The sequence below is a fragment of the Streptomyces sp. NPDC059169 genome, from assembly GCF_042755225.1.
Taxonomy (GTDB): Bacteria; Actinomycetota; Actinomycetes; order Streptomycetales; family Streptomycetaceae; genus Streptomyces.
This window is the reverse complement of record NZ_JBHZCF010000016.1, coordinates 1-55,366: the sequence shown is the minus strand read 5'-3', so window position 1 is coordinate 55,366 and position 55,366 is coordinate 1. Positions and strand designations below refer to the sequence as shown.

The following is a 55,366-nucleotide window of genomic DNA, read 5'->3' as shown; positions in this document are numbered from 1 at the left end:
GGTGCACGGCGGCGGCCTCCGGGGCGGCACGGGAGAGGGAGCGGTGCGTGGCGGGCGGGGCCCGCGGCGATCCGAGCTTTTCTGACTGTCCGTCAGAAAGCTTGCGCCTGTCAAGGTCGCGCACGGAACCCCCGGGACACCCCCGCCCGGCCGAAAACGGTCTGTGCGGCGGTACCGGAGCAGCGCCGCACAGACCGCCCTTCACCCCATCGGCCAGACCCTCTCCCCGTCACCCCCCCGTCCACCACCCCCGCCGATCCCCGCCACCGGACCCCCCGCCCGAAGCCCTCCCCTCCACCCCCCGGCCCCCCGTCGGCCGCCTACCAGAAGTTGAAGAAGTTCACCGCAATGTTCTCGTTCGACTGGTCGATCGCCGCGAATCCCGGCCCGTTCACCTGGGCCGTGTTGTTCTGGTTGGAGGCACCGGACCCGGTGGCCACCTGCTGGGTGGTGGACGAGCTACCGGAGTTGTCCCCGCCCACACCGCTACCGCTGATCGTGGCCACGGCCGCGTTCGATCCGTCGTCCGCGAGAGCCCCGTTGTCGGCCTGCGCCACCCCGCCGAAGAGGGCGGTGGCGAGCGGCAGCGCGACGACGGCGACCAGGGTGCGGGCGGTACGGATGCTTGCCATGTCTTATTCCTCCAGTGATGGACGGCGCCTCCGATGCGTATCGGAGACACGGAACCGCACAACTGCGGGAAACCCGGGAAGCTCGGGAACCGAGCCTCTCCACCGGGTAGTTGGCCAACCGCCCCGGCTACTTCTCACGACGTCGCGAGATCAGAGTTGCCCAGCGGATCCCGGCCGAACCACGGCAGAGACCGCATTCCCCCTCAAGCGTGATGACATGTCGATAAACCTCCTGAGCGACCCGAAACCCCACGTCGATCGCGACGACCCCGTCCACCATCGACGCCCGGGCGCCACGGGGAATGGCCTGCCGAGCCGTCCCCGACGCACTGCTCCGCCTGATCGCAGCGCCCGCGCACGCCCACCACACCGCACCGCACCGCACCGACACGGGCACCCCGCGGCCGGGCGCTCGTGCGGTTCGTACTGGCCGCCCACGAAGGACACGCAACACCCGACTGTTCTGGGCGGCGTGCCGGGCCTACGAGAACGGCATCGGCGAAGCGCTCGCGGACGCACTCGCCGACGCACTCACGGACGCACTCACGGACGCCGCCGTGCGCATCGGACTCACCGAACGCGAGGCGCGCGCCACCATCACCTCGGCGGCCCGCCTCACGGACCGCTGACCGGCGAAGTCGCCGCCCCACGCCTCCTGGCCCGCTCGGCGATCACGAACGTCACACTGATCAACAGCGCCCACGCCCCGAACTTCGCGACCGATACGGGCCGCCAACCGTCCAACTGGTCCGGGTAGCTCCACGCTCCGGCGTACGTGGCGGCGTTCTCCGCCACCCACAGGAAGAAGCCGATCAGGACGAAGCCGAGCGCGAGGGGCATGCGGTAGGTGAGCGCACCGACCCGGTAGGCGACCCAGGTCCCCGCGGTCGCCCCGAGCATCGCCGCGGCCAACAGCCAACGGACGTCCGGGAGCCAGTGGTGGGTGAAGAAGTTCAGGTAGACCGCGCCGGCGAGCCACGCCATGGCGGACGCCCGGTAGCCGGTCAACCGCAGGTCGAGCAGGTGCCAGGCGCGGCAGACGTAACTACCCACCGCCGCATAGAGGAACCCGCCGTAGAGCGGCACGCCGGCGACCTTCGTCAGCGCGTCCTCCGGGTAACTCCAGGACCCGAGCTGCACCTTGACCAACTCGAACAGCAGACCGACGAGATGACACCCGGCGATCACCACGGTGTCCCGCTTGCTGTCCCAGCCCACCCAACGCGCCACCACAGCAAGCCCTACCCCGTAGACCAGCACCAAGTCATAGCGTGCGACGGGAAGTTCGGGCAGCAGACGGGAAGCGGCGATTCCGCCGACGAGCGCGACGGCGAACGCGCAGCAGCGCGCCTGGAGCAGTCCGAACCGAATGAGTTGCCGCACGCCTTCCCGTATCTTGCTCATGCAGGGTGGACGCCCGAGAGGCGCCGCGCGGTTGTTCGCCGCGTACGCCACGGACCCCATCGGTGACATACACCACACGAGAATCGGTGAGATCGAGGGCAACTGTCCCACCTCGATCGCTTTCGCCCCCCTGTGATGCGGTGCTACCCGTCGGCAGGACCGGATATCTCGCTTCCTCCCGGCATTTCCGAGTCATACGATCACCGGACAGTCGCTCAGCGTGAGGCTTCCGCAGCGACTGTCCCCACGCTTCCGACCCCAGAAGGGTGCTCGTGACCATTCGCCGCATCGCGGCAACGGCCGTCGCCGCTGCCGTCACCACGCCTGCCGTCCTGCTCTCCGTGAGCCCCGTGTACGCCGATGCCAAGCCGGTCACCGCGCAGACCGGGCAGCAGCGGGACGGGAAGACGTCCGTCGAGGACCTGCGGAAGGCCGCCGCAGCGGCGCAGCAGAAGTACGACGAGGCCGTGGCCGCCGAGAAGGCGGCGGTCAACGCGGTCGAGGCCGCAATGGCTGACGACGCGCCCCACTCCGTGGCCGCCGCGAAGGCCAGGAAGGAGGCGGCCGCCGCCGCCGCCGCGAAGGCCACGGCCGACAAGGAGCGGGACGAGGCGAAGGCCGCTCGCGCGGCACTGCCCGAGACCGCCACCGCGGACGAGAAGGCGGAAGCGGACAAGAAGCTGGCCGCCGCCGAAGCCGCTGCGACGGCCGCCGAGGCCAGGAAGACCGCAGCCGACGCCGAAGCGGCCAAGGCCGGCAAGGCCGCGGACGACATCGTGGTCGACGCGGGCCGCAAGCTGGCGGCGGCCCGTAAGGCCGTGGACATCGCGCTCGCCGAGAAGAGGGCCGCCGACGAGGCGCTCGCCGACGCCGAGAAGCGCGTCTGCGTCTACGAGGGCAAGCTCACCACGACCCTCACCGGCCTGCCGACCGAGATCGTCGCCGGGTCCACGGTCGACTTCACCGTCCGGGTGACCAACGGCACCGCCAAGACGATGGACAAGGTCCTTCCGTCGGTCTTCTTCCACGGGACGGACAAGAGCGGCACCAAGACCGTCGACGACCTTTTCGGCGTGCAGTGGTCCACCGCTGCTTCGCCCGCCTGGAAGCACGTGGCGAAGGACCACTTCCTCGGATCCGTCACCCCGCTGAAGAAGGGCGCCCACGCCGACATCAAGGTCCGTCTCACGGTCGACGCCAAGGCGCCCGCCGGCAACGGCACGGCCCTCGTCTCCGGCCAGTACGTCAACAACGACGGCACCTGCGGCGGGAACATCGCCCTCTGGCACGACTTCACGACGCTGCCCGCGGGCAGCAAGCCGGCCACGAGCGGCACCGTCACCCCGAGCAAGACCACACCGGGCACTTCGGGCACCACCCCGCAGGGCTCCACGTCCAGCCAGGCGGTGGGCGCCACCACTTCCAGCACGTCCACCACCCCCAGCGGATCCACCGGATCCCTGGCCAGCACCGGCTCGTCATCGGCCCTACCGCTCGCCGGCGCAGCCGGTGCGGCCGTGGTCCTCGGTGCCGGCACCGTGGTCCTCACCCGCCGCCGCAAGGCCGGCGCCTCTTCCTGAGCGGGAACACGGCACGGCGAGAAGGGCGCTCCCCGGCGGGAGCGCCCTTCCGTCCGCTCCCGGCCGGGTGGCCGTGAACCCTTCACCGCGGGGCGGACCGGACGAGCGCCGTCCCGCCGGGTCCCACCGCCGTCGTGGGACCCAACCTCCGCGGTGCCGGTGCCGGTGCCGGCGTCAGCCACGCGTCCACCCTGCCGAACGGGTCAGTGCCGGGCCCGGTCTCGCGGGAACGAGCCCGCCCGCGGCGTACGTTGTCCACGGCACGCGTCCCACCTCCGGCCCTCCCGGTGGCCGCATGCCGTCGCACCGACCTCACCGCGGAAAGAGGCACTGGGATGACGCGCACGCCCGAACGCCGTGGGTCCGCGCAGACCGCCCACCGCAGGATCACGGCGGCGCTCACCACGACGGGGCTGCTGGCCCTTACGGCGTGCACCGCTCCCACCACCGCGTCCGCCCCACCCGCGGAGGCGGCGACCTCCGCCACGCCCTCGGCCGCCGCGCCGGTGCGCGAGCTGACCCCGGCCGTGACGGCTCGGCTCGACAAGGCGATCGAGGGGACGCGGCGGCAGGCAGGCGTCCCCGGCGTCATCGTGGGGCTCTTCGTCCCCGGGGAGGCCGAGTACGTACGGTCCTTCGGGGTCGCCGACAAGAGCAGTGGCGCCCCCATGTCGGACGACCTGCACATGCGGATCGGCAGTGAGACGAAGACGTTCACCGTGACCGCGCTCCTGCGGCTGGTGGACGCGGGGAAGGTCGGCCTCGACGATCCGGTCTCGGAGTACCTGCAGGGCGTCCCCGGCGGGAACGGGATCAGCCTCCGGCAGCTCGCCGAGATGCGCAGCGGACTGTTCTCGTACAGCGAGGACCCCGACTTCGACAAGGCGTTCCTGGCGGACCCCGACAGGGATTTCACTCCCGAGCAGCTGCTCGGCTACGCCTTCAAGCACCCGGCGGACTTCCCGCCGGGGCAGAAGTTCCAGTACAGCAACACGAACACCATCCTGCTCGGCCTGGTCGTGGAGAAGGTGAGCGGCCGGAGCCTCGGCGACTTCCTGCAGCGGGAGGTGTTCCGGCCGAGCGGTCTGGAGCGGACGCTGTTCCCGGTCGGAGCGGAGTTCCCGAAACCGCACGCCCAGGGCTACACGACCCAGACCGAGAACGGCGAGCAGGCCGACGCGACCGACTGGAACCCGTCCTGGGCCTGGGCCGCTGGAGCGATGATCTCGGACCTGGACGACCTGCGTACGTGGGGGCGCGTCGTCGCCACGGGAACCCTGCTGAAGCCCGCCACCCAGGCCCAGCGGCTGCGGACCCTGCCCACCGGCTACCCCGGAACCGGTTACGGCCTGGGGATCTTCGTCAACCACGGCTGGTTGGGGCACAACGGATCGCTGCCCGGCTACCAGTCGGTGGTCGTCTACCTGCCGTCGGCGAAGGCCACGCTCGTGGTGCTGAGCAACACGGACAACGACTACCTGGGCAACGAGAACAGCACGCTCTTCGCAAAGACGATCACCGGCATCGTGACTCCGGGCAACATCTACGACCTTCCCCCCGCTCCACCTTCGTCCGCGTCCCCTTCGGGCTGAGCATGCCCGAGCGGCGGCCGAGTCCGTGCGGCGGCCGATGCCGTCGGCCCGGTGTCAGCGACACGGCCCAGCGTGTTCCCGCTCCCCATATTCGAACAGGCGTATCATTCTGGTCGTGGCCGAATATGACTTCCCCGACGATCTGCGCGAGGCCCAGCTGCGCCTCCACCAGGCCCGCTCCCAGTACCGGGCACTGTGCCGGACCCTGCCGTGGTCGGTCGTACCCGCCGAGGGCTGGACCGCCGTCGAAGGGCAGTACTCCGGTTACCGGCACGAGTTTCCCGCCACGTCCGGCTACACCGAGGAACAGAAGGCGGAGGAGAGCCGCCTGCGGCGCCTCGTCGTGGAACTGTCGATCGAGGTCTCGGCCCACCCGTACTGGGCCACCCTCGAAGGGCCGGCAGTCGTGGCGGCCAGGACGGCGCTGAAGAAGCGGCCCGAGGAGGGCGCGGGCGCCGAAACCGCGGCCGAACCGGGCACCGACTGAGGACGAGGTGCCCGTGGCACCGCCTCCCACACCCGCTTCCCCGCGCCGGCCACCCCGCAGGTCCACCGGCTCCGCGCCCGTCCCGACCGTCGTCGGCCGACCGCATGCGACTCAGGCAGGGTCGGTGGTCCAGATCTCCGTATACGCCTGGCTACCGATGAAGGGGTTGTTGACGGCCCAGAGCAGACCCTTCTGGTTTTCCGGAACGTCAAAATCGCACATCACCCAGCCGCCGTCCTTACCGCGGTGGTTGAAGCACTCGCGACCCCAGTGCGCCGGGAGTACGGACGTGATCGTGCCTGCGGCGGACTGTCCGTTCGCCTTCGTGTCCTTGACCCAGACCCGGTCTCCGTACGCTGCGAAGCACGCCTTCGCTCCGGTCGTCGACACGCACGTGACGCCCGACGGAGGCGGGCCGCTCGGGGTGCCGGTCGCCGCCGACGCCACGGTTGTCGTCCCTGCGGTACTGAGCATCACCGCCGCAGGAACCACCATCAGCGCTCGCCATAGCCTGCTCGTGTGCTCCCCCTAAGAACCGGAATGAGCCTCGGGCCGGGACCAATGTCAGACCCGGCTCGTAGCGTCGGAAGCGAGGGCCTGGAGCGGCCGGGCCCGGAGGATACGGGAGTGAGCCATGGGCGAAATCAGTGTGGGCAGGCAGCACCTGGACCGGCTGCTGGCCGACAGCGCCGGCTCATCGTGTGGAACCCCGTACCAGCGGGCCTTCGCAGAGCTCGCCAGGACACGCCAAGGGAGGGCCAGCCCACCACTGTGATTGCGCGCATACGTCGCATTCACGCGACGTATGCGCGCAAAGAGCGCACCTTGCCTGACGCCAGACACATCCGACCGCGCCGGTTGGGGTGCCGTTGCGGCTGACGGGGCGGACTCCCCCCTCTCACAGCCGGTTGAAGAAAATATGTTCCCTTTGTCATGGCTGGCGGGTTACTGTCCCCGCACGCAGGACCCCGTCAGGCGGTAGACCACATGCATGCCGTCGAAACCCCAGGTAGGCCCGGGCGGCCGCCCGGCATCAGCACCGGCCCCGATGTCATCCCGATGCGCAGACTGCCCTAACACGTCCCTGAGCGGGCACCGACATGAGCCCGCGGCCGGCGGGATCCCTCCGGCCGCAGGCTTCGTCGTTCAGCCCAGCAGTTCCAGCAGGCGGATAGCCTGCTTCTCTGCAGTGCCGGGAGGGTTTCGGGGATGCGCCGGGTCATCTCTCGCGAGCAGGAACAGCCAGACCAGAGCCAGCAGTCTCCTGCACTCCTGCAACCGCGCCGTCTCCGCCGCAGAAAGGTCGAACTGTCCCAAGAGCGCCGGGACATCTAACGGGTGTTCGACCCAGCTGCCCACATGCTCGGTGATCTCCGCCAGCTCAAAGGCACGATCACTGCGGCCTGAATCCTCGAAGTCCACAACCTGGACCCTGGTTCCGTCCCACAGATAGTTGGCAAGATTGCCATCGCCCGGGCCGAACACATCGGGCACCTCCTGCGAGGCGTCGGCTTCAAGTCCGGAATGAGCCACCCAGCCCAGCCCGGCATCCATGGCCTGCCTCACCAGCCCTCCGGCCCGGGGGCGCATTTCCATCGCCCACCTGCCGAGATGGCCGATGAGCTCGCTCGGCAGTCCGGGTCTGAGCGGAATCTTACGAACCACATCAGGTGGCACGGCTGCATACAGTGTGGCCAGGGCCTCTGCCAGTGCCTCAAGTTCTCTCTTGCCCAAGGCAGTTCCACGCAGGGGAATCCCCGCGAGGCGAGACATCGCTACCACAGGCGCTTCAACTGCGAGATCTGCTTCCCACGGCTCAGGCGCCAGCCCCGGAGCGTGAGCAGACAGCAGGGTCAGCCCCCGCCACTCACGCTCGGCACGTCCATCGTCCCCTGAGGCGAACCGCTTGATCACGCGGTCCGCGGTCATCTCGATCCCATGGGTGCCCCATCGGCCAGAACTCATGGGAGGGGATCCTGCCAGGTCATGCCACTCGCGCTGGACGCTGCCCAGGCACACACCGAGCTGGCCCGGCGGCTGGTCGACACGCCGCTGGAATACCCGCTGGAGCCTACCGGGTCCTTAGAACTCCTAACGAAATGATCTTTGAGGTGGTTGGATCACTCCGAGACGGATGATCCGGGGGTGTGGGGTGGCTCAGCCGAAGCCATGGGAAGCCGATGACGACTTATGGGCGGTGATTGAGCCGTTGCTGCCGAAGGTGGAACGGCGACCACGGCATCCCGGTCGTAAGCGGCATCCGGACCGACTGGTGTTCCAGGGCATCCTGTTCGTGCTGCACACCGGGATCTCCTGGGAGCATCTACCGCAAGAGCTCGGCTTCGGGTCGGGCATGACCTGCTGGCGGCGCCTGGCCGAGTGGACGGAGGCCGGTGCGTGGCCCCGGCTGCACGAGGTTCTCCTCGCGAAGCTGCGTGGCTCGAACGCCCTGAACTTCTCCCGGGCGATGGTCGACGGCTCCCACATCCGGGCGCTAAAGGGGGAGCCAAGACCGGACGAAGCCCTGTTGACCGGGGCAGAGCGGGCAGCAAGCACCACCTGATCACCGACGCCACCGGCATCCCGCTCGCTGCCACCTTGACCGGCGGCAACCGCAACGACGTCACCCAGCCGATCCCACTCCTTCAGGCTGTGCCGCCGGTGCGGGGCATGCGCGGCCGGCCCCGGCGCCTCCCCGACATGGTGCTGGGCGACCGCGGCTACGACCACGACAAATAATGCCGACTCGCCCGGGACCTCGGCGTGAAGCCGCTGATCGCCCGCCGAGGCACAGAACACGGCTCCGGCCTGGGCACCCAACGCTGGGTCGTGGAACGCGCCTTCGCCCACCTGCACTGGTTCCGCCGCCTACGCATCCGCTGGGAGACCCGCGACGACATGCACGAAGCCTTCCTCACCCTCGGATGCGCACTCATCTGCTGGCGACGCCTGCGCGCTCTGGCGAGCGATGCCGAGTGCTAGTCAGCCGCTGCCAGTCGGTTGAGAACTTCCATGGGGGTGAAGCTCCAGCCGACCAGGCGCGGCCCACTCCAGTTGATGCCGATCTTGTATCCCTCTCGGGCGGCACCGGGCAGATCGCGATCACGCCATGTGCCCAAGGGCATGGATTCAACGCGTAGCCCGTGCCCCCAGATCTTCGCTGCCCTCTGGGCGCGAGCCGAGGTCGACCAGAAGGGAAGGCTTCGCGTGCCGTCCGCAGAGAGGGGAGCCGGGCTTCCGTCGTCATCCCGGACAAGCCAGACCACTCGGCTCTGGCGGACATCTCGGAAGAATACTGCCGCTTGCGAACCACTCTGACTCATGACCGCCGAGCCTAGCGTTCCCTGCCCCTCATTCCGTTAGGGGTTCTAAGTCGCAGTCCTTCGTGCTGCGTTGGCGCGTGTCATTCAACCTCATCCGGTCGTGATCGCTGCCGCCGTCCTCATCGGTGACCAGCAGCCGGTTGGGCCCATCGAACACGTGGCCAACCCGCTCATCAGTCCCATGCGTTGAAGATCACCCCGCCCAGCGTGGTGATGGCGTAGAAGCGAATCTGGCGCCACTCGCCCGGTGTGAGTACCGAGGTGTCCACCTGGGAAAGAGGCGTGCCGAGTCGTTCTCGATTCAGCACGGCAAACCCCGCGTGCGCGAAGGTGTCGGCCCAGGACGGCGGTGCGGTGAACTCCGTGCCGTACCAATCCCTACGTTCCCGGGCGAACGCGATCCAGGGGTGGTGGGCGTGGCACAGGACGATGTGCTCGCCTGCACCGTCGACGACCGACGCGGTGTGGAACGTACGCGGGTACGCCTGCTCCTCCTCCTCGCCGACCTTTCCTCCGGCGGCGCGAGCGGCCTGGTACAGAGCACTTCGGAAATTCCGCAGGTCGGTTTCGGGAAGCGGACCGCCCTTCGGCTGGTAGAAGCCCGTTGCTCCTCGGGGCAGGCTGAAGCCCCTGTTCTCGTCGTCGGCCACGTGGTCATCTTGCCGCCTGCGCTTGCGCGACCTGCCCATACCTTCGTTCGGGCCCACGGGACCGGCCGAAGGTATCTCCGGACCGAGGTGACGGGAAGCGTGCCCCGGCATGCCTGACCGGGCGGGAACCAAGGAGCCGGGCAGTGCCGAGCACACCGGACACGGCGAAGGCCCCCGACCATACGCACTGGTCAGGGGCCGCCGACCCGCGGTGGGTGTGGGAGGTGAACCCACGGTGACTCGCGCCACGACGGCTGGCGCGGGAGCCGTGGTCCACACGGGGTCCACTGGCTCCACCCTGCTACCCAAGGTCATCCGCTCCGGGGGTAGGAGGCTGCCGGCTTCTCTGGACATGCGACACACGGCGCGTACGCCCGCCGGATGGGGCCGTCCGGGTCAGCTGGCATCCGGAACGTCGATGATGTTGCCGTCCTTGTCGAGTGTGTGGGTGTCCCAGTACTTGTCCCACTTGTCGTCGACCTGCTGCGGCACCTTGCCCTCCGGGTATCTCACGAATCCCGCCGGAGGCTCTGTCTTGTCCGAGACACAGGCGGAGCCGGTACCGCCCACGGACAGGACGGGGTACTCGCCGCTATTGCAGATGTCCTCCTTGTACTCGACGCCGGCGCATCCGGTAAGTGCCACCACGGCGGCCGCGCCTGCGAGAGCGGCGGCGACGAGGCGGACCCTTCCGGGCCGCACAACGGTGGTGGGGCGGCTCGTCCTGCGAGGCGTGTTCATGACCCCCTCCAGTCATTCGATGTGCTCCCAATCCTCGCCGCCGGACGGCTGCCGTGCCCTGAGCACACGTACTCAGAAGCGCCCGCGATGATGCTCAACCGTGCACAGTTCATCGATGTCGGGTGCTGTCCCCAGTCGCCGTCGACGGCACTGGACCCGACGGGCCTTTGTGCGCCGCCGTTGCCGCCAGGGGTGCCGTCAAGAGTTGGTGTCCTGAGATGCCCGACGTTCGATGAACGGGGCACCCGCGCCTTTGCTGTGCATCTCCTGACCGCTGAACGGCTGCATCAGCCGCCTGATGTCGGAGAAGGGGTGCGTCGTGGCTGGGGCGGTCGGCTCCTCGGCTCTCGCCACCTCCCCGCTCCGCCGACCTCGTAGACGGCCACCGACGGAAACATCCCAAAACTACCCACTGCCGGAAAGGCCAACGCTGGGTTCGAGGACGCCCAGCGCTGGACCCTGGCGCGGATCGCCGTGCTGATCGGCCGCACCTGCCACGTCTGCTACACCCTCACCGGGGTGAGCAAGCTGCTGGACCGGCACGGCTACTCCTGGCAGGTCCCGGTACGGCGCTCGGCGGAGCGTGACGAGGAGGAGATCGCCCAGTGGCGGGAGGAGACCTGGCCGACGGTGGAAAACCGCTGCCGAGCTCGGCGCCTACGTCTGCTTCGCCGACCAGGCCGGACAGGCGCTGTCTCGTCCGCAGCCGCCTCGAGCAGATCCAGTACCGCCCCGACGCGATCACCGGCTGCCTCACCGAGGCCGGACTGTCCTTCGCCCCTCCATGATCCCAAACCCGGACGCCACGAGTTCAACCTGAGTAGCACAGAGGCCGCCCGCTGGGGATGCCCGAAATGAGCCGTGTCCCGGTTTCCGAGCCCCGTTGCAGGGCAGTTCCCGGGCGACTCTCTCCTCGGTATCTTCCGGCACCTTCGGCTGAATCGCGAGCCGGAGGAGGTCTGGTGGTGAAAATGGGGCAGCGGAGGCACTACGGTCCGTGTTGGCCACGTGCATAAAGACGGCTTGCTTTGTGCGCTGTTCAGGTCCGCTTAATCCCAGGTGGTGATGCGACAATCAGCCGTATCGCAGATTGGGGGACGTATGGCGACGCCGAGCACGGGAAGCCCCGCGATACAGCGACTGCGGCTTCGGACACGGCTGCGGCAATTGCGGACGGCCGCTGATCTGACGCAGCGACAGGTTGCTGAGCGCATGGAGTGGTCCCCGAGCAAGCTGCTGCGTATAGAAGCTGGCGAGGTCGGAATCTCCGTCAACGACCTGCGCCCGCTGCTGGCTCTCTTCGACGTGGAAGACGACGCCACTGTGGAGGAGCTGCTGAACCTGGCTCGGGGAAGCCGGAAGATGCCCTTCACCGAGTATCGGGACATCTACGACAAGGACTTTCTCGGCTTTCTCGCGATGGAGTCCTCAGCTTTCGTAACCCGCAGCTTCCAGCCCCTGGTCATGCCCGGGCTGCTCCAGACGGAGGAGTACGCGATGGCCATCATCCGCGCCTACACTCCGACGCGCTTCTCTGAACAGCAGCGACAGCGCATGCTCGAGGCGCGGATGCTGCGCCAGGAAGCACTCGAACGGGACGAAGCGGAGTCGTACTTCATCCTGGACGAGTCGGTGATCCGCCGGCAGGTCGGCGGCCCGGGGGTCATGAAGGGCCAACTACGCAGACTCGCCGAACTAGCGGCTCATCCTCGCCGCAACATCATGATCTTTCCGTTCAGTGGTGGCGCGCATGCCGCATCGCAGGGTCCCTTCACTCTCTTCGAGTTCGAGGAGGAGGAGATGCCGCCGTTCGTGTACCTCGAGAACCTTCGAGGCACGGCCACCGTGAGCACGGAGACGGAGAGCTTCGTCGCCTACCTGGAGCAGTTCTGGAGCCTGGAGGAGAGGGCGATCAAGGGCGAGCAGATCCCGCGGATCCTTCTGCAGATAGCCGAACATCTGGAGACGCAACCTCACGACTTCCACGTCAATCCACGGAACGGGGACTGAGCCACGACGCCACCGATTCAAAAAGCGTGATCAGCCCCGCCCTTGCTGCGTACGACAGGAAACGGCTGAGCAGCTCTCCTCATAGCCGGCTGCCAGCAGGGGCGCAGAGAAGCACGGTGGGGCGCACGAAGTCACTTGCCGCAAACATGGCTGTGGCTCCGCACAGGCGAAGCCACAGTGAAGCGAGCCCGCTGCAACGGGATGCGCCCCATGCTGATCGCCCGGGCCACCGGACATCAGCGTACGGAGAACGGTTGCGCATCCAGGCCGAGTTCGCAATCGCCGCTGGTAAAGCGACGCAGAACTGCCCGGATCCAATCGCTCCTACCAAGATGTGCTCGGCGGGGAGTCCGGATAAACCATCAATCTGCTAGCTAGCGTGTAGCCGGATCGCAAACCGTACGACGTCGATCTGATGTGTGGAGATCTCAACCACTGCGCCAACATGGGACTTCGACAGCCAGGGACGAATGAGTGATCACGTAGAGCCGAGGGAATCGCCACCTCAGGAACGGCCGTTCGCCTGCAAGCGAACGGCACCAAGCACCGTTTCAAGTCCCGGGCCATCTGGAGTACACCATGCCGGAAGACGTCGAACGTGCTGCGGCGGAAGAATCGCAGCGAAGCGTTCCCGTTCTGCCACGCGCCAATGCCGTAGTCGCCGTTATCGTGGCGGTTGCCTCACTGACTGCGGCCATCTTCACGCTGATCCTGGTCCCCGACGACGCCGGCAAGGCGGCCGCCGGAGCCATCGCCACTGCAGGACTCGCCCTCGCCGGTCGATTGGGGACACCTGGTCATTGAACACTAGGCGCCGCGCCCCATCCGTTGGTCCAACGGGTGGGGCGCGGCGTCTTGTGGGGGCGCCTCAGACAGAGGCCATCTACTCATAGGGGACCCGTCCCCGACTCGGTCGAGGCTGTGAACCGGCGCCATGCGGCGGCACCGAATGCGAGGCGACCCGCGGCAATGTCTTTGGAGTCGCGCACCATGACGCCGAGCGAAGTACGCGCGACCTCCACGCACTGATTGCCTGCGGCGTCGCTGAACGACGACCTCCGCCACGACCACGAGCCGTTCATTACGCGCCCATCCCTTGGAGCCCGCAGCGAGGCGGGCATATACCTACGGCCACAAAGAGCGACATATCACCCTTTGCGCCTTAGCTTACATCTGTGCCAGGCCCCGCTGACACGCGGTCACGGCAGCCGAGGCGTATGTAGCTCTGGTAGCTGGAGTACCTCGCAGGCGCGCCACTGTAATAGGAGGTGCAGGGCCTTCGCGGGGTCCTTGACGGAAACGTCACCGACCAGACGTGTAGTTGGACGTTAGGTCCGATCTTCCTCAGTTCGTGATCGCTCGATCGTGGTACTGATCGCCGTCCAGGTCACTTGCTGGGCATGTCCATGTTGAGATGCGGGGCGTGAAGAGAGAGCCGTACCTCACCGACTTGTCGAACGAGCAGTGGGCGTTGACCGAGCCAAGGATCACGGCCTGGAAGCAGATCCGGGTGGCACGGTCGACGACCGGAGATTTCGGATGCTGTGACCTGAGGCAGATCGCGAACGCGAACTTCTACCAGAACCAGACAGGCTGCAAGCGATCAGAGGACCTGTCCCTCGTAATCACCGACACCCAGTCTGTGCGCGCGGCCACCGGTGTCCCGAAGGCCACGACGGGACTGGACGTGAACAAGAAGATGTCGGGTCGCAAGCGGGGACTGGCTGTTGACGTTCTGGGGCTGGTCATCGGCGTCGCTGTGCTGGCCGCGTCCGCCCACGACAACGCCGCCAGCACCGCCCTCCTCGACCAGGCCACCGACCGCTGCGGGAACCGTCTGGAGGAGGCCTCGGCGGACCACTCAGGTTGAACTCGTGGCGTCCGGGTTTGGGATCATGGAGGGGCAAAGGACAGTCAAGGCCGTGACGGGGGTGGATGACCATTCCCGGTATTGCGTGATCGCGTCGGTGGTGGAGCGGGCGGTCTGTGCGGGCGGTCTGTGCGGCGTTCGCCCGGGCTTTGCAGAGGTTCGGGGTGCCGGAAGAGGTACTGACCGACAACGGCAAGCAGTTCACCGACCGGTTCGGGCAGGGTGGTGAGGTGTTGTTCGACCGGATCTGCCGGGAAAACGGGATCGCGCACCGGCTGACCCAGCCGGCCTCCCCGACCACGACGGGCAAGGTCGAGCGGTTCCACCAGACCCAGCGGCGTGAACTCTTCGACGACTGCGGCGCATTCGAGAGCCTCCAGGAGGCTCAGGCGGCACTGGATCGTTGGGTGGAGGAGTACAACTCCGTGCGGCCGCATCAGGCGCTGGACATGCGGTCCCCAGGAGAGCGGTTCACCCCGGTTCTCGAGCAGGAGCGGAACGTCCTGGGCCTGAAGATTCCCGGAGTGCTTGCGCTGGTGCCGCAGCAGCGGACCGCTCCTGCTGCGGTGCCCGATCCGGTCGAGGTGGCGCCTGCTCCCGCCCCTCTGCCCGGGGTGGACGAGGGTGGACCGGTGGCGCCTTCGCGTTGTCGGGCACCTGGCCCGCGCATGCCCCACAGCGGTAGTCCTGACCTGCGATTTCTCGTCCTCCGTGGGCCGGATCTTGGTCCACGCCTGGTCCACAGACACTGGTCAACGTCGTGACAGAGGCGGATCAAGGTGAGACAGGCCCCATGGGAAAGGGGCGCCCCGGAATCCGGAGCACCCCTTCTCACCTGGCCTTACGTGGCCTGTACGCGGTGGGTGTGGGATTTGAACCCACGGTGACTCGCGCCACGACGGTTTTCAAGACCGTTCCCTTAGGCCGCTCGGGCAACCCACCTCGCGCCCGCCCGATCTCCGGGAGGCGCCTGCACAGCCTAGCCCGTCAGCCGTCGCCCTTGCGCTGCCCCAAGGTGATCGAGGCCGTGGACTCCCGCCCGTCGCGCTCGTAGGTGAGCGTGACCTTGTCGCCCGGCTTGTGGTTCCAGATCTCGCTGATCAAGGTCGGCCCGCTGTCCACGGGCTTGCCGTTGAACTTGGTGATGACGTCCCCGGGCTTGAGCCCCGCCTTGGCCGCCGGGCCGTTCGGTGTGATCGCCGCGGTGCCGCCCGCCCCCTGTTGGGCGATGGTGGCGCCCGCGCCCTTGGAGGTCATGTTCACCGTGGCGCCGATGACCGGGTAGACGGGCTGCCCCGTCTTGATGAGCTGTTCGGCCACGTTCTTCGCCTGGTTGATGGGGATCGCGAAGCCCAGTCCGATGGATCCCGCCTGGGATTGCTGGCCGAAGCCGTTGTTCCCCGTCGACTGGATGGCGGAGTTGATGCCGATCACCGCTCCGCGAGCGTCGAGCAGGGGTCCGCCCGAGTTGCCCGGGTTGATCGAGGCGTCCGTCTGCAGGGCGCTCATGTAGGAGTTCCTGCCGCCGGCACCGTCGCCCGACGCGACCGGCCGGTTCTTTGCACTGATGATTCCGGTGGTGACCGTGTTGGAGAGCCCGAACGGCGCGCCGATCGCGATGGTCGAATCGCCGACCTGTACCTGTTCGGAGTTGCCGAGCGGCAGCGGCGCCAGGCCGGATGGGGCGTCCTTCAGTTTCAGGACGGCGACGTCGTAGCCCTGGGCCCGGCCGATGACCTCGGCGTCGTACTTCTTGCCGTTGGAGAAGGTCGCGGACAGCGTGCCGCCGTCGGCCGCCGACGCCACCACGTGGTTGTTGGTGAGGATGTGGCCCTGCTTGTCGTACACGAAGCCGGTGCCCGTGCCGCCCTCCCCCTGGCTGCCGCCCGACTGCGCTTCGATGGTGACGACGCTCGGCAGGGCCTTGTTGGCGACGGCGGCGACCGTCCCGGGGTCACGCTTGAAGTCGCCGGGTGCCTCCCCGGCCGCAACGGTCGTCGAGACGCCGCTGTCGCTGTCCTTGGCGGCCACGTAGCCGATCCCGCCGCCGATCCCGCCGCCGACGAGCGCGGCGGCGAGCACGGCCGCGATCAGTCCGCCGGACCGCTTGCGCGGTCCCTGGGGTCCGGGTGCGACGGCGCCCCAGGGCGCTGCCGCCGGCGGGGGCGGCGGCCAGCCTCCACCGGTGTGCTGGACCCCTGCGGCGTTGTAGTGGGTGCCGCTGCCGCCACCGTGGTGCGTCCCTGCGTTCGGTGTCGGAGGCGCGGTCGGCGCGGGTGGCACCTGGTGTGCCGACTGCGTCGGCGCCCCGGCGCCCTCGGGTCCGTGCGCGGCCGTCTCTTCGGGAGCGGCCGCCGGCACGGGAGGTACGGATGGGCCGGGCTGCGCCGCAGTGCCCTCGTTCTCGGTGCTCACAGCTCTCTCCTCGGTTCCGCGGTGTGCGATGTGCGCGTGGGTCCGCTCCGCCAGCTTTTCCCACCGGCCGTCAGGCCACTGTAAGCAGGACCTGTGCGTATCCGCGCCATCCTTTATCCCGGACATTACGGTCACATCCGCGGCACGGCCTTTCCGACGGTGGCACCATGACGCGGTGACTCAACTCCCGATCCAGGTCGTCGCCCACCGAGGGGCGTCGGAGGACGCCCCCGAACACACCCTGGCCGCGTACGTGAAGGCGATAGAGGACGGGGCGGACGCCCTGGAGTGTGACGTACGCCTGACCGCGGACGGTCACCTCGTCTGCGTCCACGACCGCCGCGTGAACCGCACGTCCAACGGCCGCGGGGCCGTGTCCGCCCTGGAGCTCGCGGACCTCGCCGCGCTCGACTTCGGCTCCTGGAAGGACAGCGAGGAGAGCCCGGACTGGCACGACCCCGAGTTCACGTCCGTCCTCACCCTGGAACGACTGCTCGAGCTCGTGGCCGACGCGGGCAGGCCGATCGAGCTGGCCATCGAGACCAAGCACCCCACGCGCTGGGCGGGCCAGGTGGAGGAGCGGCTGCTGCACTTGTTGAAGCGGTTCGGGCTCGACGCCCCGGCGGCGCCCGACGAGTCCCCGGTGCGCATCATGAGCTTCTCGGCGCGCTCGCTGCACCGGGTCGCGGCCGCTGCACCGAACATCCCCACCGTCTACCTGCTGCAGTTCCTCTCGCTGAGGCTGCGCGACGGACGGCTGCCCGCCGGCGCCGGGATCGCCGGGCCCGGCATCCGGATCGTCCGCAACCACCCCTCCTACGTCGAGCGGCTGCACGCCGCGGGCCACCGGGTGCACGTCTGGACGGTGAACGAGCCCGAGGACGTCGACCTCTGCGTCGGGCTCGGCGTGGAGGCGATCATCACGAACCGGCCTCGGCAGGTCCTCTCCCAATTGGGCCGTTCCTAGTCGCTCGGGTCCACCGCGACGGAGCTGGCGCCATCACGGGGAGTGCACCGGCGCGTTCGCTGAGTACTCGATCGTTACGAGTGCGTCATCAGACGCCGACTGGCCGGTTTCCGATCGGGGTCGTTGGGGCATCCAACCCGTGGCGTGGGGCAAAGGAGGTCTCGGGGGTGGCGTTGGTGGTGGCACAGGAGGTGCCCACGTCGTCGAGCATGGCCGTACCCCATGGCCCTGCGGGCGTGGGTGAGGCACGGCACCGGATGCGTGAGCAGTTGCAACGCGGCGGAGTGTCGGAATCGGTAGTCGACGATGCCGTACTGATCCTTTCCGAACTGCTGAGCAATGCCTGCCGGCACGGCAGACCGCTCGGGCGGGAGGACATCGGGGACGGCAGCGTCCGTGCCGCGTGGCGCGTGGACGGGGCGGGCGGTCTCACCGTCGAGGTGACGGATGGGGGCGGTCCGACCCGACCGGTTCCGTCGACGCCCTCGGTCACCGCGCGCGGCGGTCGGGGGCTCAACATCATCGGTGCGCTCGCCCATGACTGGGGTGTTCGGGACGGCGCGTCCGGCGAGGTCACGGTGTGGGTCCTGGTCACGGCCGGGAGCCGGCGCGACGACTTCGCTACGCGCGTTACCGGCCCGGGTTTCGACCTGGTCCAGGCGTACGACGACATGGACCGGGGCCGGCGCACGGTGACCTGATCCGGCGTTGGGGCCGTCGGCTGGGGCGGGACGGCTAGGCTCGCGCCCGAGACAAGCACGCCGTCATCGGGAGAAAGCCCATCATGGCCAAGAAGCGCCCCCAGACGAAGGCCACCAGGCCACAGCGCACCGATGGTGCCCGCGCCGCCGGCGCCGACGAGCCCGTGCCGGTGGTGGGTGCCCGCGAGCCCTGCCCCTGTGGGTCGGGCCGTCGCTACAAGGCCTGCCACGGCCGTGCCGCCGCGCACGCCGTGACCGAGCTGGTCCATCGCCCCTTCGAGGGGCTTCCCTCGGAGTGCGACTGGGTCGCACTCCGCGAACTGGTGCCCGCCGCGACGGTCGCGCTGACCCTCAAGGACGAGCTCCCCGCGGACGTTCCGTCCGTCACGCTCGCCACCGTCCTGCCCATGGCGTGGCCCGCGCTGCGCCGGGACGACGGCTCCGTGCTGCTCGCCGTGCAGAACGACACGTCCTCCGGCGACCTCAGCAGGGACCTCGCCGACACCCTTCAGCGCGCGCTGAAGGCGAAGCCCGGCACCGCGGTCGCCGGGGAGCGGGTCTCCCCGGAGGGTCCGCGGCTCCAGGAGCTGCTCGATCCGGCCGCTCCCTTCGAGCCGGTCGTCCACAGCGGGTTCGAATTCTGGATCCCGGAATCGGCGGAGAACCCGAGCCCGGAGGTCGCTGCTTCGCTGGAGCGCGCCAACGCCGCCGCGATCCCGACCGTCAAGCTGTCCGGCGTGGACGCGGCGTACTGGTGCGAGACGCCGGAGAAGAACCACCTGCGCTGGGTCATGTCGCATCCGGAGGAGCAGCTCCTGGACGCGCTCGCCCGGCTGCACGCCGCCGGCACGTCGAGTCTGGGCGAGGGCACCCGGCTGGTCGGTTCGTTCCGCGCGCACGGCCTCGTGGTGCCGGTCTGGGACCTGCCGAGCGGGATGGGTGCCGAGGAGTGCGAGAAGCCGGCTGCCGAGTTCGCCGAGCGGTTGGCCTCGGCGCTCGCGGCGGACGCTCCGCTGACTGCCGAGGAGCGCCGGGCCCGCGGCGGGCTCACCAACCGTCAGGTGACCCTCAGCTGACCGGACCGTCGTAAGGGGCACTGACGGTTTCTGTCCCACGACAAGTGATTCCCGTCACAATCACCCCTACGGACGGGTAATTCCCTGTCCGAATACTCGAGATCGAATTTGCGAACAGCAGATCTCTTGTTACCGTTCTGGAAGCCCGGTCGCTGGTGCATCCCCCGTCGCCAGCGACCGGGCGCTGCTATTTCCGGAATGGCTTCCATCACTTTCTTCCGGCACCAACTGCGCGCGGATGCGGAAGAGTTGCCGCCGGATCGCGGTAGCGAAGGATGGCGAGCTCACCTTCGGGGAGATGCGAACTACGCAACGAGCGAATAGCCGCCCGCACCCCTCCCGCTGCTTCTCACTTGGCGTTTTGCGTACCTCGGCGGCATCTCCGACCCGCACGCGCAATATGCCCGTACGGCCCCTACCCGGGGATCTCCCGGCCCCCTTGATCCCCGCGGTCCGCCGACGGCCGTCCCGTCGGCGTCGCGCAGGCGCATCGACAGCCGAACCCGTGGTCGATACAACCTTCCAGGCTGCGAGCGTGGCGCCCGAACCGAGTTGCGCGGGAGCACGTTCGCTAGTGCGTGGACCGCGGTTTTCGACCGACGGCTCGGCACCACGCTCGCCGCATGAATGGATTTCAGCCAGAAATCCCTACCGCCGTGCCGTCTTGCCATCCGGCCCGACATGGGGTCGCACAACGGACCGTCACTCCCTGGACAATGCCCGACACCCGCGCCGGAAGCACCGCCCACTGCTCTTCACGAACTCCACCCGTCCACTACTACGTCCTGGACGCCGCCCGTCCGCTTCCTCCGTGCCGCAGCCGGGGCGCGGCACGGCGCCGCAGACGGGCGGGGGCCGGACGAGTGGATCGGGGCACCCCGGGGTCGACGGGCGCACGGCGAACCGCCACGGGTGTGCGGTGTTCTCGTCACGCCGTCATCCGGGTGGCACGTCGACGGCAGCGGCCTCGTCCCGAACGGGGCCGCGGCCACCGGCGGGGCCGTACCGCCGGCTGCACGGAACCGAGAGCGACGGTCAGTAGGCGAGCTTCGAGTCGTCCCCGGCTTCGGGCGGGGTCATCCCCCCGAACGGCGCACTGACGCTCGCCTCGACGAGGGCGTCGACGACCGCCTCGACGTCCGGCAGCCACGGCCGAGCGGACCCGGGCAGTGGTGCCCGCTCCCAGCGGACCTGCCCCGTGCCCGTCTCGGAAGGAGGCAGCATCAGGTATCCGCCCCCGCCGTGGAAGCGCAGCGAGCTGGGCACCCAGTCCTTGGCGTGCAGCAGTTCGCCGAGTTCTTCCATGGAATACGGGGCGACGAACAGCGACCAGCGGGTCGGAGTGGCCACGACCGGGCCGAGCCTGACGCCCTTCCGGTCGAGCGCAGACAGTGCACGGGCCCCGGCGACGGCGGGCAGGCTCACTGCGCAGGGCGCGCGGCCTCCCGTGGCGAGCACGATCGGCGCCGCGGGCCGCCGTGTCCACCACCAGCGCACCATGCGCTCGTCGGTGGTCGCCGCCAGGAGCCCCGGGTCGAAGGGGTGGGCACCGGGTACCACGCAGTCGGGGTCGGGGCAGGCACAGCCGCGGCCGCGGTCGGCCCGCCCACCGGCGGACTTGAGTCCCACGCCGGGCAGCACGGGCCACTTCCACGCGGTGGCGCAGGTCAGCGCCGCGTCAAGCTGAGGAGCAGGCCTCCCCTTGCGCCAGAACCGGAGCCTGCGTCGCCTTCCGAGGATCTCGCGCATGAGCGCTCGTTCCTTTCCGTTGAACGCCGAGGTCCATCACACCATGTGTGCATCACTTCACTGTGCGTACAAGCGACGTCTCGCCACCCACGCCGCAGGCATGGGCGGTCCCATGGGCTGTGTCCATTAAACGCATGGCGAGGGGTGGCGCGCGCCTGGCGCTTACTGTCCCGCTGTACCTGTCCCGCCACTGGGGATGGGGGCGGCGACCCACGGCGGTTAAGACGCCCGGGGCCTCCGCCAGGTTCCAGGGCTGTCCCAACTGCCCCTGGCCATCACCGTTTACGTACCCATCACGCTCGGAATGACGCCCTGTCGAACGGCTCCAGTCGACCGCAAATGGATGCCATGGGGGGCATTTTTAGGCCAAGTTAGTAGCGCCTCGGACACCAGTATTCCCGCTAGGACAATACTGGACATCCCCCTTTGTGTGCGTGTAGATGTGGATGCATTGGTAGCGACGCAGATTGACATGGGGGTTTGCGATGCTATTGGCCAGAACGCGCCAGCCGGAAAGCCGGCTGCCATGAGCACCCCTCACCTGCCGAAAGTGGCTGGAATCGATTCAGCAGTTCCAGCGCCGACGCACACTGCCACGTCTCTCGCGCCCGCTCCCACCCCGACCACCGCCACCGGCGCGGTGATCCAGGACCGGCTGGCCGGCTGGGTCTCCGATCTCACGACCCTCCACGAGCTCACCGAACGCCTCACCAGAACCGGAGGGCTCGACGAGGCCCTCCACGAAGTCCTGCGCGCGGGCGCCGCCCTGGTCGGCGCCCACCGCGGCATGGTGGTCTTCGAACCGGCCGACGGCGGCGGGCCCGCGGCCACCATCGGCCTCGGCCTCGCCCACGCCGACCTCGGCCACATCGAGACCGTCCCGCGCTCCGCCACCGGGTACGGCCGGATCCTGGACGGCGGGAACGGCACGGTGCCGGCCGCGGTCGCCCAGGCCGACCTCCTCCACGACGACACACTCGACCCGCGCCACCGCGAGGTCGCCGCCCGACTGGGCTACGCCGCGAGCTACGCCCTCCCGATCGCCACCGAAGCGGCCGGCCGGCTGGGCGTGGCCGTCTGGTTCTACGACGAACCCGCCGAACCCGCGGAGCGGCAGCGCCATCTCGTCGGTGTCTACGGCCGCTACGCCACCGAGCACCTGGCGCGGCTGCTGGAGCTGGAGCGGGCCCGCCGGCAGATGGCCACGATCGCCGACGAACTGCTGCCGAGCCGGCTGCCCCGGGTGCCGGGGGTGCGGCTCGCGGCGCGTCATCTCAGCGGACCGCGCGGCGGTGGCGAGTGGTACGACGCGCTCCCGCTGCCCGAAGGAGCGCTGGGACTCGCCGTGGGTTCGGTGTCCGGGTCGGGCCCGAGCGCCCTGGCCGCTATGGGCAGGCTCCGGGCGAGCCTGCGCGCGTACGCGGTGATGGAGGGGGAGGATCCCGTTGCCGTGCTCTCCGACCTGGAGTTGCTGCTGCGGCTGACGGAACCGGCCCGTTCGGCGACCGCGCTGTTCGCGTACTGCGAACCGATCGGGACCCCGCAGTCGCCGGGCCGGGGCACCAAGGTCGTGCTCGCCGGAGCGGGCCACGCCCCTCCCCTGGTCGTCGGGGAGTGCCGCACGGAGTTCGTCGAGACCTCCCTGTCGGCGCCGCTCGGCATGCTGGCCTGCTGGGAGGCGCCGAGCGTGGAGTTCTCCCCGGCTCCCGGAGAAACGGTGCTGCTGTACACCGACGGATTGCTGCGGCGGACGGGCGACCCGATGGACCGGGCGTTCGCACGGCTGCACTCGGCGGCGGCGAGCGTGCCGAGGGCCGTGCGGGACGATCCGGGGGCGGTCGCGGACCACGTACTGCGGACGATGCTGCCCGGCGTCCCGGCCGGCGGGGACACCGGCGAGGACGTCGTCATGCTGGCGGCCCGTTTCGCGTAGCCCGCGGAACCGCCGGGGATTCCGCGGATTCCGGCACGGTCCGGTCGTGCCCGGGGGCCGTGCGACCGCGGGCCCGTCCGGCCGGGGTGCCCCAGCGCCACGGGCACGTGTCCGCACGACCGTACGATGTGTGAAGGGTTCAGCATCGTACCGATGAGGAGGCAGACCCGTGGCAGAAGAGCTCATCCCGGAGACCCCGGAGACCGAGTTCGATGGTGCCGCCGACGCAGAGGCGGACGCCGAGGAGCCGATCAAGCAGCGCAAGAACGGCCTGTACCCGGGGGTCTCCGACGAGCTCGCGGAGAACATGAAGTCCGGCTGGGCCGACACCGAGCTGCACGGCCTGGAGCCGATCGCACAGGCGGGGCACACCGCGCGCCGCCGTGCCGCCCTCTCCGCCCGTTTCCCGGGCGAGCGCCTGGTGATCCCGGCGGGCAACCTGAGGACCCGGTCCAACGACACCGAGTACGCCTTCCGCGCCTCGACCGAGTACGCGTACCTCACGGGTGACCAGACCCACGACGGCGTGCTGGTGATGGAGCCGACCGCGGACGGGCACGAGGCGACGGTCTACCTCCTGCCCCGTTCCAACCGCGAGAACGGCGAGTTCTGGCTGGACGGCCTCGGCGAGCTGTGGGTCGGCCGCCGCCACTCGCTGGCCGAGGCCGGGCAGCTGCTGGGCATCCCGGCCAAGGACGTCCGCGAGCTGCCGCAGGCCCTGCGCGAGGCGACCGGGCCGGTGCGCGGCGTCCGCGGTCACGACGCGGGCATCGAGGCCGCCCTGACCGACAAGGTCACCGCCGAGCGCGACGAGGAGTTGCGCTGCTTCCTCTCCGAGGCCCGTCTGATCAAGGACGAGTTCGAGATCGCCGAGCTGCAGAAGGCGTGCGACTCCACCGCCCGTGGCTTCGAGGACGTCGTCAAGGTCCTGGACCGGGCCGAGGCGACCAGCGAGCGCTACATCGAGGGCACCTTCTTCCTGCGCGCCCGGGTCGAGGGCAACGACATCGGTTACGGCTCCATCTGCGCGGCGGGACCGCACGCCACCACCCTGCACTGGGTGCGCAACGACGGTCCGGTCCGCTCCGGCGACCTGCTGCTGCTCGACGCGGGTGTGGAGACCACCGAGCTCTACACCGCCGACGTGACGCGGACGCTGCCGATCAACGGTCGTTTCAGTCCCCTGCAGCGCAAGATCTACGACGCCGTGTACGAGGCGCAGGAGGCCGGTATCGCCGCGGTGCGACCCGGCGCTGACTACCGCGATTTCCACGACGCGGCGCAGCGCGTCCTCGCCGCCCGGTTGGTGGAGTGGGGCCTGCTCGGCGACCTCGACGTCGAGAAGGTGCTGGAGCTGGGTCTGCAGCGCCGCTGGACCCTGCACGGCACCGGTCACATGCTCGGCATGGACGTCCACGACTGCGCGGTCGCGCGCCGGGAGACGTACGTCGACGGCACGCTGGAGCCGGGCATGTGCCTGACCGTCGAACCGGGTCTGTACTTCCAGGCCGACGACCTCACCGTCCCGGAGGAGTACCGCGGCATCGGCATCCGGATCGAGGACGACATCCTCGTCACCGAGGACGGGAACCGGAACCTGTCGGCCGCGCTGCCGCGCCGTGCCGACGAGGTCGAGGCGTGGATGGATCGGCTCAGGGGCTGAGCCTGTCGCGCCGCGCACGGTCCGGCACCGCGGGATTCACGGCACGCGGCCGGCGACGGCAGCGTGCACGGGCCTGGGAGGACGCCCTGATCAGACCACTCTGAGCAGGGCGTCCTCCCGCCATTTCAGCATCTTGTCGAAACTCACCACGGCGCCCCGGCCCGGCCTGTTCCTGAGGTAGACGTGGTCGGCCAGCTGTTCGATGAGGCAGAGGCCGCGGCCGCTCTCCGCGGACAGGGCGGGCACGACCGCCCGGGGATAGTCGGGGAAGCCCGGCCCCGCGTCGGACACTTCGATGCGGCACTTCTCGCCGTCCAGGTAAGCGGTGACCCGGTACGCCTCCGAAGCACCGGCCCCCGCGCGCCCTCCGTGTTCGACGGCGTTGGCGCACGCCTCGCTCAACGCGACCGAGAGGTCGTACGAGATGTCGGGGTCGACGCCCGCGGTCTCCATGGCGCCGAGGAGGAGTCGCCGGGCGAGCGGGACGCTCGCTGCTTCGCGCCGCAAATGGAGAGTCCACCAGATGCTCATGCTCCAGCCTCCTGGCTGCGGCTCGACATACCGATACGTATTGCCCCTGGATCACGTTCGTAAGCGCGGAGTTGACGTGATTGCCCTCATTCGGCGGATGTCGCATCTCCCCGTGCCGGTGTATGTCCACGCCATGCATCCGCCCGGGCCCCAAACGTGACCTTCCGGACCTGCCGCACCGAGCCCAGGGGCGCAGTGCGATGATGGCGCGGCCATGTCTGCACATCCGTCGGCCCCACCCGCCGACGCACCCGGAGCCGGTCCACGGCTGCTGCGGGCCGCGGTGTTCGCCGCGGTCTGCGTCGTGCTGTCCGCGCTGGGGCATGTGCTGGCGGCGTGCGCCACCGTTCCCTGGTGGTCCCTGCTCGGCGGATTCCTGCTCGTGTTGGCGGTGGCGGCGCCGCTGGCGGGACGCACCCGTTCGCTGCCCTTCACCGTCGGCGCCCTGACCATGGGCCAGCTCGCGCTGCACACCCTCTTCGGCGTCGCCCAAAGCCAGCTCGTGGTGTCCCCGAGCGCGGACGACGCACTGATCAGGACGGCGGCCAAGCTCGTCTGCGGCGCGGGGGGCAACTCGCTCAGCGTCGCGGACGCCCAGCGGATCATCGTCGGCGCGGGGATCGACCCGGCCGCCGCGGTGCACGCTGCGCACACCGGGCACGGGATGGCCGAGCCCGCCGGCCTGCTCCCCGGTCTCCCGATGGTCCTCGGCCACCTGCTGGCCGCACTGGCGGCCGGCTGGCTGCTGCGGAGCGGTGACCTCGCGCTGTTGAAGCTGGCCGCGCTCTCCTCCTACGACGCCACCGCCGCGGTGACCGAAGCAGCCCCGGTACGCGCCCTGCGCGCCGCCCTCGTGCTCGTGCGTGCGCTGCTCGCCGGACTTCCCGGCGCGCCCGGAACCACCGGTCCGCGCCTCGTCGTTGCGGGCTCCGACGACTCCCCGCCGAAGGCAGCGGGAGCAATCCAGCACACGGTGATCAGGCGCGGGCCACCCGCCCGCCACGTCCTCGCAGCCTGACGCGGCCCACGCGACGGAAGTCACAGGACTCCCGGGCGCGGTGGTGCCGCGGCGTCCGCGCGCATCCTCGCGCGCCGGATCCACCCCTTATCTGCTCCCGTGGAGTCATCTCATGAAGCTTTCGCGTCTCGTCGTCGCCGGTGGCATCGCCGCCTCCTCCGTCGTCCTCCTCTCCGGCACCGCCTTCGCGCACGTCAGCGTGCAGCCGCAGGGCGCCGCGGCCAAGGGCGGCTACGCCACCGTCAACTTCAAGGTCCCGAACGAGCGCGACAACGCGTCCACCGTGAAGCTGGAGGTCACCGTCCCCGCCGAGCACCCGCTTTCCTCCGTGATGCCGCAGCCCGTCCCCGGCTGGAAGGCCGAGGTCACCAAGACCAAGCTCGCCAAGCCCCTGGACGTGCACGGAAAGCAGATCACCGAAGCCGTCTCGAAGATCACGTGGACCGCGGACGGCGGCAAGATCGCCCCGGGTGAGTTCCAGCAGTTCCCGGTCTCGCTCGGCAGACTGCCCGAGGACACCGACAAGCTCGTCTTCAAGGCGCTCCAGACGTACGACAACAAGGAGGTCGTGCGCTGGATCGAGGAACCGAAGGAAGGCGCGGCGGAGCCGGAGAACCCCGCTCCGGTGCTCGCCCTCTCGGCCGCCTCCACCGACGACCACCACGGTGGCGCAGCCGCCGACGGCAAGGGACACGACGACGAGAAGGAGCACGCGGCGGAGGACGAGACCGAGGCCGCGGCCGGATCCTCCGACACCACCGCCCGTGTCCTGGGTGTCGTCGGCATCCTCGTCGGTGCCGCCGGAGTGGCCTTCGGCGTGCTGGCCGGCCGCCGGCGAACCGCCTGATACCCGCACCCCACCCCCTTTTGGACACATCGCCATGCGCTACAAATCCGTGACGGCCGCCGCCCTGGCGGTGGCGGCCGCACTCACCCTCACCTCCTGCGGCTCCGGCAGTGACGGCGCGGGCGGCGACAATCCCGTCGCCGACGTCTCCGCACCGAAGAAGACCAAGGCCGCGACCGTCCTCGACCAGCCCTTCGAGAAGCCGAACCTCGTGCTGACCGACACCAAGGGCAAGAGCTACGACTTCCGCGAGCAGACCAAGGGCCTGCCGACACTGATCTACTTCGGCTACACGCACTGCCCTGACGTCTGCCCGCTGACCATGAGCAACATCGCCGTCGCCAAGAAGCGGTTGCCCAAGGCCGACCAGGACAAGCTCCGGGTCGTGTTCGTCACCACCGACCCCGAGCGCGACACCCCTGCCGAGCTCGGCAAGTGGCTGCCCTCGGCGGGCGATCCGTCGTTCACCGGTCTCACGGGCGACTTCGCCACGATCCAGGCGGGCGCACGTCAGCTCGGCATCGGGATCGACCCGGCCACGAAGGGGAAGGACGGCAAGGTCGTCTCCATGCACGGCGCCCAGGTGATCGCCTTCTCCCCCAAGACCGACCAGGGCTACGTCCTATACGGGGAGGAGACGACGGCCGAGGACTACGCCAAGGACCTGCCGAAGATCATCAAGGGGGAGACCCCGTGACCCGCCCACGCACTACCGCCCTCGCCTCGGCCGTGACGCTCGCCGCCGCTCTGGCGCTGGGCGGCTGCAGCTCGTCCGACGACGCCGACGCCAAGCCGAAGATAGAGGTCACCGGGGCCTTCATGCCGCAGCCGGTCAACACCGAGATGGCCGGCGCCTTCATGACCGTGACCAACGACGGCGGGGTCGGCACCAAGCTCACCGGGGTCACCAGCGACCTCTCCGACGACGTGCAGATCCACGAGGCCAAGAACCAGACGATGCGGCAGGTGCAGTCCTTCGACCTGCCCGCCCATGGGGCGCTGAACCTGGAGCGCGGCGGCAGCCACATCATGTTCATGGGTCTCAAGCACCAGCCGGAGCCCGGTGAGAAGGTGACCGTGCAGCTGCGCTTCCAGGACTCCGACCCGGTCACCGTTGAGGTTCCGGTGAAGGAGCGCACGTACAACCCGAAGCACCACTGACCGGCTGACTGAGGGACCGACACATGCCTAGAGCCACCGCCCCGCGCTTCGGGACCGGGGGAGGTGCCCTGGTGAGGCTGCTGCTCGTTGCCGGGGCGCTCCTCGGCGCGCTGCTCTCGGGCGCCGCGCCGGCGAGCGCGCACGCCGCGCTGACCGGGAGCAGCCCGAGGGACGGGGCGGTGCTGACCGCCGCCCCCAAGGAGGTCACGCTCACGTTCTCCGAGCAGGTGGCCGTCGGGAACGACTCGATCAGGGTCCTCGACCCGAGGAGCAAGCGGGTCGACACCGGAGCGCCGCGCGACCTGAGCAGCGGGAACGTCGTCACGTACGGGGTCGGCCTGCAGTCCGGACTGGCGAAGGGCACGTACACCGTTGCCTGGCAGGCGGTGTCCGCGGACAGCCATCCGGTCGCCGGGGCGTTCACCTTCTCCGTCGGCGCGCCCTCGCGGACGGCGGTTCAGCTGCCGCAGCAGAACCCCGGCGGCGGGCCCGTCGGCGTGCTCTACGGGATCGCCCGGTACGCGGCGTACGCCGGGTTCGTGGTACTCGTCGGCGGTGCCGCGTTCGTGCTGGGCTGCTGGCCGCGAGGCGCGGGCGCACGGCCCGTGCAGCGGCTGGTGGTCGGCGGCTGGGTGGCTCTCACCGGGGCCACGCTGGCGATGTTGCTGCTGCGCAGTGCGTACACCGGTTCGGGCGGGCTGGGTGACGTGTTCGACCTGGCCGGGTTGCAGGCCGTGCTCGCCACCAAGACCGGGGCGGCGCTGGTCTCGCGGTTGCTGCTGCTCGGTGCGTCGGCCCTGTTCGTCGCCGTGCTGTTCGGGGCGTTCGCCAAGCAGGCGGAGGCATCCGCCGGCGACGACGTGCGGGACGGGGACGACGACGGGGACACGGGCGGGCGCGTCGGCAGCGGCACGGACCTCACCTTCGGGCTCGGCATCGGCGGCACGGTCGTCGCGGCCGGCATCGCGGCCACCTGGGCACTGTCCGAACACGCCTCGACGGGGCTCCAGCCGGGCATCGCCATGCCGGTGGACGTGCTGCACCTCCTGGCCGTCGCAGCATGGCTCGGCGGTCTGGCGGCCCTGCTGGTGGCGCTCCACGGGACACCTGCGGTCGAGCGCAGCGCGGTGCTCCGGTTCTCCCGGGTGGCGTTCTGGTCGGTCGTGGTGCTGGCCCTCACCGGGCTCTACCAGTCGTGGCGGCAGCTCGGCTCGTGGTCGGCGCTGACCGACACGTCGTACGGCAGGCTGCTGCTGCTCAAGGTGGCCCTGATCGCCCTGCTCGTCGGCATCGCGTGGGTCTCCCGCCGCTGGACGGCGCGGGTGTCGGACGCTGCGGCCGGGGGCGGCCCTGACTCTGCCGGAAAGGACGCAGAACCGACCGGGAAGGAGCAGCCGGGCGAGGTGCCGGAGACGGGCGGGAATCCGGACGCCGGCGAGGCGGCGGCCGTGGACCCCGAGCGCGCCGCCCAACTGGCCCGGCAGAAGACCGCCGTGGCGACGGCCACCCGCAAGCGGCTCAAGGAGGCCGACGCGGAACGCTCCGGGCTGCGTCGCTCGGTGCTCGCCGAGGCCGGTGTTGCGGTCGTCGTGCTGGCCGTGACGACGCTGCTGACGTCGACCGAGCCCGGGCGCACGGAGGAACTGGCGGCCAACGCGGGCGACCCGCGGGCCGCCGCACCCGCGCCCAGCCGTCCCGTCGACATCACCTTGCCCTTCGACACCGGTGGCAAGGACGGCAAGGGCACGGCACGCCTCAGCATCAGCCCGGGCGGCTCCGGCGCCAACGAGCTGCGGCTGTGGGTCAAGCGGCCCAACGGGCGCCCGCTGGACGCCCCCGAGGTGAAGGTCTCCTTCACCTTGACCGCGGAGAAGATCGGTCCGCTGCCGGTCACCCCCGACCGCATCGCAGTGGGCCAGTGGAGCGCGCGCAACCTCCAGATCCCGCTCCCGGGTGAATGGCGGGTCCAAATCACCGTACGGACGTCGGACATCGACCAGGCGACCGTCGACAAGAACGTGAAGATCGGCTGACGTGGGCAGGGGTATGAGCGACAACGACATCTCGCGGCGCAGACTGCTGGGCACGGTGGGCGCCGCCGGCGCGACCGGCCTGGTCCTCGGCGGTGCCGCCGGATACGCGGCGACGGGCGGCGACCCCGCGACGGCACTGACGACGGTCGGCTCCGCCTCGGTGCCGTTCCACGGCGCCCACCAGGCGGGCATCACCGATCCGCTGCAGGCCCGCGGTCACCTGGTCGCCTTCGACCTGACGCCGGGCGCCGGCCGCAAGGAGGCGGCGGCCCTGATGCGCCGCTGGTCGTCGACGGCGGCCCGGCTGATGGCGGGCGAACCGGCCGGTAGCGGCGACACGGGCGTCGCGCTGGACGCCGGCCCGTCCTCGCTGACGATCACCTTCGGCTTCGGTCGGAGCTTCTTCGACCGCACGGGGCTGGCGGCTCGGCGCCCGGTGGAGCTGGACCCACTGCCACCGTTCTCCGCCGACCAGTTGGACGCCCGGCGCTCGAACGGCGACCTGTGGGTGCAGATCGGCGCCGACGACGCCCTCGTCGCCTTCCACGCGCTGCGCACGGTGCAGAAGGACGCGGGCACCGCCGCGCGCGTGCGCTGGCAGATGAACGGCTTCAACCGGTCGCCGGGCGCCACCGCACGCCCGATGACCGCCCGCAATCTGATGGGTCAGATCGACGGCACGGGCAACCCGAAGCCGTCCGAACCCGATTTCGACAGCCGCGTGTTCGTACCGTCCGACGGGCAACATGCGTGGATGGCGGGCGGCTCGTACGCCGTCGTCCGGCGCATCAGGATGCTGCTCGACGACTGGGAGAAGCTGTCGCTCAAGGACCAGGAGCTGGTGATCGGGCGGCGCAAGTCGGACGGTGCGCCGCTGACCGGGGGCAGCGAGACGACCGAGCCGGATCTGGACAAGTTCGGCCCGGACGGGACCCTGGTGATCCCGGACAACGCGCACGCCCGGATCTCCGCTCCGGAGCAGAACGCCGGTGCGGCGATGCTGCGGCGGCCGTTCTCGTACCACGACGGGATGGCGGCGGACGGTACCCCGGACGCCGGCCTCCTCTTCGTCTGCTGGCAGGCGGACCCGCTGAAGGGCTTCGTTCCGGTGCAGCGCAAGCTCGACCGGGGCGACGCCCTGTCGACGTTCATCCGCCACGAGGCGAGTGGTCTCTTCGCCGTACCGGGCGGCCCGAGGCCGGGTGAATACGTGGGTCAGCGGCTTCTGGAGCAGTGAGCGATCAGGAGCGCACCGGGGGTGTGGCGCACTAGGGTGACGGGTATGTCGGCGACTCGCTTCACGTATCTCGGCCCCGAGGGAACCTTCACCGAGGCCGCCCTGCGCACGCTCCCGGAGGCCGCGACCCGGGAGCTCGTCCCGATGGTGTCGGTGCCCGCCGCGCTGGACGCCGTGCGCCACGGGGAGGCTGCGGCTGCTCTCGTGCCGATCGAGAACTCGGTGGAGGGCGGCGTGACGGCGACCCTCGACGAGCTGGCGTCGGGCGAGCCGCTGATGATCTACCGCGAGGTGCTGCTGCCGATCTCCTTCGCGCTGCTGGTGCGGCCCGGCACGAAGATGTCGGACGTGAAGACGGTGACCGGCCACCCCGTGGCGCAGCCGCAGGTGCGGAACTGGCTGCGCGCCCATCTGTCCGACGCCGTGTGGGAGTCGGCCGCGTCGAACGCGGACGGTGCGCGGCTGGTCCAGGAAGGCCGGTACGACGCAGCGTTCGCAGGTGAGTTCGCGGCGGCGACGTACGGGCTCGAACCGCTGGTCACCGAGATCCACGACGCGGAGAACGCCGAGACGCGCTTCGTCCTCGTGGGCCGCCCCGCCCGGCCCGCGGCACCGACCGGTGCGGACAAGACGTCGGTCGTCATCTGGCAGCGCCATGACCACCCGGGCGCACTGCTGGAGCTCCTCCAGGAGTTCGCGGTGCGGGGGGTGAACCTGATGCTGCTCCAGTCGCGTCCGACCGGGGCCGGCATCGGCAACTACTGCTTTGCCATCGATGCCGAGGGTCACATCGCGGACCGGCGGGTGGGTGAGGCGCTGATGGGGCTGAAGCGGATCTGCCCCGAGGTGCGCTTCCTCGGCTCGTATCCGCAGGCGGGGGCGGCTCCGGCGAACGTCCGTGCGCCGCGGCCGGGCACTTCGGACCAGGCGTTCGTGGAGGCGGCGGACTGGCTGGCGCGCTGCCAGGACGGGCGCTCGTAGGACCGTACGCCGCCACTTCGGTCGTATCTGCGCACTTTTTCGTTACCCACAGAAGTTATCCACAGGCTCCCCCGTGGCCTGGGGACAAGTCGACACGACAGTCCGGCATGGTCGACAAATCGCCCCACTCCCCCACCTCACCCCACAGGGGGTCGACAGTGACCGTGTCACCTCAATTCCATTGATCAACTCTTTGAGGCGAAGAATTCCCACCCGAACGAGTGCGCGGAAGGGGTTTGCCAGGGATGACTCGGGGCTCGAACAAGCCCCTGGGAATGATCAATTCTGGAATCCACAGACCGTACACACAGCCTGTGGATAACCTTTGGCAGTCACCCCGCTTCTGTGGACAACGAAAGATCGAGAACTCCGGCCCGCACGACATCGGAGTCAAGATCACGTAAGGTGGATGCCCCATTTCGGCGACCAAGATCCCCATATTGACGGATGCCCCCTCATCAGCAGGCATTAATCCGGTCACCTTTCCCCCTTTCCCAATTCCGGCAATTCGACCCAAAGGGATGGGGTGTCGATAACGAGTGGGGAGGCGGGAGCCCGCACCGGTAGCCTGGTGGGGTGATTGACCTTCGCCTGCTCCGTGAGGACCCCGACCGTGTTCGCGCCTCCCAGCGCTCCCGTGGAGAGGACGTCGGGCTCGTCGACGCCCTGCTCTCCGCCGATGAGCGGCGCAGGTCGTCGGGCGTCCGCTTCGACGAACTCCGTTCCGAGCAGAAGTCGCTCGGCAAGCTCATCCCCAAGGCCTCCCCGGACGAGCGCGCCGAGCTGCTGAAGAAGGCCGAGCAGCTGAAGGCCGACGTCAAGGCGGCCGAAGCCGAACAGAACGAGGCCGACGAGGAGACCCGAAGGCTGCTCATGCAGCTGGGCAATCTGGTCCACCCCGACGTCCCGGTCGGCGGCGAGGAGGACTTCACCGTCCTCGAGACCCACGGCACGATCCGCGACTTCGCGGCCGAAGGCTTCGAACCCAAGGACCACCTCGAGCTCGGCGAGGCCCTCGGCGCCATTGACGTCGAGCGCGCCGCCAAGGTGTCCGGCTCGCGCTTCTACTACCTGACGGGCGTCGGCGCCCTCCTGGAACTCGCCCTGGTCAACGCGGCGATCGCGCAGGCCACCGAGGCCGGCTTCATCCCGATGCTCACCCCCGCGCTGGTCCGCCCGCGCGCCATGGAGGGCACCGGCTTCCTCGGGCAGGCCGCGGAGAACGTCTACCACCTGGAGAAGGACGACTACTACCTCGTCGGCACGTCCGAGGTCCCGCTCGCGGCCTACCACATGGACGAGATCATCGACGCCGACAAGCTGCCCCTGCGGTACGCGGGCTTCTCGCCGTGCTACCGCCGCGAGGCCGGGACGTACGGCAAGGACACCCGCGGCATCTTCCGCGTCCACCAGTTCGACAAGGTCGAGATGTTCTCCTACGTCGACCCGGATGACGCCGAGAGCGAGCACAAGCGACTCCTGGAATGGGAGAAGCAGTGGCTGAACTCCCTGGAGCTGCCCTTCCAGGTGATCGACGTGGCGAGCGGGGACCTGGGGGCCTCCGCCTCCCGGAAGTTCGACTGCGAGGCGTGGATCCCGACCCAGGGCAAGTACCGCGAGCTCACCTCGGCCTCGAACTGCGACGGCTTCCAGGCCCGGCGGCTGTCCGTGCGCGTGCGCGACGGCAAGCAGGTCAAGCCGCTCGCGACGCTGAACGGCACGCTGTGCGCCGTCCCGCGCACCATCGTGGCGATCCTCGAGAACCACCAGTTGGCGGACGGCTCGGTGCGGGTGCCCGAGGTGCTGCGTCCCTACCTCGGCGGGCGTGAGGTTCTGGAGCCGGTCGGCAAGTGAGCTTTCCGTACCGCCTGATCGCCACGGATCTCGACGGAACCCTGCTGCGCGACGACGAGACGGTGTCGGAGCGCACGCGCTCGGCACTCACCGCCGCCACTGCAGCGGGCGCCGCGCACATAGTCGTCACCGGGCGCGGCGTCCCGTGGGCCCGGCACATCCTGGACGACCTGGGCTACGAGGGGCTCGCCGTGTGCGGACAAGGGGCACAGGTCTACCACGCTGGCGAACACAGGCTGCTGACGTCGGTGACGCTGGACCGGCAACTGGCGGGGATCGCCCTCGCCAAGCTGGAGGCGGAGGTCGGACCGCTGGCCCTCGCCGCCGCGCGCGACGGCCTCGACGGCGACGTGATCGTCGGGCCCGGCTACCGGATGCAGGTGGGCCCGCTCCCCGCGGTCCCCCTCGACGACCCGGCCGAGCTCCTGTCCGCGCCGATCAACAAGGTCTACGTCCAGCACCCCGAGCTCGACGACGACAGCCTGGCCCGCGTGGCGCGCGAGACGGTCGGCACCCTCGTCGACGTGGTGCTGGCGGGCCCGGGGATCATCGAGATGCTCCCCCTGGGGCTGAGCAAGGCCACGGGCCTCTCCCTCGCGGCGCGGCGTCTCGGCGTCAGGTCCGCACAGACGATCGCCTTCGGCGACATGCCCAACGACATCCCCATGTTCGGCTGGGCCGCCCACGGCGTGGCCATGGCCAACGCCCATGAGTCGCTCAAGGCCGTGGCGCACGAAGTGACCGCATCGAACGAGGACGACGGCATCGCCGTGGTGCTGGAGCAGCTGCTCGCGGCCTGACCGCGCGGGCGTCACGGACCGGACCGCCCGGTAACCGCGAGCACTGCCCCCGGTTTGCGCAACCGGGACGGGCGAGCCCCGGGATAGTCGGCCCGCGGGCGTACAACAGCCCTGACCCGTGCGCCTACCGGCCGGTGACCACGGAGCGGAGGATGCGCGGATCGAACGCGCGCGGGGTTGACCCCGACCTCGGCTTAGCAAGCCGGTGCCTTACCACTCGGCCAATCCTCCGGGAGGGCGGCCCGCGCAGGTGCGCGCTCGAAGCGGCCGCCCGGGCAGCTGTGGGGCGGCCGCTCGACGGAGTCCGATGATTACTCCGAAGCCTGCCGGACGCTGCCCTGTGGGGAACTCGACGGACCCGTACTCTCGGCCATCGCCTCGCTCCTCCCCGGTCTCGGTGCCCACAACCACTGTGCCGGGCACGAGCAGTTCGCCGCCACCGGATTTCCACGGCGGGGAAAGCCGGCCCCCGCTGCCCCCGCGAAGACGAGGGCAGCAGGGGCCGGGGACGCACCCCGTCTCAGCCGTGCGTCACTCCTCGCCCGCCAGCTTCAACGTCCGCAGCTTCTGCCCTGCGTACGCCGTCGCCAGCAGGGTGACGCCCACGAGCAGTGCCACCGCGAGCGGCAAGCCCACCTCGGACGTGATCATCCCCTCGCCACCGATCTTCTCGGCGAGCGCCAGTGACCACTGCTGCACGCTCAGCGTCCGCGCCCCCGGGACGAGGCTGCCGAACAGGGTCTCCCACACCAGGGCGTAGACCAGGCCGAACACGACCGCGTGCCGGCTGACGGTACCCAGCAGCAGGAACAGCGCGCTGTAGGCGATGGAGGCGACGAGCGCCGCGACCGTGTAGGCGACGGCGAGCTGTTGGCCGTTGCCATTGAGGATGTAGCCCGCGATGAAGGTCGGTACGGCGGAGAACGCCATGGTCACGGCGATCGCCACGACCAACTTGGTGACGATGATCGTCGGCCGTTTCACGGGCTTGGCGAGCAGGTAGACGATCGAACCGTCGTCGATCTCCGGACCGATGGCTCCGGTTCCGGCGATCACTCCGATCAGGGGCACCATCGTGGCGATGGCGAAGCCCCCCAGCACGTCGGCGGCGACCTGGTCGTCCACTCCGTTGAACCCCCGCACCGCAGCCGCGATGAGCAGCAGCAACCCCGGGAGGACGAAGAGGACCGCGGCGCGGCGACGGCCGAGCAGGGCCCGGTAGGTGAGCCGGGCGACTGTCGGGTTGTACATGTCGATGGCTCCTATCAGGCCGCTACGAGGTACGAGAAGACCGATTCGAGGGATTCGTCCGATGGCGAGACCGCCAGCAGCCGGATGGAGTGGTCACGGGCGACCTTCGGTAGCAATGCGGTGAACCGCCCGAAGTCGACCGCCTGGATCCGCAGTGCGCCTTCCTTCAGGTCCACTTCGATCCCGGCCGTCGAAGGGTCGGCGATCAGCGCGGCGGCCAGCGCCCGGTCGTCGCTGGAGCGGACCAGGTACCGGTGCGGCCGGTCCGTCATCAGCCGGCGGATCTTGCGGAAGTCACCGCTCGCGGCGTGTCGCCCAGCGACGATCACCTCGATGTGCGAGGCGAGTTGCTCGACCTCCTCCAGGATGTGGGAGGAGAACAGCACCGTGCGACCCTCGGCACCCATCCGCCGCAGCAACTCCATCAGCTGCATCCGCTGGCGCGGGTCCATGCCGTTGAAGGGCTCGTCCAGGAGCAGCACGTCCGGCTCGTGCACCAGCGCCGAGGCCATCTTGACGCGCTGGCGCATGCCCTTGCTGTACGTCGCGATCTTCCGGTCCTGTGCGTGCTCCATCTCCACGGTGGCCAGCGCGCGCTGGGCCTGCTTGGCCCCCAGACCGTGCAACTCGGCATTGGCGACGACGAATTCACGGCCGGTGAGGAAGTCGTACATGGCCTCGCGCTCGGGGACGACGCCGATCTTCCGGTACACCGTCTCGTTCCGCCAGATCGGCTGGCCGTCGAGCGTGACACTCCCCGTGGAGGGGTCGAGGAAGCCGCCCATCATGTTGATCAGGGTGGACTTGCCCGCACCGTTGGGGCCGAGGAGTCCGGTGACACCCGGACCGACGGTCATGGTCACGTCGTTGACGGCGACCACGTTGCCGAACCAGCGCGAGGTGTGGTCGATGTGGAGGGTGCTCATGGACGCAGCCCAATCCTTAGAAGGGTGGTGGCGGGCGACGGGAGGGCGGGCGCAGGGAGGGCGGAGGCGGGCTCGGGGCACCACCCGGCGCGTGCCGGGAGCAGTCGGCGGATCACAGGCCCACCTTTCGGTAGTGGCGCATCAGCACGGCGTACGAGCCGGCGATGAGCGCGAGGACGACCAGCAGGTAGACCACTCCGGCGGCGGCGCCGGGACCCTGGGCCCCGGGGTAGGAGGAGGACGCGCCGAGGAAGGCGGTCTGCACGCCGTCGATGAGGGTGACGGGCGAGAACAGACCCAGCCACTGCACGGCTCCGATGGCCCCCGTCTCGAACGCGATGGCCTGGAGGGTCGACACGGCGCCGTAGGTGATCGTGAAGGTGGCGATGACGGCTGCGACGCCGAAGCCGCGGCGCGGGGTGAGCGCGGCCATCACGAGGCCGAGACCACCGAAGAGGAGCGAGAGCAGTGCCACGGAGACCAGCCCCTGTGCGAATCCCTTGGTCTGTTCGGCGAAGTCCATCTTGGCCAGCAGCGAGCCGACGTAGAGGATGAGCAGCGGGACGGCGGTGAGGGCGAAGAGCGCCGAGGCCATCGCACCGAATTTGGCGACGACGTAGTCGATGCGTTCGATGGGCCGCGAGAAGTACAGCGGCACCGTCTTGAACCGGAGGTCACGGGACACGGCCTGCGGCGCCTGCGCTGCCAGGTAGAGGCCGATCACCGCCTGCATGACGATCGCGTACCGCGTGTAGTCCAGCGGGAGTTCCTTCATCTTCGTCGCCACCCCGACGGCCACGATGATCGCCGCGGGCACGCACATCACCGCGAAGAGGATCATCGGCAGGACCTTGGACCTGGCGGACCGACCGAGCCCGTAGGCACCGCGCAGCGACTGCGAGTAGAGCGCGCGCCGGGCGTAGCCACGGCCGAGCCGTGCACCGTCGTAGTTCCGGTAGCCGATGTTGTGGATGCGGGTCGTGTCGGTGCTCATCGCGCCGGTACCTCCATGGGCTGGGCCGCTGCCTCCGGGCGGAAGACCTCTGCGATGTGGTGGCGGCGCTGTTCCATCCGTACGAGTCCCAGGCCAAGCTCGGCGACGGTGTCGCGTACGACGTCGTATGTCTCCTCGCCGGTTGCCTCCAGCAGGAGGATGTGGCCGGCACCGGGCAGGCCGTCCTCCACGCCGGGGCGCAGGGCGAGCCCGGCGGCCGTCAGGGCCTCGCGGAGCGCCGCGGTCCCGTCCGGGTGGGAGTCGGAGTCGGTGACCTCGACGGCGAGGGTGGTGGTGGTCTGGGTGAAGTCGCTGGTGGAACTGGCGCGCAGCAGCCGGCCGCCGTCGACGACCACCACGTGGTCGCAGGTGCGCTCCAGTTCACCGAGCAGGTGGGACGTGACGAGGACCGAGATGCCGAAGTCGGTGTGGACGCGGCGGATGAGGCCGAGCATCTCGTCCCGGCCCACCGGGTCGAGGCCGTTGGTCGGCTCGTCGAGCAGGACCAGCTTCGGGTCGTGCACCAGCGCCTGGGCGAGTTTGACGCGCTGCTTCATGCCCGTCGAGTAGCCGCCGATGGGCCGGTACCGCTCTTCGTAGAGACCGACGTGGCGAAGAGTGTCGGCAGTACGCTCGCGGGCCGCGGTCGCCGGGAGCCCGGACATCCGCGCCATGTGGACCACGAACTCGGTGGCCGAGACGTCGGGCGGCAGGCAGTCGTGTTCGGGCATGTATCCGACCCGCTCGCGGATGGCGGCGCCGGAAGTGGCGACGTCGAGCCCGAGCACCTCGGCCCGACCTTCCGTGGCGGGGGACAGGCCCAGCAGGATCTTGATCAGTGTGGACTTGCCGGCCCCGTTGGCGCCCACGAGTCCGGTCACGCCGGGCCCGATGTCCAGGGAGAGCCGGTCAAGCGCGGTCACTCGCGGGAACCGCTTGCTCAGGCTTTCGGTCACGATCACAGTCACGTCATCGAAGGTAGTGGCGCACACCACACGGGGCGTCAGACCTGACGGCTGGTTCCGCATCCGACTCCAGTCGTACGGACCCGTAGGGGGCAACTCCCGAGGAGGAGATGCACCGGGGGGTGTCCTGGAGTACGGGCCACACCCGGGCCGCCGCGCCGCGTGCCCGCGGAGGACGGCGCCCTCGTCTCCCGGCCCTCGGACGGCGGGCTGTCCGGGCCACCGCCTCGGCGGCTCAGGGGGCCTTCCGGCGGCTTCCTGCGCCGGACCGGCTGGGCGCCCCGACGTCGGCCGCCTGGTTCTGCGCGGGGTTTTCCACAGGCTTCGGCACGACCCTTGACGCAGCCTCTGGTCATTGTCACATTCGTCGGTGGCAGGTTACGCAGGTGGACCGCACAGGGACGGACGGTGGGCATGACCTCAGCGGTGAACACTCAACCCGCGGCGGAGTTGCAGGGGTTCCGCGATGTGCAGCGCCTGGCGTACGCCTGCGCGGAGGCGGTCGCGGCGCAGCTCAAGCCGGGGGTGACTGAGCGCGAGGCGGCACGGATGCAGCGGGAGTGGCTGCGCGAGCGCGGCGTCCGCGACTGGTTCCACCTCCCCTTCGCCTGGTTCGGGGACCGCACGGCGTTCGTCGGCTTCCGGATACCCCTGCAGTTCTTCCCGACGGACCGGCGGCTCGAGCCGGGGATGCCGTTCATCCTCGACATGGCGCCGATCCACCGGGGCTTCACCGCCGACATCGGCTATGCGGGCTGCCTCGGTCCGCACCCCCTGCACGACAGGCTGATGGCCGACCTCAGGGCGCACCGGGAGCTGATCCTTCGCGAGGTGCGCGAGCGCCGCCCGCTCCGCGAGATCTACGAGGACGTCGACCGGCTGATGGTCCGCCAGGGGTACGAGAATTGCCACCGCGCCTATCCCTTCGGGGTCATCGCCCACAAGATCGACCGCGTCAGGGAGCGCCGCAGGGCACCGACGCTCTTCGGATTCGGCGCCCAGGCGTTGAGGGGGCTCGTGAGTGATGCGCTGCACGGCCACCGCGAGGGCTGGTCGCCGCTCTGGTCGCCGCACGGGTTCTCCGACCACCCTCCCCGGCCTGGCCTGTGGGCCGTGGAACCGCACCTGGGTTTCCGGGGCACGGGAGCGAAGTTCGAGGAGATCCTCGTCGTGACCGACTCCAAGGACCCGGAGGAGAGCGCGTTCTGGCTGGACGACGACCTGCCGCACGTGCGGCGTTGGGCCGAGGACGCATGAGCGGCGCAGCGGGAGTCACGGTGGTGCGGGCGGCGACGAGGACCGGGCTGCTCGGGCCGGTGGCGGCGGCCGGGCCACGGGCAGTGGTGCAGGTCCGGTCCGTGCCGGCGGACCGGAGGCGGGACGACGAGGAGGGGACGGCGTGAACGTGGGGTCCGAAGGCGTGCGCGAGCGTTGGGTGCGCACGGGTGGGGTCGAGTTGTGCGTGGCGGAGCTCGGCGACGCGTCCCAGCCGACGGTGGTGCTGGTGCACGGCTATCCGGACAGCAAGGAGGTGTGGTCCGAGGTCGCCGCGCGCCTGGCCGATCGCTTCCACGTGGTGGCCTACGACGTGCGGGGGCATGGCCGCTCCACCGCGCCGCTGCCCTTGCGGGGTGGCTTCACGCTGGAGAAGCTGACGGACGACTTCCTGGCCGTGGCGGACGCGGTCAGCCCGGACCGCCCGGTGCATCTGGTCGGCCACGACTGGGGTTCCGTACAGGCCTGGGAGTTCGTCACGGTGCCGCGCACCGAGGGCCGGATCGCTTCGTTCACGTCGATGTCGGGGCCGTCCCTGGACCACTTCGCACACTGGATCAAGGACCGCGTGGCGCGACCCACCCCGCGCCGGGTCGGGCAGCTCCTCGGCCAGGGGGCGAAGTCCTGGTACGTGTACCTGCTGCACACCCCGAAGCTGCCCGAGTTGGCCTGGCGCGGACCGCTCGGCAGACGCTGGCCGAAGATCCTCCGGCGGGTGGAGAAGGTGCCGGTCGGCGACTATCCGACCCCGTCCCTGCCGCAGGACGCGATACGCGGGGCGTGGCTCTACCGCGACAACGTGCGCGCCCGGTTGAGGCGTCCCCGCACCGACGCGTACGCCCACGCCCCGGTCCAGTTGGTCACTCCGACCGGTGACGGCTTCCTGTCCGAGCGGCTCTACGACGACTTGGGCCGGTGGGCTCCACAGCTGGTCCGCCGTACCCTGCCCGCCAAGCACTGGGTACCGCGTACCCGTCCGGACCAACTGGCCGCGTGGATCGACGCGTTCGTCACGGCCCACGACGGGGGAGGGCCGACTGCGGCATCGGCGGTGGCCCGTGGCCCGTACGCCGAGCGCTTCGGCGGACAACTGGTGCTGGTGACGGGCGCGGCCAGCGGAATCGGTCGGGCCACGGCCTTTGCCTTCGCCGAGGCGGGCGCGCGGATCGTCGCGGTGGACCGGGACGCCGAGGGCGCCGCCAGGACCGCCGAGATGTCGCGGCTCATCGGTGCACCGGCTGCTTGGGCGGAAGTCGTCGACGTGGGCGACGAACCGGCGGTGGAGAAGCTCGCCGGGAAGGTCGCCGCCGAGTACGGCGTCGTCGACGTGCTGGTCAACAACGCCGGAATCGGTCTGTCCGGCTCGTTCCTCGACACCACGAGTGAGGACTGGCGCAGGGTCCTCGACGTCAACCTGTGGGGCGTCATCCACGGTTGCCGCGTCTTCGGCCGGCAGATGGCGGAGCGCGGTCAGGGCGGCCACATCGTGAACACGGCCTCGGCCGCCGCCTACCAGCCCTCGAGGATCCTGCCCGCGTACGCGACGTCGAAGGCCGCGGTGCTGATGCTCAGCGAGTGCCTGCGGGCCGAACTGGCCGGCCGGGGCATCGGGGTCTCCGCGATCTGCCCGGGCATCGTGAACACGAACATCACGGCCAGTGCCCGCTTCGCCGGCGTCTCGGAGGAGGAGGAACAGCGCCGCCGCAAGAGGTCCTCCCGGCTGTACGGGTTGCGCAACTACCCGCCGGAGAAGGTCGCTGAAGCAGTCCTGCGCGCGGTCGTGGAGAACCAGGCGGTGGTGAACGTGACCCCGGAGGCCTGGGGCGCCCGTCTGCTGTCCCGGCTCGCCCCGGGGGTGCTGCGCGCGGCGGCTCGATGGGAGCCGCGGCTGTGACCGCCCGGGCGGCGGGCACGCCGGCGGCCGGGGTGGAGAGGCGGGGCATCGCGGCAGGTCGGGTGCGGACGGCGGCGACCGTGCCGCGTCGTACCCGGCTCGGCGAGGCCGGAGCAGCGGGCGCGCAGACGACGTCCCTTACGGCCTTCGGCGCCCGGAGCGGGCGGGCCCCGGAGGCACCCGTCCCGCCGAGCGGCGGAGCGGGGGTCGCCGCAGCGATACCCCACGGCACGCGGCGGTCGTACCATCCCTGCCAGGAGGGTGTGCTGCGATCGGCCGTCTGCCGTCCTGCGCCGCCCGCAGCGCGAGCGGCGGCACGATCGGTGGGCCGCGCGGCCGTGGGGCAGTAGGGAGTGGTCATGGCCGGGGCGCAGACAGCCGAGTACCGGATCGAGGACCTCGCACACCACAGCGGTGCCACGGTGCGGACGATCCGCGCCTACCAGGACCGCGGGCTGCTCCCCAAGCCGGAGCGGCGCGGCAGGGCCAACGTGTACCGGGACTCGCATCTGGCCCGGCTGCGGCAGATCGCTGATCTACTCGACCGCGGGTACACGCTGGCCTCGATCAAGGAACTGCTGGAGGCCTGGGACGCAGGACGTGGACTCGGCGGGGTGTTGGGCTTGGTCGCCGAGGTCCAGGGCCCGTGGACGGACGAGCAGGCCGACCGGATCACCCGCGCGGAGCTCTACGCGGCCTTCGGCGGGAGGCCGGACGAGGACGCCATCACGGAGGCCGTAGAGCTCGGCGTGCTGGAGCGCGTCCCGGACCGGGACGATGAGTTCCTGGTGCCGAGCCCGCAAGAGCTGTCGGTAGCCGCTGAGTTGTATGCCTCTGGCATTCCCCTCCTCGCAATATCCAGTCATTTGAGGGAACTTCGCGGACAGGTGGAGCACATCGCCTCGCGTTTTCTGGAGTTCACCACCGAGCACGTCTTCGACCGCTACCTCGGCCACCGGCCGCCAACGGACGCGGAAGCCGCCGAGGCCGCGTCGATGGTTCGGAGGCTACGGCCCCTCGCACAGCAGACCATGGATGCCGAACTCGCGCGCGCCATGCGGTTGTTCGCCACCCGTCACCTTCAGCACCACCTCAGGGCGGAAGACGCCGCGGAGCGGAACGACGACACACGGCTGGTCCCCGTTCCGGGCAGCACGGTCAGGGCCGTTGAGCATCTCGTCGGCGCGGAGCGTGCTGCCCAGTTCATCTCGGTTGCTGCTGAACGTGAGCTACGGAAGAGGACTTTGGACACCCTTGCGGCAAGTGGCACTGAAGCGCGACATATTGACCAAAGCGGGTAAAACAGAACGGAGTTGTCCACAGAAACGCCAAATACCTTGTGGATAACTGCACTTGGTTGTGGAGCAAACATTTCGACCCATGTCGTCCGGGTAAAAAGTGCATGGCGGCGGGCCGACGACCCGCGGGATCCTGGCCCGATGAACAGGGCGAACGGTATGAACGACATAGACGAAAAACGCACCATAAGAGTGTCGAAGTACCTTTCGAAGCACCTGCGGCACCAGCCGGACCGGATCGGGATCACCCTCGACCCCAACGGCTGGGTCGCCATCGACGAACTGATCCACGCGGCGGCCACGCACGGTTTCTCCTTCACCCGCGCCGAGCTGGACCATGTCGTCGCCGTCAACGACAAACGACGCTTCACGATCGACGGGGCCCTCATCCGGGCGAACCAGGGCCACACCGTCGACGTCGACCTCGGTCTGCCGGTCGCCGAGCCTCCCGCGTACCTCTACCACGGCACGGTCGCCGCGAGCCTGGGCGCGATCCGCACACAGGGACTGCACCCGATGGCCCGCCACCACGTCCACCTCTCACCCGACCGGGAAACCGCGACCCGCGTCGGAGCCCGCCGGGGGCGACCCATCGTCCTCACCGTCGACGCGGGAGCCATGCACCGCGCGGGCCACGTGTTCCACGTGAGCGCCAACGAGGTCTGGCTCACGGACACGGTCCCGCCCGCCTTCCTGCGCTTCCCCGGCTGATCACGCCCGCACGCCCACCACGGCACCCGGGTCCGGTGCCGACGACGACCGCATCGGGCGGCGTCATACGGCGGCCCCCTGATGTTCTGCGAGCCGGCGGTAGAGGCCGTCCTGCTCGCTGAGGTCGCGGTGGGTACCGACGGCCTGCACCCGGCCCCGGTCGAGCACGATGATCCGGTCCGCCCGGGCGATGGTGGAGAAGCGGTGGGCGATGGCGACGACCGCGCAGCGTTCGGCGACGGTCGCGATGGTGTCGCGCAGGGCCGCCTCGGAGGCGCCGTCAAGGGCTGCGGTCGCCTCGTCCAGGAGCACGATCCGGGGGCGCTGGAGCAGCGTACGGGCGATGGCGAGGCGCTGGCTCTGGCCGCCGGAGAGGCCGGAGCCTCGTTCGCCGAGCATGGTGTCGAGCCCGTCGGGCAGCGCGTCGACGACCTCGGTGAGTTGGGCCATCCGCAGCACCTCGGCGATGTCCTTCCCGGAGGCGTCGGGGGCCGCGTAGGTGAGGTTCTCGCGGATGGTGCCGCTGAGCAGGGTGTGCTCCTGGTCGACATAGCCGACGAGGGAACGCAGCCGGTCGAGGGGCAGACCGGCGATGTCGGTGCGGCCGACGCGGATGATCCCGGAATCCGGCTCGTAGAAGCGTTCGACGAGCTGGAAGATGGTGCTCTTGCCGGCACCGGACGGGCCGACAACGGCGGTGAGTCCGCGCTCGGGGACGGTGAAGGAGACCTCGTCGAGGACGGGGATGTCGCTGCCGGGGTACACGAAGGAGACACGGTCGAAGACGAGGGCGCCGGGGCCCTCGAGTGGGGGCTGCGGTGCGCTCCCGGACGTCCTCACGTCCTCGGACGGCCAGGGCAGGTCCCCGGACGGCCTGGGATCCTCCGGTTCCTCCTGCTCGATCGTGCCGAGCTCCGCGAGCCGGTCGACCGACGCTCGCCCCTGCTGGAACTGGGCGACGGACATGAACAGCATCACCAGCGGCGAAACCAGGTAGAAGAGATACATCATGAACGAGGTCAGGTCGGCCGGGGCCATGTCGCCCGTGGCGACGCGGGCCATGCCCCAGGCGATGACGACGGTGAGCGCGACCTGGGTGCCGACGTTCATGGCCGGGGTGAGCATCGCCGACAGCGCGGAGACCCGGATCCCCGAGCGGCGCGCGTCGTCGGCGAGGCCCGAGACGCGGGCGCTCTCCCGGTCCTCTGCGCGGGACGCCTTCACGGTCGGCAGGGCGCCCATGACCCGCATCAGGGCGGAGCCGAAGGTGCTGGTGTCCTCGCGGTTGGCAACCGACACCCGCCGAACCCCGCGCGCGAGGAACAGGGAGACCACGCTGGCCACGCCGAGGCAGCCGAGGGTGGTGGCGAGCAGCACCAGGTCGAGCCAGGCCATCAGGGCGACGCCGCCGAGGACCATGAAGGCGCTGGTGACAATCTGCGCGACGGCCTGAGTCATGCAAATCCGGGCCAGCGAGGTGTCGGTGACCATGCGGGTGAACACGTCGCCCTGATCCCAGTTCCGGTACGAGCGGAGCCGGGAGCGCAGCAGCCGGGCGACGAGGGTGTGCCGGATGTCGTAGACGACGTTCTCGCCGGCCCGGCCGATGGCGTACGCGTGGGCGGCGGCGAGGGCCGCGTCCGCGGCGAACAGGCCGGCCGCGACCAGGATCGGTCCGGTGAGCGAGCGGTCGGCCGCGACGGCCTCGATCATCTCGCCGATGACCACCGGCTGGGCCAGCGTCGCCGCGGCCCCGGCGAGGCCGAGGACGATGCCGGTGACGAGCAGGGACAGGTGGCCGCGCGCGATCCGCCAGACGTTCACGCCGTGGCCCTGACGTAGGTGGCCACGAACATGGGGGACTCCTCCGAGTACGGCGTGCCCACCCAGTCGGCGACCCGGTGCTCCGGTGCGAGACCGGCGTCCCGCGCGTAGGCGTCGACCTCGTCGGGGGTGGTGAGCCGGGACAGCTCGCTGCCGACGCGGGTGGTGCCGTCGGCCTCGTACCAGATGTGCGAGCAGTGCCACAGGTCGCCTTCGGGGAGCAGCGTGGAGTGGGTCTGCAGGCCGGTGCCGGGCTCCGGGTACGGGGTGAAGTACGTCGCGCGGCTGCGGCCTTCGTGGAGGGCGAGGATGGCCGGCTTGTTGTGGGTCTCCACGACGAGCCGGCCGCCCGGGGCGAGCAGTCCGGCGGCGCGCCGGATCGCGGCGCGCTGGTCGTCGGTGGTCAGCAGCATGGAGAGGGTGCCGCAGACGCAGTAGACGAGACCGGCGGTGCGGTCGGAGGTATACGTGCGGATGTCGCCGTGCACCGGCTCGACGAGGTCCTCGCCTTCGAGGGCCGTGCGCAGGCGCGTGAGCATCTCGGGCGAGGAGTCGACGCCGGTGACGCGGCCGATTCCGCGGGCGAGCTGCAGGGCGATCCGGCCCGTACCCACGCCGAACTCGACGGTGCCGGCAGCCGGGTCGGGATGAAGCGCGGCGAGGGTGGCCGCGGTGGCGGCCGCGGAGTCGTCCTTGGGGAACAGCCGGTCGTACCAGCCGTCGAACTGCCGCCCGTAGCCGATGTCCTGCACCGTATTCACGGAGGTCACGGAACTCATGGGGTCACCTCCGCTTGAAGACGCCGATGGCGATGGCAGCGGCGATCGCCGCTCCGATGGCGATGACGAAGTAGGCGGCCATGGTGGTCAGCTCCTCGCTTCGGTGATGGGCCGGGCGACGGCCGGGGCGTTCGGACCGAGGAGGGTGTACGGGGAGACGAACACCATCTCGGGGTCGTGGCTCTTGTCGTAGCCGGTGGCCCGGGCGAGGGCGAACTGGAAGCCCTTGACCGTGTCGGTCGTTCCGCCCTGCGCCGTGATGGTGGTGCGCAGGTGCTCGGTGAGGGTCCGGTAGGCCGGGGTGCGGGTGACCACGCCGAAGCCCTTGTCGATGACGTGCAGGATCTCGCTGCAGATGTCGAAGACGGCTTTCTCGGGTCGACGGGTGGGGAACCAGGCGATCTGCCAGGGCTTGCGGCCCTCGATGACGTCGATGCCCTGCCACAGGGAGGTGGTGCTGTCGGTGCTGAGGGTGCGGTAGAGGAAGTGGTAGTCGTGCATGGCCGGAGTCGGCGCGAAGAACCGCCAGTTCGGTAGGACCGAGAAGGTGTCCTTGAGTTGGAGCCGGTTGAACATCTGGTGCGGGTGCTGGGTGGCGAGGGTGCCGACCAGCATCGCGGCTCCGGCGATCCGCCAGCCGGCGCTCTCGCCGGTGAACAGACGGGACACGACGCTGCGGGAGCCGGTCAGGGTGCCGCCGACGCCGACGGAGCTGAGGGGACGGGTCACTTGGCGGCCTCCTTGCCGGCCTGGTCGCTCGCCGCCTCGATGCGGTCGGTCGCGCCGTCGCTGCCGGGCTCCGCGAAGAACGCGATGATCCGGTCGGCGACCTTATGGGCGAAGCGGCTCTGGGTCAGGATGGTGTCGTGTCCGGCGCCCTCGACGACCACCATGTCGGTGCGTGCCGCCGATCCCTGGTGGGCGTCCGCGAGTTCCTTGTGCATGAGCAGCTGGTCGGGGTCGCGGTCGACGGTGTGCTGGGCGGAGACGACAAGCCCGTGCACGCCCTCGACTCTGCGCAGGGCCCCGCCGAAGGACCGGAAGTCGGCCTCCACGGCCTCCCATTCGCGGCGCCCGGCCGCCCACATCCGCGGGTCGGCGTACTGGGCGAACGCCTTCTTGCGGTAGGCGACGGGCAGCGACTCGATCCAGTCCGGGCGGGACATGAGGATGCCGGTGCCCAGCCGCAGGAACCAGGTCATCTGGGTGAGGGAACCGCGCAGCTTCTCGGCCGTGTCGCTCTGCTGCTTGGAGCGGTTGAGCTCGTCCGGGTGCGAGGAGTCGAGGTAGACGACGCCGTGCAGGCGGTCGCCGAGGTCGGCGACGGCGCGGCGGGCGATCTCGCCGCCGAGCGAGTGGCCGACGAGGATCACCTTGCGGTGCGGGGCGACGGCGCCGTGCACGAGGTCGACGAGGTCGTCGGCGGACTCGGCGAGGCCGTAGCGCGCGGGTGAGCGGCGACGGCTTCCGGCGTATCCGGCGCGGGCGTAGGTGATGACGCCGTAGCCGGTCTCCTTGGCGAGCCGCTCGGTGATCCACGCGAAGTGCTCGCTGGTGGAGACCATGCCCGCGGCGAACACCATGACCGGCTGACGCTCGTCGCCCTCGGCGATCAGTTCGTACTGGAGCCGGTTGTTGTGCCGGGTGGTCAGGGTGTGCGAGGAATGCCAGCCCTCGGTCGTGCGCAGCCGGCGCTGTACGGCGGTGCCGACGGCGATCGCGCCTGCGCCAACCAGCAGGGCGAGCGCGGCGGGCAGGGCCCGGTCGTCCCGTCCGGCGACGGCGGGGTGGCTGCGGGGTGCCGAGGTGTAGGCGACCATCGGGTGCATCGCGGTGAACGCGGTCACGAAACGGCCGAGCCCCATGAAGTAGCCGTTGGCCAGGTGGAAGGCGGCGGCGCTGCCGATGATCGGGCGGGCGAGGCGGCCGCCGGCGGCGTACGCGAGCGGGAAGAGGCACTCCAGCGCGAGCACGCCGTGGGTGAGGCAGCGGGCGGCCTTCGGGTGCTGCTGAGTCCACCGGAACATGCCCTCGTGGCCGTAGGTGCGGGTGCGCATGACGCCGCCGAGCGCGGAGGCGTCGCGCCAGGGCTCGCCCAGGAGCTTGACCCAGCCGGAGATCAGGTACGAGAGGTTGGCCTGGAGGGCCACGTACCAGAGGAGGGCGTCCTTGGCCTGCGTCGACGGCACGAGGCGCGCGGCGCCGGTGGCTGTCTCGACCAGGATCGCCACCTGGTCGGAGCCGTCGGTGCCATACCGGTGACGCGGGTAGAGCAGGGCGGAGGTCGCGCCGAGGAAGAGGCTGCCGGCTCCGCGCAGCCGGGAGTTGCCGGGCAACAGCATGCCGACGGAGACGGCGGCCCGGGCGACGTGCAGTGCGGTGGTGGTCTTCGGTCCGCTGACGCCGTCGAGCAAGCGGCGGACCAGCGGGGTGGATTCGGCCTGGACGTCCTTGACGATGTCCCAGTCGTTGAGTCCGCCCTTGCGGATTTCCTTGCGCTGCGTGAGGTATTCGAGGGATGACGTCAAGGTGGTGACGGCGGCGAGCCGCTCGGAGATGCCGAGAGCGCGGTCCCGGCTCACCGGCGCGGGTGCGAATACCGCGGAGGCGATCCTTTTGGCGAATTTCACGAAGTCCCTTTCGCAGCATCCTCGAGGGGGTTCTAGGCTGGTGAGGCCCTGCCGGGCCAGAACGCACCTCTGGCCCGGCAGGGTGGAAACGCCCGGCCCCCTTTCAGGGGCGGTCGGGTGTCAGCCGTTGCGGCCGAGCTCGAACGCGCCGATCACCGCGGAGGAGATTGCGACACCACCCAGGAAGGCGCCCGGGGTGGCGAGAACCGGGGTGGCCTCGGGGAAGATGACCCCCTCCTCGGGGAGCTCCATCTCGTTCACGGCGTTGGTGACGTCGTTCATTCTTCTGTGTCCTTTCGTGGTCGCGGGGTGTCGTACCAGTTCAGGGAGTCGGCGCACGGCCGGTCGGCTGGTGGCCGGGTCAGCCGATCGCGCGGCCGAGAGCGTAGGCACCGCCGACCAGGGTCGCGCCGCCCACGAAGGCGCCGACGGCCTTGGCGCCGCCGATGGCGGCGAGGGCGGCGGCCGGGGTGGCGAGGACCGGGGTCCGGTCGGTGTGGGCGTCGCCCGCCTCGATGGCGCCCAGGTCCAGGCCGTTGACGAAGGTGACGATCTCGGTCATGGCGTTCCTCTTCCGTAGGGGTTTCGGTGGTGTTGCCCGCTCCGCAAGGGGACGCAAGAGTGTCATGGCGGTGCGCCGGTCACGGCATGGCATGGCCTGTGCCGTTCACGACGGCGCCTGTTCAGAGATCGCGCATGGTCAACTGCGCGGCTACGGAAGCCTTTTCGGACATGACATTCCTGTTCCCCCGTCACGTTGCCCGGGAATGCCCGTCGGTTGGTCATTCCGAAGGCGATCACCACGCGGCGTGAGGGATGTAATCATCCGCCGCCGACATGGAATATGACCTGGATCACACCACTATTCGGACCGTCATATTCCGCCACATGACGGGTGTCATGGGCCGTTATGGCATCCGTCATGCAAACCCATGACTCCTCTCACCTGTGGATGCCCTTTCCCTCGGCGAGCATGGTCGTCATGGCACCTGAGATTCAGCCGTCCGTGATCGAGGTCACAGACCTGTGGCGGCGCTACGGCCCCGCCGGACCCCGCGGCTTCGACGCCGTCCGCGGCGTCGAACTGTCCGTCGGCGCGGGGCAGATGTTTGCCCTGCTCGGCACCAACGGCGCGGGCAAGACCTCGACGGTCGAGCTGCTCGAAGGACTCGCCCGGCCCACGAAGGGCACGATCCGGCTCTTCGGGGACCTCGACCCGGTACGGGACCGGCGCAAGGTGCGCGCCCGCACCGGTGTGATGCTCCAGCACGGCGGGCTGCTCACCGATCTGACCGTCGCCGAGATGCTGCGCATGTGGGCGGCGTGTACCACCAGCCCCCGGCCGGTCGACGAGGCCGCCGCCATGGTCGGCCTCACCGCGCGCACGGACGTCGCCGTCAAGAACCTCTCGGGCGGCGAGAAGCGCCGCCTCGACCTCGCCCTCGCCACCCTCGGTCGGCCCGAACTGCTCTTCCTGGACGAGCCCACCACCGGCATGGACCCCGAGGGGCGCCACGAGACCTGGCAGATCATCCGCCGGCTGCGCGAGGACGGCACCACGATCCTGCTCACCACGCACTACCTCGAAGAGGCCGAACAGCTCGCCGACCGGCTCGCGATCATGCACGCGGGGCGGATCGCCGCCACCGGCACGGTCGCCGACATCGTCGCCGCCCACCCCTCGACCCTCGGCTTCCGCCTGCCGCCCGGCCTCGGCACCGGCGACCTGCCGCCGGCCGCCACCCTGAAGGCCGGTCTCACCGTCACCGCGGGCGGCCGGATCGAGCTGTCCACCGGCGACCTGCAGCACACCACCACCGAAGTGCTCACCTGGGCCCGCGCCCACCGCGTCGATCTGCCCGAACTCGACGCCCGCTCGGCCTCGTTGGAGGATGCCTTCCTGCGGATCGCCCACCAGGGGATCATCGCGCCGGACGCATCGCCCGAGACTCCGCACGCGTATGAAAAGCCGCCTGAGCCCAAGACGTCGCACGAGCCCAAGGCATCGCACCAGCCCCAGGAAGAAGCCGCATGACCGCCGCCACCGCCCACCTTGCCGCGCTCTCCCGGGTCGAACTCACTCTCTTCTTCCGCAGCAAGAGCAATCTCTTCAACGTCCTGGTCGTCCCCGCCCTGATCGTCATGGGCACCACCACGATCATGAAGCAGTACGACCTGGAAGGCGCCGGCCTCACCATGGGTCAGGTAATGATCTCCACCGGCGCCGGCATCGTCCTCGTCATGGCCCTGTACGCGCCGCTCATCGGCGTCTATGTGCTGCGCCGCGAGGAACACGTGCTCAAGCGGCTGCGTACGGGCGAGGTCGGCGACCTCGCCATCCTCGCGAGCCCCGCCGTCCCCATGGCCCTGGCCACGCTGGTCCAGTTCGCCCTGATCGCCGGCGCCGTCTCCGCCATCGCGGGTCTCGGCGCACCCGCCGCCCCGCACCTGGCCGTCGCCGGCGTGCTGCTCGGCACCGTGCTCATCACCGCGGCCGCCGCGATCAGCACCGCCGCCGCCCGCACTGCCGAGAGCGCCCAGGGCGTCAGCACCATCGGCTTCCTGCTGCTCCTGCTCACCTCCGGCACCCTCATCCCGCTGGAGGTGCTGCCCGACCCCGTCGGCGCCGTCCTGCGCTTCTTCCCCCTCACCCCCGTCATCCAGCTCGTTCAGTCCGGCTGGACCGGCCAGGACACCGGGATGATTGACTCGGTGGTGCGCTGCGCGACCCTGCTGGCCTGGACCGCACTCGCCTCCTGGGGAGCGCTGCACCGGTTCCGCTGGGAACCGCGCGGCTGACCACGCATGAACGGGGCGGAGCGGATGACCGGAACGGAGACGTCGCGGTACCGGACGGACGTCGACCGGGCGACCGACCAGACCCGGTGGATGCTCTGCTCCATGCCCTGGCTGCTTTTGGCCTCGCTGCTGTGGCCGGTGCTCACCCGGGTCCCGGCCGACATGGCCTGGTGGATCGCCGCGTTCACCGCCGCACAGGGCGTGGGCGCCACCACCGCTGTCGCCTACGGAGTCGGCCGCGCCACCCGGCCGAAGGCGCTCCTCGCCGGCATGGCCGTGATGACCGCCGTCCAGCTCGCCCTGCTGCCGTACGCGTACGAGGACGGCCGGCTCGACAGCATACGTACCCTGGTCATCGCCTCCATCGTGATCGCCATCCCCCCGGCCTTCGCCCTCTCCGCCCGCCCTCACCGGGCCGTATTCGGCAGCGCGGCCCTCGCCGAGTCCGCGGCGACGGCCCTGGTCGTCTTCTTCCTCGACCGGCCCGCCGCCCCTGCCGTCCTCGTGTTCACGGCGACGGCCTGGACCGTCATCGGGGTGCTCATGCACTCCTCGCTGTGGTTCCTGGCCGTGCTGTGGCAACTCAACGCCGCCCGCGAGGTCCAGGCCCGGCTGGTCGTCGCCGAGGAACGGCTCCGCTTCGCCCGCGACCTGCACGACGTCATCGGCCGCAACCTCGCGGTCATCGCCCTCAAGTCCGAACTCGCCGAACGGCTCGCGGAGAACCCCAAGGCCCGGGCCGAACTCGCCGACGTGCAGAACCTCACCCGGGGCCTGCACAAGGAGATCAGGGACGTCGTCAAGGGCTACCGCAGCACCGACCTGGGCACCGAGATGCAGGGCGCCCGCTCCGTCCTGGAGGCCGCTGGCATCACCTGCCACATCCGCCAGGACACCGACCTGGTGCTCGGCCAGGAAGCCCAGACCGCGCTCGGCTGGGCGGTCCGCGAGGGCGTCACCAACGTGCTGCGCCACTCCCACGCCACGCACTGCACCATCGGTCTGTCCCGCACCGCCGACGGCACCACCCGACTGACCATCACGAACGACGGCGCCGGACCTCACGCCCCTGCGGCCGTCGGCGGCGGCCAGCAGGCCGACCGGGCCCACCGGGTCGACGGCAGCGGCCTCGCCGGACTCGCCGAACGGCTCGCCCCCTTCGGGGGAAACCTGCACCATGGTGCTTCCGGCCGGAGCACCTACCGACTGCTCGTACACCTACCGAATGAGGCCCCAGCATGATCCGCGTCCTCCTCGCCGACGACGAGCACCTCATCCGCGGTGCCCTCGCCGCGCTCCTCGGCTTCGAGGACGACCTGGAGGTCGTCGCCGAGGCCGCCACCGGATCCGAGGCCGTCGCCATGGCCCTGCGCCACAAGCCCGACGTCGCCGTCCTCGACCTGCAGATGCCCGGCAAGGACGGGGTCACCGTCGCCCACGAGATCGCCCCCGCGCTCCCCGACTGCAAGACCATGATCGTCACCAGTCACGGGCTACCCGGACACCTCCAGCGCGCCCTCAACCACGGGGTGCGGGGCTTCGTCTCCAAGACCGTCTCCGCGCAGGAGCTCGCCACCATCATCCGCACCGTCCACGGCGGCCGCCGCTACATCGACCCGGTCCTCGCCGCCGACGCCATCAGCGCGGGCGACTCCCCGCTCAGCCCCCGAGAAACCGACCTGCTGGCCCTCGCCGCCGACGGCGCCCCCATCGACGACATCGCCGAGCGGGCCGCCCTCGCCCCCGGCACCGTACGCAACTACCTGTCCTCGGTGACCACGAAACTCGGAGTGGAGAATCGGCACGTGGCGGTGCACCTGGCTCGGCAACGCGGCTGGATCTGACCGGGACGCCCGGCCGGCCGCCGCCCCCGGTGGCAGACTGCACCCGATGGCCCGGCACCACGTCCACCTCTCACCCGACCGGGAAACCGCGACCCGCGTCGGAGCCCGCCGGGGACGACCCATCGTCCTCACCGTCGACGCGGGAGCCATGCACCGCGCGGGCCACGTGTTCCACGTGAGCGCCAACGAGGTCTGGCTCACGGACACGGTCCCGCCCGCCTTCCTGCGCTTCCCCGGCTGATCACCCCCCGCACGCCCACCACGGCACCTTCCGGGACGGGCCGTGGTTCGGTGCCGTGCCCACCCTCACGGCCGCGGCGACGGCAACGCAGAGTATCCGCTTGGGTACCCTCGTGACCTCAGTCAAGCCCTTTTCACCTATCGCGGGCTGACCTGCGGAAACAGGGCAAGGGGTCGGCAAGGAGCGGCCGTCGGCACTCAGATCGGCTCTACGGCGATGTGAGGGGGCACAGCCGGCGAAGGTCGTCCGTGTCGCTCGTGATCACGGTGACATCGCCGTGCTCCATGCGGGCCGTTGCCGCGAGTGTCGCATCGATGGCGTATTTGTGACCGTGCAGGCTTTCTGCTGCGAGCACCCTGCTTGCCGCACGCGCGATCTCCTCCGTGACCGGGCGCACCTTGGCCAGGGAAACGGCATGGTCGAACGCCGCTTGCGGCACCTTCGGGTCGCGTGCCTCCACCAGCGTGGCGGCGCTCGTTACGACGAGCAGGTCCAGTCTGCGAGCGACGTCCAGCCATACGGTCATGCTGCGGTGCCGACGGGAGAGCTTGGAGAGGGCTTCGCTGTCGAGAACGAGAGTCCCGCTCATGCGGCCCTACCTTCTTGAGTGCGTCCCGTGAGTTCGCGACTCTGGGACTGCGCGGGTGGGGCAGGGATGGTTTTCATGCTGGCTGCCTCCG

The 55,366-nt window shown here is 70.0% G+C and carries 55 protein-coding genes, 2 tRNA genes and 5 pseudogenes (1 of these 62 cut by a window edge); 37 read left to right on the top strand and 25 right to left on the bottom strand.

Features of this window, described 5'->3' with window-relative positions:
• Window positions 1-7, bottom strand: partial view of an acyl-CoA dehydrogenase family protein gene (locus tag ACFXOM_RS26530; protein WP_384940810.1) — the 5' end (the start) only. Its footprint begins 1,157 nt before the window's first position; only the first 7 of its 1,164 coding nucleotides appear in the window; the start codon lies at window positions 5-7; the stop codon falls past the left edge of the window.
• Window positions 8-320: 313 nt separating this feature from the next.
• A complete protein-coding gene (locus tag ACFXOM_RS26525; RefSeq protein WP_384940681.1) occupies window positions 321-632 on the bottom strand; it encodes a hypothetical protein in 312 nt (103 codons plus the stop codon).
• Between the two features lie 320 nt (window positions 633-952).
• On the opposite strand from ACFXOM_RS26525, the pseudogene ACFXOM_RS26520 reads away from it, so the two are divergent.
• Window positions 953-1,261 (top strand): annotated as a pseudogene (locus ACFXOM_RS26520) (DNA primase); the annotation flags it as partial.
• Here the strand turns inward: ACFXOM_RS26520 and ACFXOM_RS26515 are convergent.
• Window positions 1,248-2,036 (bottom strand): DUF817 domain-containing protein, encoded by a 789-nt coding sequence (locus tag ACFXOM_RS26515; RefSeq protein ID WP_384940680.1) that lies wholly within the window; start codon window positions 2,034-2,036, stop codon window positions 1,248-1,250. The pseudogene ACFXOM_RS26520 and the gene ACFXOM_RS26515 overlap by 14 nt on opposite strands.
• A gap of 272 nt (window positions 2,037-2,308) precedes the next feature.
• On the opposite strand from ACFXOM_RS26515, the gene ACFXOM_RS26510 reads away from it, so the two are divergent.
• The 3 genes from ACFXOM_RS26510 (at window position 2,309) to ACFXOM_RS26500 (ending at window position 5,695) form a co-directional block, all read left to right on the top strand.
• On the top strand, window positions 2,309-3,616 hold the full coding sequence (locus tag ACFXOM_RS26510) for an LPXTG cell wall anchor domain-containing protein (RefSeq protein ID WP_384940678.1): 1,308 nt from the start codon (window positions 2,309-2,311) through the stop codon (window positions 3,614-3,616).
• Window positions 3,617-3,951: 335 nt separating this feature from the next.
• Window positions 3,952-5,208, top strand: coding sequence for a serine hydrolase domain-containing protein (locus ACFXOM_RS26505; protein ID WP_384940676.1), 1,257 nt, complete (start codon window positions 3,952-3,954; stop codon window positions 5,206-5,208).
• 115 nt (window positions 5,209-5,323) lie between these two features.
• Entirely contained in the window at window positions 5,324-5,695 is a 372-nt protein-coding gene (locus tag ACFXOM_RS26500) for a hypothetical protein (RefSeq protein ID WP_384940675.1), read from the top strand.
• A gap of 111 nt (window positions 5,696-5,806) precedes the next feature.
• On the opposite strand, the gene ACFXOM_RS26495 is transcribed toward ACFXOM_RS26500, so the two are convergent.
• Window positions 5,807-6,085, bottom strand: coding sequence for a hypothetical protein (locus ACFXOM_RS26495; RefSeq protein WP_385039591.1), 279 nt, complete (start codon window positions 6,083-6,085; stop codon window positions 5,807-5,809).
• Between the two features lie 244 nt (window positions 6,086-6,329).
• On the opposite strand from ACFXOM_RS26495, the gene ACFXOM_RS26490 reads away from it, so the two are divergent.
• Complete coding sequence (locus tag ACFXOM_RS26490; protein WP_384940671.1) at window positions 6,330-6,470, top strand: hypothetical protein; 141 nt, start codon at window positions 6,330-6,332, stop codon at window positions 6,468-6,470.
• A 371-nt stretch (window positions 6,471-6,841) separates the two neighbouring features.
• Here the strand turns inward: ACFXOM_RS26490 and ACFXOM_RS26485 are convergent, their stop codons facing one another.
• Entirely contained in the window at window positions 6,842-7,660 is an 819-nt protein-coding gene (locus ACFXOM_RS26485) for a phosphotransferase (RefSeq protein ID WP_384940669.1), read from the bottom strand.
• A 169-nt stretch (window positions 7,661-7,829) separates the two neighbouring features.
• Here ACFXOM_RS26485 and ACFXOM_RS26480 point away from each other — a divergent pair.
• Window positions 7,830-8,677 (top strand): annotated as a pseudogene (locus tag ACFXOM_RS26480) (IS5 family transposase).
• Here the strand turns inward: ACFXOM_RS26480 and ACFXOM_RS26475 are convergent.
• The 3 genes from ACFXOM_RS26475 to ACFXOM_RS26465 all read right to left on the bottom strand — a co-directional run bounded on the left by ACFXOM_RS26475 (window position 8,674) and on the right by ACFXOM_RS26465 (window position 10,409).
• Window positions 8,674-9,018: a DUF2750 domain-containing protein gene (locus ACFXOM_RS26475; RefSeq protein ID WP_385039588.1), complete on the bottom strand. Its 345-nt coding sequence runs from the start codon at window positions 9,016-9,018 to the stop codon at window positions 8,674-8,676. The pseudogene ACFXOM_RS26480 and the gene ACFXOM_RS26475 overlap by 4 nt on opposite strands.
• A gap of 173 nt (window positions 9,019-9,191) precedes the next feature.
• On the bottom strand, window positions 9,192-9,668 hold the full coding sequence (locus ACFXOM_RS26470) for a hypothetical protein (protein ID WP_384940665.1): 477 nt from the start codon (window positions 9,666-9,668) through the stop codon (window positions 9,192-9,194).
• A 396-nt stretch (window positions 9,669-10,064) separates the two neighbouring features.
• Window positions 10,065-10,409 carry an SCO0607 family lipoprotein gene (locus tag ACFXOM_RS26465; protein WP_384940663.1) on the bottom strand — a complete coding sequence of 115 codons (345 nt, stop codon included), beginning with the start codon at window positions 10,407-10,409 and terminating at the stop codon, window positions 10,065-10,067.
• 474 nt (window positions 10,410-10,883) lie between these two features.
• On the opposite strand from ACFXOM_RS26465, the pseudogene ACFXOM_RS26460 reads away from it, so the two are divergent.
• The 4 genes and pseudogenes from ACFXOM_RS26460 to ACFXOM_RS26445 all read left to right on the top strand — a co-directional run.
• Window positions 10,884-10,970, top strand: a pseudogene (locus ACFXOM_RS26460) (winged helix-turn-helix domain-containing protein); the annotation flags it as partial.
• Window positions 10,971-11,014: 44 nt separating this feature from the next.
• Window positions 11,015-11,197 (top strand): hypothetical protein, encoded by a 183-nt coding sequence (locus ACFXOM_RS26455; RefSeq protein ID WP_384940818.1) that lies wholly within the window; start codon window positions 11,015-11,017, stop codon window positions 11,195-11,197.
• Window positions 11,198-11,474: 277 nt separating this feature from the next.
• Entirely contained in the window at window positions 11,475-12,419 is a 945-nt protein-coding gene (locus ACFXOM_RS26450; RefSeq protein WP_384940661.1) for a helix-turn-helix domain-containing protein, read from the top strand.
• Window positions 12,420-12,998: 579 nt separating this feature from the next.
• On the top strand, window positions 12,999-13,223 hold the full coding sequence (locus tag ACFXOM_RS26445; protein WP_384940660.1) for a hypothetical protein: 225 nt from the start codon (window positions 12,999-13,001) through the stop codon (window positions 13,221-13,223).
• 83 nt (window positions 13,224-13,306) lie between these two features.
• Here the strand turns inward: ACFXOM_RS26445 and ACFXOM_RS26440 are convergent, their stop codons facing one another.
• Window positions 13,307-13,501, bottom strand: a complete 195-nt coding sequence (locus ACFXOM_RS26440) for a DUF397 domain-containing protein (protein WP_384940658.1) — start codon at window positions 13,499-13,501, stop codon at window positions 13,307-13,309.
• 341 nt (window positions 13,502-13,842) lie between these two features.
• Here ACFXOM_RS26440 and ACFXOM_RS26435 point away from each other — a divergent pair, with 341 nt between their 5' ends.
• Both ACFXOM_RS26435 and ACFXOM_RS26430 read left to right on the top strand, forming a co-directional pair.
• Window positions 13,843-14,289: a transposase gene (locus ACFXOM_RS26435; protein ID WP_384940656.1), complete on the top strand. Its 447-nt coding sequence runs from the start codon at window positions 13,843-13,845 to the stop codon at window positions 14,287-14,289.
• A gap of 164 nt (window positions 14,290-14,453) precedes the next feature.
• Window positions 14,454-15,053, top strand: coding sequence for an integrase core domain-containing protein (locus ACFXOM_RS26430; protein ID WP_385039585.1), 600 nt, complete (start codon window positions 14,454-14,456; stop codon window positions 15,051-15,053).
• A 93-nt stretch (window positions 15,054-15,146) separates the two neighbouring features.
• Here the strand turns inward: ACFXOM_RS26430 and ACFXOM_RS26425 are convergent.
• Together ACFXOM_RS26425 and ACFXOM_RS26420 are read right to left on the bottom strand one after the other, a co-directional pair.
• Window positions 15,147-15,231: transfer RNA gene (locus ACFXOM_RS26425), tRNA-Ser, on the bottom strand.
• 45 nt (window positions 15,232-15,276) lie between these two features.
• Complete coding sequence (locus ACFXOM_RS26420) at window positions 15,277-16,704, bottom strand: S1C family serine protease (RefSeq protein ID WP_384942646.1); 1,428 nt, start codon at window positions 16,702-16,704, stop codon at window positions 15,277-15,279.
• Between the two features lie 175 nt (window positions 16,705-16,879).
• Here ACFXOM_RS26420 and ACFXOM_RS26415 point away from each other — a divergent pair, with 175 nt between their 5' ends.
• The 3 genes from ACFXOM_RS26415 to ACFXOM_RS26405 all read left to right on the top strand — a co-directional run bounded on the left by ACFXOM_RS26415 (window position 16,880) and on the right by ACFXOM_RS26405 (window position 19,448).
• Window positions 16,880-17,671, top strand: a complete 792-nt coding sequence (locus ACFXOM_RS26415; protein ID WP_384942644.1) for a glycerophosphodiester phosphodiesterase — start codon at window positions 16,880-16,882, stop codon at window positions 17,669-17,671.
• Window positions 17,672-17,751: 80 nt separating this feature from the next.
• Complete coding sequence (locus tag ACFXOM_RS26410; protein ID WP_385039582.1) at window positions 17,752-18,372, top strand: ATP-binding protein; 621 nt, start codon at window positions 17,752-17,754, stop codon at window positions 18,370-18,372.
• 83 nt (window positions 18,373-18,455) lie between these two features.
• Window positions 18,456-19,448 (top strand): DUF5926 family protein, encoded by a 993-nt coding sequence (locus tag ACFXOM_RS26405; protein WP_384948417.1) that lies wholly within the window; start codon window positions 18,456-18,458, stop codon window positions 19,446-19,448.
• A gap of 1,035 nt (window positions 19,449-20,483) precedes the next feature.
• Here the strand turns inward: ACFXOM_RS26405 and ACFXOM_RS26400 are convergent.
• Window positions 20,484-21,197: a bifunctional DNA primase/polymerase gene (locus ACFXOM_RS26400; RefSeq protein WP_384942638.1), complete on the bottom strand. Its 714-nt coding sequence runs from the start codon at window positions 21,195-21,197 to the stop codon at window positions 20,484-20,486.
• A 409-nt stretch (window positions 21,198-21,606) separates the two neighbouring features.
• Here ACFXOM_RS26400 and ACFXOM_RS26395 point away from each other — a divergent pair, with 409 nt between their 5' ends.
• Window positions 21,607-23,130 (top strand): PP2C family protein-serine/threonine phosphatase, encoded by a 1,524-nt coding sequence (locus ACFXOM_RS26395; protein WP_384942637.1) that lies wholly within the window; start codon window positions 21,607-21,609, stop codon window positions 23,128-23,130.
• Window positions 23,131-23,299: 169 nt separating this feature from the next.
• Window positions 23,300-24,793, top strand: coding sequence for an aminopeptidase P family protein (locus tag ACFXOM_RS26390; protein ID WP_384948420.1), 1,494 nt, complete (start codon window positions 23,300-23,302; stop codon window positions 24,791-24,793).
• A 90-nt stretch (window positions 24,794-24,883) separates the two neighbouring features.
• Here the strand turns inward: ACFXOM_RS26390 and ACFXOM_RS26385 are convergent, their stop codons facing one another.
• Window positions 24,884-25,324: an ATP-binding protein gene (locus ACFXOM_RS26385; protein ID WP_384942633.1), complete on the bottom strand. Its 441-nt coding sequence runs from the start codon at window positions 25,322-25,324 to the stop codon at window positions 24,884-24,886.
• Between the two features lie 214 nt (window positions 25,325-25,538).
• Between ACFXOM_RS26385 and ACFXOM_RS26380 the strand changes: the two genes are divergently transcribed.
• From ACFXOM_RS26380 to ACFXOM_RS26340, 9 genes are all read left to right on the top strand, one after another.
• Window positions 25,539-26,342, top strand: a complete 804-nt coding sequence (locus ACFXOM_RS26380) for a hypothetical protein (RefSeq protein ID WP_384942631.1) — start codon at window positions 25,539-25,541, stop codon at window positions 26,340-26,342.
• Between the two features lie 112 nt (window positions 26,343-26,454).
• Complete coding sequence (locus ACFXOM_RS26375; RefSeq protein ID WP_384942629.1) at window positions 26,455-27,189, top strand: YcnI family protein; 735 nt, start codon at window positions 26,455-26,457, stop codon at window positions 27,187-27,189.
• Window positions 27,190-27,223: 34 nt separating this feature from the next.
• Window positions 27,224-27,886, top strand: a complete 663-nt coding sequence (locus tag ACFXOM_RS26370; RefSeq protein WP_384942627.1) for an SCO family protein — start codon at window positions 27,224-27,226, stop codon at window positions 27,884-27,886.
• Window positions 27,883-28,350 (top strand): copper chaperone PCu(A)C, encoded by a 468-nt coding sequence (locus ACFXOM_RS26365; protein ID WP_384942625.1) that lies wholly within the window; start codon window positions 27,883-27,885, stop codon window positions 28,348-28,350. Before ACFXOM_RS26370 ends, ACFXOM_RS26365 begins: the two co-directional genes overlap by 4 nt.
• A 23-nt stretch (window positions 28,351-28,373) precedes the next feature.
• Window positions 28,374-30,383, top strand: a complete 2,010-nt coding sequence (locus ACFXOM_RS26360; RefSeq protein ID WP_385039579.1) for a copper resistance protein CopC — start codon at window positions 28,374-28,376, stop codon at window positions 30,381-30,383.
• 13 nt (window positions 30,384-30,396) lie between these two features.
• On the top strand, window positions 30,397-31,620 hold the full coding sequence (efeB, locus tag ACFXOM_RS26355) for an iron uptake transporter deferrochelatase/peroxidase subunit (protein WP_384948426.1): 1,224 nt from the start codon (window positions 30,397-30,399) through the stop codon (window positions 31,618-31,620).
• A 45-nt stretch (window positions 31,621-31,665) separates the two neighbouring features.
• Entirely contained in the window at window positions 31,666-32,601 is a 936-nt protein-coding gene (gene pheA, locus ACFXOM_RS26350) for a prephenate dehydratase (RefSeq protein WP_384942619.1), read from the top strand.
• 576 nt (window positions 32,602-33,177) lie between these two features.
• Window positions 33,178-34,455 (top strand): serine--tRNA ligase, encoded by a 1,278-nt coding sequence (serS, locus tag ACFXOM_RS26345; RefSeq protein ID WP_384942617.1) that lies wholly within the window; start codon window positions 33,178-33,180, stop codon window positions 34,453-34,455.
• The gene (locus tag ACFXOM_RS26340; protein ID WP_384948428.1) at window positions 34,452-35,255 is read left to right on the top strand and encodes an HAD family hydrolase; all 804 of its coding nucleotides are present in this window, start codon (window positions 34,452-34,454) and stop codon (window positions 35,253-35,255) included. The genes serS and ACFXOM_RS26340 overlap by 4 nt, the downstream gene beginning before the upstream one ends.
• Before the next feature lie 146 nt (window positions 35,256-35,401).
• Here ACFXOM_RS26340 and ACFXOM_RS26335 read toward each other — a convergent pair.
• The 5 genes from ACFXOM_RS26335 to ACFXOM_RS26315 form a co-directional block, all read right to left on the bottom strand.
• Window positions 35,402-35,486 (bottom strand) — tRNA-Ser (locus ACFXOM_RS26335).
• Window positions 35,487-35,786: 300 nt separating this feature from the next.
• Window positions 35,787-36,506 carry an ABC transporter permease subunit gene (locus tag ACFXOM_RS26330; RefSeq protein WP_384948431.1) on the bottom strand — a complete coding sequence of 240 codons (720 nt, stop codon included), beginning with the start codon at window positions 36,504-36,506 and terminating at the stop codon, window positions 35,787-35,789.
• A 14-nt stretch (window positions 36,507-36,520) separates the two neighbouring features.
• Window positions 36,521-37,432 (bottom strand): ABC transporter ATP-binding protein, encoded by a 912-nt coding sequence (locus ACFXOM_RS26325; RefSeq protein ID WP_384942611.1) that lies wholly within the window; start codon window positions 37,430-37,432, stop codon window positions 36,521-36,523.
• 112 nt (window positions 37,433-37,544) lie between these two features.
• Window positions 37,545-38,426: an ABC transporter permease gene (locus ACFXOM_RS26320; RefSeq protein WP_385039576.1), complete on the bottom strand. Its 882-nt coding sequence runs from the start codon at window positions 38,424-38,426 to the stop codon at window positions 37,545-37,547.
• Window positions 38,423-39,388, bottom strand: coding sequence for an ABC transporter ATP-binding protein (locus ACFXOM_RS26315; protein ID WP_384942652.1), 966 nt, complete (start codon window positions 39,386-39,388; stop codon window positions 38,423-38,425). Before ACFXOM_RS26315 ends, ACFXOM_RS26320 begins: the two co-directional genes overlap by 4 nt.
• A 417-nt stretch (window positions 39,389-39,805) precedes the next feature.
• Here ACFXOM_RS26315 and ACFXOM_RS26310 point away from each other — a divergent pair, with 417 nt between their 5' ends.
• The 5 genes from ACFXOM_RS26310 (at window position 39,806) to ACFXOM_RS26290 (ending at window position 44,569) form a co-directional block, all read left to right on the top strand.
• Window positions 39,806-40,648 carry a M24 family metallopeptidase gene (locus ACFXOM_RS26310; RefSeq protein ID WP_385039573.1) on the top strand — a complete coding sequence of 281 codons (843 nt, stop codon included), beginning with the start codon at window positions 39,806-39,808 and terminating at the stop codon, window positions 40,646-40,648.
• A complete protein-coding gene (locus ACFXOM_RS26305) occupies window positions 40,645-40,794 on the top strand; it encodes a hypothetical protein (protein ID WP_384948436.1) in 150 nt (49 codons plus the stop codon). Before ACFXOM_RS26310 ends, ACFXOM_RS26305 begins: the two co-directional genes overlap by 4 nt.
• A gap of 2 nt (window positions 40,795-40,796) precedes the next feature.
• Window positions 40,797-42,560 carry an SDR family oxidoreductase gene (locus ACFXOM_RS26300; protein WP_385039703.1) on the top strand — a complete coding sequence of 588 codons (1,764 nt, stop codon included), beginning with the start codon at window positions 40,797-40,799 and terminating at the stop codon, window positions 42,558-42,560.
• Between the two features lie 359 nt (window positions 42,561-42,919).
• Window positions 42,920-43,861: a MerR family transcriptional regulator gene (locus tag ACFXOM_RS26295; RefSeq protein ID WP_384942606.1), complete on the top strand. Its 942-nt coding sequence runs from the start codon at window positions 42,920-42,922 to the stop codon at window positions 43,859-43,861.
• Between the two features lie 165 nt (window positions 43,862-44,026).
• Window positions 44,027-44,569 carry an RNA 2'-phosphotransferase gene (locus tag ACFXOM_RS26290; RefSeq protein WP_385039700.1) on the top strand — a complete coding sequence of 181 codons (543 nt, stop codon included), beginning with the start codon at window positions 44,027-44,029 and terminating at the stop codon, window positions 44,567-44,569.
• 63 nt (window positions 44,570-44,632) lie between these two features.
• Here ACFXOM_RS26290 and ACFXOM_RS26285 read toward each other — a convergent pair whose 3' ends face one another.
• The 6 genes from ACFXOM_RS26285 to ACFXOM_RS26260 all read right to left on the bottom strand — a co-directional run bounded on the left by ACFXOM_RS26285 (window position 44,633) and on the right by ACFXOM_RS26260 (window position 50,364).
• Window positions 44,633-46,393 (bottom strand): ABC transporter ATP-binding protein, encoded by a 1,761-nt coding sequence (locus ACFXOM_RS26285; RefSeq protein WP_384942604.1) that lies wholly within the window; start codon window positions 46,391-46,393, stop codon window positions 44,633-44,635.
• A complete protein-coding gene (locus ACFXOM_RS26280) occupies window positions 46,390-47,172 on the bottom strand; it encodes a class I SAM-dependent methyltransferase (RefSeq protein ID WP_384942602.1) in 783 nt (260 codons plus the stop codon). Before ACFXOM_RS26280 ends, ACFXOM_RS26285 begins: the two co-directional genes overlap by 4 nt.
• Window positions 47,173-47,259: 87 nt before the next feature.
• Window positions 47,260-47,901 carry a hypothetical protein gene (locus ACFXOM_RS26275; RefSeq protein WP_384942601.1) on the bottom strand — a complete coding sequence of 214 codons (642 nt, stop codon included), beginning with the start codon at window positions 47,899-47,901 and terminating at the stop codon, window positions 47,260-47,262.
• The gene (locus tag ACFXOM_RS26270) at window positions 47,898-49,802 is read right to left on the bottom strand and encodes an alpha/beta fold hydrolase (RefSeq protein WP_384942599.1); all 1,905 of its coding nucleotides are present in this window, start codon (window positions 49,800-49,802) and stop codon (window positions 47,898-47,900) included. The genes ACFXOM_RS26275 and ACFXOM_RS26270 overlap by 4 nt, the downstream gene beginning before the upstream one ends.
• A 120-nt stretch (window positions 49,803-49,922) precedes the next feature.
• Window positions 49,923-50,084 carry a hypothetical protein gene (locus tag ACFXOM_RS26265; protein ID WP_384942597.1) on the bottom strand — a complete coding sequence of 54 codons (162 nt, stop codon included), beginning with the start codon at window positions 50,082-50,084 and terminating at the stop codon, window positions 49,923-49,925.
• Window positions 50,085-50,163: 79 nt separating this feature from the next.
• Complete coding sequence (locus ACFXOM_RS26260; protein WP_384942595.1) at window positions 50,164-50,364, bottom strand: hypothetical protein; 201 nt, start codon at window positions 50,362-50,364, stop codon at window positions 50,164-50,166.
• Window positions 50,365-50,784: 420 nt separating this feature from the next.
• On the opposite strand from ACFXOM_RS26260, the gene ACFXOM_RS26255 reads away from it, so the two are divergent.
• From ACFXOM_RS26255 to ACFXOM_RS26230, 6 genes and pseudogenes are all read left to right on the top strand, one after another.
• Window positions 50,785-51,837, top strand: a complete 1,053-nt coding sequence (locus ACFXOM_RS26255) for an ABC transporter ATP-binding protein (protein WP_384942593.1) — start codon at window positions 50,785-50,787, stop codon at window positions 51,835-51,837.
• Window positions 51,834-52,601 carry an ABC transporter permease gene (locus ACFXOM_RS26250; RefSeq protein WP_384942591.1) on the top strand — a complete coding sequence of 256 codons (768 nt, stop codon included), beginning with the start codon at window positions 51,834-51,836 and terminating at the stop codon, window positions 52,599-52,601. Before ACFXOM_RS26255 ends, ACFXOM_RS26250 begins: the two co-directional genes overlap by 4 nt.
• A 24-nt stretch (window positions 52,602-52,625) precedes the next feature.
• Complete coding sequence (locus tag ACFXOM_RS26245) at window positions 52,626-53,843, top strand: sensor histidine kinase (RefSeq protein ID WP_384948438.1); 1,218 nt, start codon at window positions 52,626-52,628, stop codon at window positions 53,841-53,843.
• Window positions 53,840-54,445 carry a DNA-binding response regulator gene (locus ACFXOM_RS26240; RefSeq protein ID WP_384942588.1) on the top strand — a complete coding sequence of 202 codons (606 nt, stop codon included), beginning with the start codon at window positions 53,840-53,842 and terminating at the stop codon, window positions 54,443-54,445. Before ACFXOM_RS26245 ends, ACFXOM_RS26240 begins: the two co-directional genes overlap by 4 nt.
• 37 nt (window positions 54,446-54,482) lie before the next feature.
• A pseudogene (locus ACFXOM_RS26235) lies at window positions 54,483-54,686 on the top strand (RNA 2'-phosphotransferase); the annotation flags it as partial.
• Window positions 54,687-54,696: 10 nt separating this feature from the next.
• Window positions 54,697-54,807: pseudogene (locus tag ACFXOM_RS26230) on the top strand (LLM class flavin-dependent oxidoreductase); the annotation flags it as partial.
• A gap of 87 nt (window positions 54,808-54,894) precedes the next feature.
• Here the strand turns inward: ACFXOM_RS26230 and ACFXOM_RS26225 are convergent.
• On the bottom strand, window positions 54,895-55,275 hold the full coding sequence (locus ACFXOM_RS26225; RefSeq protein WP_384942586.1) for a DNA-binding protein: 381 nt from the start codon (window positions 55,273-55,275) through the stop codon (window positions 54,895-54,897).
• Window positions 55,276-55,366 lie beyond the last annotated feature (91 nt).

Excerpts from the sequence above, each read along its gene's own strand:
- ACFXOM_RS26525 (WP_384940681.1), bottom strand. The coding sequence starts at position 632 with ATGGCAAGCATCCGTACCGCCCGCACCCTGGTCGCCGTCGTCGCGCTG.
- ACFXOM_RS26515 (WP_384940680.1), bottom strand. The coding sequence starts at position 2,036 with ATGAGCAAGATACGGGAAGGCGTGCGGCAACTCATTCGGTTCGGACTG.
- ACFXOM_RS26505 (WP_384940676.1), top strand. The coding sequence starts at position 3,952 with ATGACGCGCACGCCCGAACGCCGTGGGTCCGCGCAGACCGCCCACCGC.
- ACFXOM_RS26490 (WP_384940671.1), top strand. The coding sequence starts at position 6,330 with ATGGGCGAAATCAGTGTGGGCAGGCAGCACCTGGACCGGCTGCTGGCC.
- ACFXOM_RS26485 (WP_384940669.1), bottom strand. The coding sequence starts at position 7,660 with ATGAGTTCTGGCCGATGGGGCACCCATGGGATCGAGATGACCGCGGAC.
- ACFXOM_RS26475 (WP_385039588.1), bottom strand. The coding sequence starts at position 9,018 with ATGAGTCAGAGTGGTTCGCAAGCGGCAGTATTCTTCCGAGATGTCCGC.
- ACFXOM_RS26465 (WP_384940663.1), bottom strand. The coding sequence starts at position 10,409 with ATGAACACGCCTCGCAGGACGAGCCGCCCCACCACCGTTGTGCGGCCC.
- ACFXOM_RS26450 (WP_384940661.1), top strand. The coding sequence starts at position 11,475 with ATGCGACAATCAGCCGTATCGCAGATTGGGGGACGTATGGCGACGCCG.
- ACFXOM_RS26445 (WP_384940660.1), top strand. The coding sequence starts at position 12,999 with ATGCCGGAAGACGTCGAACGTGCTGCGGCGGAAGAATCGCAGCGAAGC.
- ACFXOM_RS26440 (WP_384940658.1), bottom strand. The coding sequence starts at position 13,501 with ATGAACGGCTCGTGGTCGTGGCGGAGGTCGTCGTTCAGCGACGCCGCA.
- ACFXOM_RS26405 (WP_384948417.1), top strand. The coding sequence starts at position 18,456 with ATGGCCAAGAAGCGCCCCCAGACGAAGGCCACCAGGCCACAGCGCACC.
- ACFXOM_RS26400 (WP_384942638.1), bottom strand. The coding sequence starts at position 21,197 with ATGCGCGAGATCCTCGGAAGGCGACGCAGGCTCCGGTTCTGGCGCAAG.
- ACFXOM_RS26385 (WP_384942633.1), bottom strand. The coding sequence starts at position 25,324 with ATGAGCATCTGGTGGACTCTCCATTTGCGGCGCGAAGCAGCGAGCGTC.
- ACFXOM_RS26380 (WP_384942631.1), top strand. The coding sequence starts at position 25,539 with ATGTCTGCACATCCGTCGGCCCCACCCGCCGACGCACCCGGAGCCGGT.
- ACFXOM_RS26375 (WP_384942629.1), top strand. The coding sequence starts at position 26,455 with ATGAAGCTTTCGCGTCTCGTCGTCGCCGGTGGCATCGCCGCCTCCTCC.
- ACFXOM_RS26370 (WP_384942627.1), top strand. The coding sequence starts at position 27,224 with ATGCGCTACAAATCCGTGACGGCCGCCGCCCTGGCGGTGGCGGCCGCA.
- ACFXOM_RS26360 (WP_385039579.1), top strand. The coding sequence starts at position 28,374 with ATGCCTAGAGCCACCGCCCCGCGCTTCGGGACCGGGGGAGGTGCCCTG.
- efeB (WP_384948426.1), top strand. The coding sequence starts at position 30,397 with ATGAGCGACAACGACATCTCGCGGCGCAGACTGCTGGGCACGGTGGGC.
- pheA (WP_384942619.1), top strand. The coding sequence starts at position 31,666 with ATGTCGGCGACTCGCTTCACGTATCTCGGCCCCGAGGGAACCTTCACC.
- ACFXOM_RS26330 (WP_384948431.1), bottom strand. The coding sequence starts at position 36,506 with ATGTACAACCCGACAGTCGCCCGGCTCACCTACCGGGCCCTGCTCGGC.
- ACFXOM_RS26325 (WP_384942611.1), bottom strand. The coding sequence starts at position 37,432 with ATGAGCACCCTCCACATCGACCACACCTCGCGCTGGTTCGGCAACGTG.
- ACFXOM_RS26320 (WP_385039576.1), bottom strand. The coding sequence starts at position 38,426 with ATGAGCACCGACACGACCCGCATCCACAACATCGGCTACCGGAACTAC.
- ACFXOM_RS26310 (WP_385039573.1), top strand. The coding sequence starts at position 39,806 with ATGACCTCAGCGGTGAACACTCAACCCGCGGCGGAGTTGCAGGGGTTC.
- ACFXOM_RS26305 (WP_384948436.1), top strand. The coding sequence starts at position 40,645 with ATGAGCGGCGCAGCGGGAGTCACGGTGGTGCGGGCGGCGACGAGGACC.
- ACFXOM_RS26295 (WP_384942606.1), top strand. The coding sequence starts at position 42,920 with ATGGCCGGGGCGCAGACAGCCGAGTACCGGATCGAGGACCTCGCACAC.
- ACFXOM_RS26280 (WP_384942602.1), bottom strand. The coding sequence starts at position 47,172 with ATGAGTTCCGTGACCTCCGTGAATACGGTGCAGGACATCGGCTACGGG.
- ACFXOM_RS26265 (WP_384942597.1), bottom strand. The coding sequence starts at position 50,084 with ATGAACGACGTCACCAACGCCGTGAACGAGATGGAGCTCCCCGAGGAG.
- ACFXOM_RS26260 (WP_384942595.1), bottom strand. The coding sequence starts at position 50,364 with ATGACCGAGATCGTCACCTTCGTCAACGGCCTGGACCTGGGCGCCATC.
- ACFXOM_RS26255 (WP_384942593.1), top strand. The coding sequence starts at position 50,785 with ATGGCACCTGAGATTCAGCCGTCCGTGATCGAGGTCACAGACCTGTGG.
- ACFXOM_RS26250 (WP_384942591.1), top strand. The coding sequence starts at position 51,834 with ATGACCGCCGCCACCGCCCACCTTGCCGCGCTCTCCCGGGTCGAACTC.
- ACFXOM_RS26245 (WP_384948438.1), top strand. The coding sequence starts at position 52,626 with ATGACCGGAACGGAGACGTCGCGGTACCGGACGGACGTCGACCGGGCG.
- ACFXOM_RS26240 (WP_384942588.1), top strand. The coding sequence starts at position 53,840 with ATGATCCGCGTCCTCCTCGCCGACGACGAGCACCTCATCCGCGGTGCC.
- ACFXOM_RS26225 (WP_384942586.1), bottom strand. The coding sequence starts at position 55,275 with ATGAGCGGGACTCTCGTTCTCGACAGCGAAGCCCTCTCCAAGCTCTCC.